This is a genomic window from Paenibacillus sp. S29 (assembly GCF_049319765.1).
Classification (GTDB): Bacteria; Bacillota; Bacilli; order Paenibacillales; family Paenibacillaceae; genus Paenibacillus; species Paenibacillus polymyxa_B.
Genome location: NZ_JBMOUI010000001.1, coordinates 230,687 through 288,357, shown reverse-complemented (window position 1 = coordinate 288,357; position 57,671 = coordinate 230,687). Strand labels below are relative to the sequence as shown.

The 57,671-nt window shown below is 46.8% G+C and carries 46 protein-coding genes (2 of these 46 running past the window's edge); 16 read left to right on the top strand and 30 right to left on the bottom strand.

The genetic code is table 11. The features are described from left to right. Positions 1-103 carry the 3' portion of an MFS transporter gene (locus ACL9RM_RS01305; protein WP_250268977.1) on the top strand. Its footprint begins 1,076 nt before the window's first position, so the window shows 103 of its 1,179 coding nt (coding positions 1,077-1,179); the start codon falls outside the window, past its left edge; it ends in the stop codon at positions 101-103. Between the two features lie 318 nt (positions 104-421). Here the strand turns inward: ACL9RM_RS01305 and ACL9RM_RS01300 are convergent, their stop codons facing one another. Together ACL9RM_RS01300 and ACL9RM_RS01295 are read right to left on the bottom strand one after the other, a co-directional pair. Continuing rightward, positions 422-532 (bottom strand): hypothetical protein, encoded by a 111-nt coding sequence (locus ACL9RM_RS01300; RefSeq protein WP_250266939.1) that lies wholly within the window; start codon positions 530-532, stop codon positions 422-424. 59 nt (positions 533-591) lie between these two features. Further along, a complete protein-coding gene (locus ACL9RM_RS01295) occupies positions 592-1,536 on the bottom strand; it encodes a helix-turn-helix domain-containing protein (protein WP_250266940.1) in 945 nt (314 codons plus the stop codon). Between the two features lie 166 nt (positions 1,537-1,702). Here ACL9RM_RS01295 and ACL9RM_RS01290 point away from each other — a divergent pair, with 166 nt between their 5' ends. The 3 genes from ACL9RM_RS01290 to ACL9RM_RS01280 all read left to right on the top strand — a co-directional run bounded on the left by ACL9RM_RS01290 (position 1,703) and on the right by ACL9RM_RS01280 (position 10,003). Beyond that, positions 1,703-3,901, top strand: a complete 2,199-nt coding sequence (locus ACL9RM_RS01290; protein WP_250266941.1) for a glycoside hydrolase family 52 protein — start codon at positions 1,703-1,705, stop codon at positions 3,899-3,901. 35 nt (positions 3,902-3,936) lie between these two features. Beyond that, positions 3,937-6,105: an alpha-glucuronidase family glycosyl hydrolase gene (locus ACL9RM_RS01285; protein WP_250266942.1), complete on the top strand. Its 2,169-nt coding sequence runs from the start codon at positions 3,937-3,939 to the stop codon at positions 6,103-6,105. 307 nt (positions 6,106-6,412) lie between these two features. Continuing rightward, positions 6,413-10,003: a family 14 glycosylhydrolase gene (locus tag ACL9RM_RS01280; protein ID WP_250266943.1), complete on the top strand. Its 3,591-nt coding sequence runs from the start codon at positions 6,413-6,415 to the stop codon at positions 10,001-10,003. A 204-nt stretch (positions 10,004-10,207) separates the two neighbouring features. Here ACL9RM_RS01280 and ACL9RM_RS01275 read toward each other — a convergent pair whose 3' ends face one another. From ACL9RM_RS01275 to ACL9RM_RS01245, 7 genes are all read right to left on the bottom strand, one after another. Further along, positions 10,208-10,942: an ABC transporter permease gene (locus tag ACL9RM_RS01275; protein ID WP_250266944.1), complete on the bottom strand. Its 735-nt coding sequence runs from the start codon at positions 10,940-10,942 to the stop codon at positions 10,208-10,210. 28 nt (positions 10,943-10,970) lie between these two features. Then, on the bottom strand, positions 10,971-11,681 hold the full coding sequence (locus ACL9RM_RS01270; RefSeq protein WP_323873129.1) for an ABC transporter permease: 711 nt from the start codon (positions 11,679-11,681) through the stop codon (positions 10,971-10,973). After that, positions 11,674-12,600: an ABC transporter ATP-binding protein gene (locus ACL9RM_RS01265; RefSeq protein ID WP_250266946.1), complete on the bottom strand. Its 927-nt coding sequence runs from the start codon at positions 12,598-12,600 to the stop codon at positions 11,674-11,676. The genes ACL9RM_RS01270 and ACL9RM_RS01265 overlap by 8 nt, the downstream gene beginning before the upstream one ends. Positions 12,601-12,773: 173 nt before the next feature. Next, positions 12,774-13,802: an NADH:flavin oxidoreductase/NADH oxidase gene (locus tag ACL9RM_RS01260; protein WP_250266947.1), complete on the bottom strand. Its 1,029-nt coding sequence runs from the start codon at positions 13,800-13,802 to the stop codon at positions 12,774-12,776. Positions 13,803-14,121: 319 nt separating this feature from the next. Then, on the bottom strand, positions 14,122-15,426 hold the full coding sequence (locus ACL9RM_RS01255; RefSeq protein WP_061829516.1) for an extracellular solute-binding protein: 1,305 nt from the start codon (positions 15,424-15,426) through the stop codon (positions 14,122-14,124). Between the two features lie 106 nt (positions 15,427-15,532). After that, a complete protein-coding gene (locus ACL9RM_RS01250; RefSeq protein WP_250266948.1) occupies positions 15,533-17,179 on the bottom strand; it encodes a response regulator in 1,647 nt (548 codons plus the stop codon). Continuing rightward, on the bottom strand, positions 17,172-19,031 hold the full coding sequence (locus ACL9RM_RS01245) for a cache domain-containing sensor histidine kinase (protein WP_250268978.1): 1,860 nt from the start codon (positions 19,029-19,031) through the stop codon (positions 17,172-17,174). The genes ACL9RM_RS01250 and ACL9RM_RS01245 overlap by 8 nt, the downstream gene beginning before the upstream one ends. A gap of 122 nt (positions 19,032-19,153) precedes the next feature. Here ACL9RM_RS01245 and ACL9RM_RS01240 point away from each other — a divergent pair, with 122 nt between their 5' ends. Further along, positions 19,154-20,050, top strand: coding sequence for a carbohydrate ABC transporter permease (locus tag ACL9RM_RS01240; RefSeq protein WP_134904268.1), 897 nt, complete (start codon positions 19,154-19,156; stop codon positions 20,048-20,050). Next, entirely contained in the window at positions 20,050-20,880 is an 831-nt protein-coding gene (locus tag ACL9RM_RS01235; protein WP_013312583.1) for a carbohydrate ABC transporter permease, read from the top strand. Before ACL9RM_RS01240 ends, ACL9RM_RS01235 begins: the two co-directional genes overlap by 1 nt. A gap of 249 nt (positions 20,881-21,129) precedes the next feature. Here ACL9RM_RS01235 and lepB read toward each other — a convergent pair whose 3' ends face one another. Next, positions 21,130-21,750: a signal peptidase I gene (gene lepB / locus ACL9RM_RS01230; protein ID WP_250266949.1), complete on the bottom strand. Its 621-nt coding sequence runs from the start codon at positions 21,748-21,750 to the stop codon at positions 21,130-21,132. A gap of 331 nt (positions 21,751-22,081) precedes the next feature. On the opposite strand from lepB, the gene ACL9RM_RS01225 reads away from it, so the two are divergent. From ACL9RM_RS01225 to ACL9RM_RS01215, 3 genes are all read left to right on the top strand, one after another. After that, entirely contained in the window at positions 22,082-23,434 is a 1,353-nt protein-coding gene (locus tag ACL9RM_RS01225; protein WP_061829520.1) for a right-handed parallel beta-helix repeat-containing protein, read from the top strand. 112 nt (positions 23,435-23,546) lie between these two features. Further along, a complete protein-coding gene (locus tag ACL9RM_RS01220; protein ID WP_250266950.1) occupies positions 23,547-25,079 on the top strand; it encodes an MFS transporter in 1,533 nt (510 codons plus the stop codon). Positions 25,080-25,128: 49 nt separating this feature from the next. Further along, on the top strand, positions 25,129-26,256 hold the full coding sequence (locus tag ACL9RM_RS01215) for a glycoside hydrolase family 88/105 protein (protein WP_250266951.1): 1,128 nt from the start codon (positions 25,129-25,131) through the stop codon (positions 26,254-26,256). 78 nt (positions 26,257-26,334) lie between these two features. Here ACL9RM_RS01215 and ACL9RM_RS01210 read toward each other — a convergent pair whose 3' ends face one another. The 4 genes from ACL9RM_RS01210 to ACL9RM_RS01195 all read right to left on the bottom strand — a co-directional run bounded on the left by ACL9RM_RS01210 (position 26,335) and on the right by ACL9RM_RS01195 (position 33,761). After that, positions 26,335-27,267 (bottom strand): polysaccharide deacetylase family protein, encoded by a 933-nt coding sequence (locus ACL9RM_RS01210; RefSeq protein WP_250266952.1) that lies wholly within the window; start codon positions 27,265-27,267, stop codon positions 26,335-26,337. A 196-nt stretch (positions 27,268-27,463) separates the two neighbouring features. Next, positions 27,464-29,422, bottom strand: a complete 1,959-nt coding sequence (locus ACL9RM_RS01205) for an acyltransferase family protein (protein WP_250268979.1) — start codon at positions 29,420-29,422, stop codon at positions 27,464-27,466. Positions 29,423-29,696: 274 nt separating this feature from the next. Beyond that, complete coding sequence (locus ACL9RM_RS01200; protein WP_061829525.1) at positions 29,697-31,046, bottom strand: sodium-dependent transporter; 1,350 nt, start codon at positions 31,044-31,046, stop codon at positions 29,697-29,699. Positions 31,047-31,208: 162 nt separating this feature from the next. Then, the gene (locus ACL9RM_RS01195; protein WP_414126073.1) at positions 31,209-33,761 is read right to left on the bottom strand and encodes a DUF2339 domain-containing protein; all 2,553 of its coding nucleotides are present in this window, start codon (positions 33,759-33,761) and stop codon (positions 31,209-31,211) included. 590 nt (positions 33,762-34,351) lie between these two features. On the opposite strand from ACL9RM_RS01195, the gene serS reads away from it, so the two are divergent. After that, positions 34,352-35,641, top strand: a complete 1,290-nt coding sequence (serS, locus tag ACL9RM_RS01190; RefSeq protein WP_250266954.1) for a serine--tRNA ligase — start codon at positions 34,352-34,354, stop codon at positions 35,639-35,641. A gap of 112 nt (positions 35,642-35,753) precedes the next feature. On the opposite strand, the gene hmpA is transcribed toward serS, so the two are convergent. After that, the gene (gene hmpA, locus ACL9RM_RS01185; protein ID WP_250266955.1) at positions 35,754-36,983 is read right to left on the bottom strand and encodes an NO-inducible flavohemoprotein; all 1,230 of its coding nucleotides are present in this window, start codon (positions 36,981-36,983) and stop codon (positions 35,754-35,756) included. Between the two features lie 405 nt (positions 36,984-37,388). Here hmpA and ACL9RM_RS01180 point away from each other — a divergent pair, with 405 nt between their 5' ends. Next, positions 37,389-38,930 carry a family 43 glycosylhydrolase gene (locus ACL9RM_RS01180; protein ID WP_250266956.1) on the top strand — a complete coding sequence of 514 codons (1,542 nt, stop codon included), beginning with the start codon at positions 37,389-37,391 and terminating at the stop codon, positions 38,928-38,930. Positions 38,931-39,025: 95 nt separating this feature from the next. Here the strand turns inward: ACL9RM_RS01180 and ACL9RM_RS01175 are convergent, their stop codons facing one another. From ACL9RM_RS01175 to ACL9RM_RS01155, 5 genes are all read right to left on the bottom strand, one after another. Further along, positions 39,026-39,736: a GntR family transcriptional regulator gene (locus tag ACL9RM_RS01175; RefSeq protein WP_250266957.1), complete on the bottom strand. Its 711-nt coding sequence runs from the start codon at positions 39,734-39,736 to the stop codon at positions 39,026-39,028. A gap of 203 nt (positions 39,737-39,939) precedes the next feature. Further along, positions 39,940-41,349 carry a glycoside hydrolase family 1 protein gene (locus ACL9RM_RS01170; RefSeq protein WP_250262157.1) on the bottom strand — a complete coding sequence of 470 codons (1,410 nt, stop codon included), beginning with the start codon at positions 41,347-41,349 and terminating at the stop codon, positions 39,940-39,942. A 72-nt stretch (positions 41,350-41,421) separates the two neighbouring features. Further along, complete coding sequence (gene celB / locus ACL9RM_RS01165) at positions 41,422-42,750, bottom strand: PTS cellobiose transporter subunit IIC (protein WP_250266958.1); 1,329 nt, start codon at positions 42,748-42,750, stop codon at positions 41,422-41,424. A gap of 85 nt (positions 42,751-42,835) precedes the next feature. Further along, complete coding sequence (locus ACL9RM_RS01160) at positions 42,836-43,168, bottom strand: PTS lactose/cellobiose transporter subunit IIA (protein ID WP_414126069.1); 333 nt, start codon at positions 43,166-43,168, stop codon at positions 42,836-42,838. Continuing rightward, positions 43,161-43,478, bottom strand: a complete 318-nt coding sequence (locus tag ACL9RM_RS01155) for a PTS sugar transporter subunit IIB (RefSeq protein WP_013312603.1) — start codon at positions 43,476-43,478, stop codon at positions 43,161-43,163. The genes ACL9RM_RS01160 and ACL9RM_RS01155 overlap by 8 nt, the downstream gene beginning before the upstream one ends. A 318-nt stretch (positions 43,479-43,796) precedes the next feature. Here ACL9RM_RS01155 and ACL9RM_RS01150 point away from each other — a divergent pair, with 318 nt between their 5' ends. Then, positions 43,797-44,510 (top strand): SAM-dependent methyltransferase, encoded by a 714-nt coding sequence (locus ACL9RM_RS01150; protein ID WP_250266959.1) that lies wholly within the window; start codon positions 43,797-43,799, stop codon positions 44,508-44,510. A 192-nt stretch (positions 44,511-44,702) separates the two neighbouring features. Then, positions 44,703-45,818 (top strand): WG repeat-containing protein, encoded by a 1,116-nt coding sequence (locus tag ACL9RM_RS01145; protein WP_250266960.1) that lies wholly within the window; start codon positions 44,703-44,705, stop codon positions 45,816-45,818. 73 nt (positions 45,819-45,891) lie between these two features. Here ACL9RM_RS01145 and ACL9RM_RS01140 read toward each other — a convergent pair whose 3' ends face one another. The 4 genes from ACL9RM_RS01140 to ACL9RM_RS01125 form a co-directional block, all read right to left on the bottom strand. Then, the gene (locus tag ACL9RM_RS01140; protein WP_069012257.1) at positions 45,892-46,329 is read right to left on the bottom strand and encodes a hypothetical protein; all 438 of its coding nucleotides are present in this window, start codon (positions 46,327-46,329) and stop codon (positions 45,892-45,894) included. Positions 46,330-46,490: 161 nt separating this feature from the next. Beyond that, on the bottom strand, positions 46,491-46,637 hold the full coding sequence (locus ACL9RM_RS01135) for a hypothetical protein (RefSeq protein WP_238807966.1): 147 nt from the start codon (positions 46,635-46,637) through the stop codon (positions 46,491-46,493). A 12-nt stretch (positions 46,638-46,649) separates the two neighbouring features. Then, complete coding sequence (locus ACL9RM_RS01130; RefSeq protein WP_250266961.1) at positions 46,650-47,216, bottom strand: hypothetical protein; 567 nt, start codon at positions 47,214-47,216, stop codon at positions 46,650-46,652. Between the two features lie 13 nt (positions 47,217-47,229). Next, positions 47,230-48,816 carry a DUF4153 domain-containing protein gene (locus ACL9RM_RS01125; protein WP_250266962.1) on the bottom strand — a complete coding sequence of 529 codons (1,587 nt, stop codon included), beginning with the start codon at positions 48,814-48,816 and terminating at the stop codon, positions 47,230-47,232. A gap of 147 nt (positions 48,817-48,963) precedes the next feature. Between ACL9RM_RS01125 and ACL9RM_RS01120 the strand changes: the two genes are divergently transcribed. Beyond that, a complete protein-coding gene (locus tag ACL9RM_RS01120) occupies positions 48,964-50,700 on the top strand; it encodes an ABC transporter substrate-binding protein (RefSeq protein ID WP_165178105.1) in 1,737 nt (578 codons plus the stop codon). A gap of 210 nt (positions 50,701-50,910) precedes the next feature. Here the strand turns inward: ACL9RM_RS01120 and ACL9RM_RS01115 are convergent, their stop codons facing one another. Then, positions 50,911-52,311, bottom strand: coding sequence for a transcriptional regulator (locus ACL9RM_RS01115; RefSeq protein ID WP_322158995.1), 1,401 nt, complete (start codon positions 52,309-52,311; stop codon positions 50,911-50,913). A gap of 213 nt (positions 52,312-52,524) precedes the next feature. Between ACL9RM_RS01115 and ACL9RM_RS01110 the strand changes: the two genes are divergently transcribed. After that, positions 52,525-52,770 carry a DUF6953 family protein gene (locus tag ACL9RM_RS01110; protein ID WP_013312611.1) on the top strand — a complete coding sequence of 82 codons (246 nt, stop codon included), beginning with the start codon at positions 52,525-52,527 and terminating at the stop codon, positions 52,768-52,770. Between the two features lie 41 nt (positions 52,771-52,811). On the opposite strand, the gene ACL9RM_RS01105 is transcribed toward ACL9RM_RS01110, so the two are convergent. Beyond that, positions 52,812-53,717 carry a helix-turn-helix transcriptional regulator gene (locus ACL9RM_RS01105; RefSeq protein WP_414126064.1) on the bottom strand — a complete coding sequence of 302 codons (906 nt, stop codon included), beginning with the start codon at positions 53,715-53,717 and terminating at the stop codon, positions 52,812-52,814. A 165-nt stretch (positions 53,718-53,882) separates the two neighbouring features. Here ACL9RM_RS01105 and ACL9RM_RS01100 point away from each other — a divergent pair, with 165 nt between their 5' ends. Further along, a complete protein-coding gene (locus tag ACL9RM_RS01100) occupies positions 53,883-54,383 on the top strand; it encodes a Gfo/Idh/MocA family protein (protein WP_250266965.1) in 501 nt (166 codons plus the stop codon). A gap of 47 nt (positions 54,384-54,430) precedes the next feature. Here ACL9RM_RS01100 and ACL9RM_RS01095 read toward each other — a convergent pair whose 3' ends face one another. From ACL9RM_RS01095 to ACL9RM_RS01080, 4 genes are all read right to left on the bottom strand, one after another. Continuing rightward, positions 54,431-55,447: an asparaginase gene (locus ACL9RM_RS01095; protein WP_250266966.1), complete on the bottom strand. Its 1,017-nt coding sequence runs from the start codon at positions 55,445-55,447 to the stop codon at positions 54,431-54,433. Positions 55,448-55,678: 231 nt separating this feature from the next. Then, positions 55,679-56,449 (bottom strand): amino acid ABC transporter ATP-binding protein, encoded by a 771-nt coding sequence (locus ACL9RM_RS01090; RefSeq protein WP_250266967.1) that lies wholly within the window; start codon positions 56,447-56,449, stop codon positions 55,679-55,681. A 4-nt stretch (positions 56,450-56,453) separates the two neighbouring features. After that, the gene (locus tag ACL9RM_RS01085) at positions 56,454-57,170 is read right to left on the bottom strand and encodes an amino acid ABC transporter permease (protein ID WP_250266968.1); all 717 of its coding nucleotides are present in this window, start codon (positions 57,168-57,170) and stop codon (positions 56,454-56,456) included. A gap of 30 nt (positions 57,171-57,200) precedes the next feature. Further along, a protein-coding gene (locus tag ACL9RM_RS01080) for a transporter substrate-binding domain-containing protein (RefSeq protein WP_250266969.1) crosses the window boundary here: on the bottom strand, positions 57,201-57,671 show its 3' portion. It continues 339 nt past the right edge of the window; the window shows 471 of its 810 coding nt (coding positions 340-810); the start codon falls outside the window, past its right edge; it ends in the stop codon at positions 57,201-57,203.

The following is a 57,671-nucleotide window of genomic DNA, read 5'->3' as shown; positions in this document are numbered from 1 at the left end:
GAGCGGTTTGCTGTTCGCCATGCTGGCGATGGTATGCATCGGGTCTAAGTTGATTTATCCACGTATTTTGCGAAAATATAAAGGGTTAGATGTGCAAAGCTAAAAAGTTGCAAGAGTGCCAAGCCTGTTATCATAAAAAATCGGTTCAACACTTTGTATGGTGTTGAACCGATTTTTCAGGCTGTCGAGAAACCCCCTGTTTTTTTGCAGGGGGTTTAAAACTGTCTTAGTGGTCTAAAAACTAGGGTCCTCAGATCGTTTTAAATCGATTTTTGTTTTAAAAGATGCGTCTCCCCATATAAAAATAGAAGTGTCGAAAAGTCCTCTGGACTTTCTCGACACTCTGAAAAATCGGTTCAACACTTTGTATGGTGTTGAACCGATTTTTGTTTAAAGATTGATTCCTGCCCGTCGGATTAGATCATGCCCGGCGATCACGGCTTGCCCCTTGCTTTGCTGCTTCTATGGCTGTTGCCAGCCCTATACCTGCACTGCCGCCAATCACGACGACACGTTGATTATGTAAATTCATATTATTCTCAACTCCTTTATAAGGGTTATATCATAACTATTTTTAAGACATACTCATTTTTATTCGTATGGGCTTTCCTGTACCGTGCTTTTGCGATAGGATGTCGGCGATTGGCCCGACCAGCGCTTGAACTGTCTGCTAAAATGCGCAATATCCCCATAGCCGAGCATATCGGCAATTTGTTGCACCGACCATTGCGGGTCAGCTAACAGCAACTTGGCCTCATGCAGCACAAGCCCGGATAGGTATACACGGGGAGACACACCGAAAACGCTACGGAATACACGATTACAATGGGACACGCTAATACCTAGCTCGGATGAAATCCCCTCGATCCCATCCTGTTTTTCCACCGATCCGGCCAACCCATAAGGCTGATTCACTCTGCCCTGAAGACGACTGGCAATCTGATGGGCAAGCTCTGCCTGTACATATCCACGCCCCGGCAGATGGGCCGCTTCGCTGGATACAGCCTCCCACAACGTTGCGAACAGTTCAAACACAGCAGATTGAATCCGCATACGCTTTGCCACCGAATCACTACCTACTCCTATGTCTTCTGGCGTTGAAAGATCGAGCAGCTTGCTCAACGCTGGTCCCATCTGACCTGCCACGGTGCCTTCAGCTGGAAACATCACCTGCTCCAGACGACTCAGGAGCGAGAGAAACAGCTTATCATCAATGTCGAAATGCATGCAAAAATACGTAAATCCTTCTCCGTTACTATGGCTCGAATGGACAATACCCGGGCGCAGCAGCACCAGATCACCCTGTCGCTGGGTATAGCTGCGACCATCCACAACCATGATCTGTTCTCCCGCAAGCACGATGTTAATTTCATATTGAGGATGCTCGTGTGGCGGATAGCTCCACTCTCTTCCGACACTTCGTGTATGAATGGCAAACAAATTGACCGTGGTCCGTACATCGGGAAAAAAGAATTCCTCTCCGGCAGCTGCAAGATCTGGATGATGGGGACGCTTCGGTAAACGTGGTGACGACATGTTTTCCCTCCTGGCTTACTTACATGGATATACTCCAGTATATCGCTTTCAGCGCGATTTGGATAAATAGTTGAGCGATTTGACAATGGTTCCCCGCCATTTGACATGCTAGGCTCTAAGTGAAGTTAGTCAAAGTTAAACCTTACTATGAAAGGGGTTTCATTATATGTCGAAAAATATATTTTATAACACGCAGCATGCACCTATCGGTTCTTTTTCCAGCTTTACGCTTGGGTTTAAGGGCAATCGCGGCGGACTCGGTTTGGAGCTGGGCAAGCCTGCCGATGAAAATGTATATATTGGGCTGCAATCCAGAGATGGCGGATCATACGAGGCGCTTCCCTTTTTTGCATCCACCCAGGATGAAAGTGCCCGCTACGACGTGGAGAAAAAGGGTAAACGAACGGAACCACAGCTTATGGCCTTTGCCGATTCAGACATTACCCGTGAGCTAAAAGCAGGAACGGATACATGGCAGGCTGGTGATTTGACGTTCCGACTGTACTCTCCTGTTCGCCCGGTGCCCGAGCCGGGAACCGCGGGTATGGATGAGCTGCGAGCAGCGTTGGTTCCGGCGGTATTCGCTGAGCTAACCGTCGATAACACGCAAGGAACTGCAGCACGAAAAGCTTTTTTCGGCTATCAGGGCAGTGATCCGTATAGCGGCATACGCATTATTGGAGAAGATCCGCGCAGGGACGCTACGGATTCTACCCCATTGGAGGGAAGACTCACAGGCATCGGCCAAGGGCGCAGCACAGCCATTGTGACCAACAGCAGTGAAGCAGTACCTGCCAGCGGATTTGCAATGGAGAAGCTGCTTGGGGAGACCATGGCCGAGAATTTATCCTTTGGCCTAGGCGTGACGGGTGCGCTTCTGATGGACGTTCCCGCAGGTGAGAAGCGCACGTATACCTTCGCCATATGCTTCTATCGCGGCGGCATCGTAACGACAGGCATCGAAGCATCGTATTACTATACCCGGCTGTTCAAGGATATTGAAGACGTGGGGAGCTATGCATTGAAGCATTTTACAGACCTCACCGCAGCCTGTGTTCAGGCTAATCGCTGGATGGAGTCGGCCAACCTGAGCCCGGATCAGGAATTCATGCTCGCTCAGGCGATCCACAGCTACTACGGCAGCACCCAACTGCTTAGTCACCAAGCGGACGGAGAACCGATCTGGGTTGTGAACGAAGGCGAGTATCGGATGATGAATACACTCGACTTGACGGCAGATCAGCTCTACTATGAATTGATTTTAAATCCATGGACGGTGCGCAACGAGCTGGAGTGGTTTGTCCAAAGGTACAGCTATCGGGATGAGGTACGCTTTCCGGGAGAGGAACAGACCTATCCGGGTGGTATCACGTTTACGCATGATATGGGCGTGGCCAACGTGTTCTCCCGGCAGGGATACTCCTGTTATGAGCTGGCAGGGATTGACGACTGCTTCTCTTACATGAGCCATGAGGAGCTGGTGAACTGGCTTTGCTGCGCTACGGTATATATCGAGCAGACACAGGATCAGTCATTTACAACACGCATGCTGCCTGTCTTGTGTGACTGCTTCGAAAGCATGCTGCGGCGGGATCACCCCGACCCGGCACAACGAAACGGCTTGATGGGCTTGGACAGCTCTAGAACCCGGGGAGGCGCAGAAATTACGACCTACGACAGTCTGGACGTATCTCTGGGTCAGTCCCGCAACAACATTTATCTAGGCAGCAAATGCTGGGCGGTATATGTTGCACTGGAAAAAATATTTGCCTCAAAAGGGCTTAACTCCCTCTCACAGGAGGCTGGCTTACAGGCGGACAAATGCGCAGCCGCAATCACAGCACATATGACAGACAAGGGCTATATTCCTGCAGTTATTAAGGAAGGCAATGACTCGCAGATTATTCCTGCCATTGAGGGACTGATCTTCCCTTACTTTACAGGATGTGAGGCTGCGCTTAAGCCTGATGGACGGTTCGGTGGATATATTCAAGCACTGCGGCGCCATTTGGAAACTGTACTGGTACCGGGAGTTTGTCTGTTTGAAGACGGAGGCTGGAAGCTGTCCTCGACCAGTAACAACTCCTGGCTGAGCAAAATCTATCTGTCACAGTTTATTGCCCGCGAGCTGCTGGAACTGCCTTGGGAAGAAGCTGGGCAGGCCGCAGACGCTGCCCACGTCTCATGGCTCCTTCACCCTGAAGAATCCTATTGGTGCTGGAGTGATCAGATACTCTCCGGTATTGCTCACGGCAGCAAATACTATCCACGCGGAGTTACTGCTATTTTGTGGCTGTATGAAGGCAACGGCAACCGTCTGACTCTCCCTGAGCATATGAGTCAGGATCAGGAACAGCATGTCTGAGGATCATCTTCACCTGCCCAAAAGGAGGCTCCAATATGAGCAAGCTTATGGATATGCCAAAAGAGAGCGGCTATGCGGCTTGGCTGCATTACAGCCGCAATAGTAAGGTAGAAAAGCTGCCCGCTTGGTGCAGGTTCATCGTGGTCCATGAGACAGATGAAGTGCTTGAATCGGCTGCGAGTGAGCTTCGGCACGGATTGACCTCCATGTTTGGACAGCAGCCGAAGATCAGCGCCGTTCCTGTGAATGCGCCATTCATTGCGCTGGGTACGTTCCCAGCGCATCCTTTGGTCGCAGAACGATTCAGCGCAGAGGAACAGGCAGAAGTGGGTGCAGAAGGCTACCGAATTCGCGGGATAGAGATGCCAGATCCGGCATATTCAGCTTCGCATGGTAACGATGAGTTCAAAGGACAATACGTTACAGTCGCAGGGCAGACCTCCAAAGGCGTATTGTACGGAGTCTTTCATCTGCTGCGCTACCTGCAGGGAGGACTAGATGGGAAGTTGAAGCCCACCACCGAATCATTGCACGCCCCCATTCTAGACCAATTATCCAACCCTGTTAATCCCATCCGCATGATCAACCACTGGGATAACATGGATGGTAGTGTTGAACGTGGATATGCGGGCGGATCTATTTTCTACGACAATAATGCCTTTACTACAAATATGGAGCGCCTGCGAGACTACGCCCGTCTGCTCGCTTCTGTAGGCATTCAAGCGCTATCCATCAACAATGTGAATGTCCATCAGGTAGAAACCGAGCTGATTACAGCTAAATTCCTACCGGATGTGGCTAAAGTAGCTGCGGTGTTTCGCGCCTATGGCATACAGATCTACTTGAGCATTAACTATGCCAGTCCTATTCAGCTCGGCGGGTTAACCACGGCCGATCCCTTAGAATCAGCTGTAGCTGAATGGTGGCAGACCAAAGCCCAGGAAGTTTACGCCGCCGTTCCCGATCTGGGTGGTTTTGTGGTCAAAGCCGATTCCGAAAATCGGCCCGGACCGTTCAGCTACGGGCGCCATCACGCCGATGGAGCCAATATGCTGGCAGATGCGTTGCAGTCCTATGGCGGACGTGTGATTTGGCGCTGCTTTGTCTACAACTGCAAGCAGGACTGGCGCGATCGCAAGACGGATCGGGCCCGCGCAGCCTTTGACCATTTTAAACCGCTGGATGGACTGTTTCGAGAAAATGTCATTTTACAGATCAAAAATGGTCCCATGGATTTTCAGGTGCGGGAGCCTGTCTCCCCCCTGTTCGGTGCGCTGGAATCCACTCAGGTACTGCTGGAATTTCAAATTGCGCAAGAGTACACCGGCCAACAGAAACATCTATGTTATCTTGTTCCCCAATGGAAGGAAGTATTGGATTTTGACACCTACGCCCAAGGAAAAGGCTCCACCATCAAGCGTATCGTGAGTGGCGCTCTGCATTCTCCCAAGCATACCAACTATGGAATAGCCGGTGTATCCAATATTGGTGCAGACACCAATTGGACCGGACATTTGCTCGCCCAGTCCAATCTTTATGGCTATGGCCGGTTGGCATGGGACCCGGACCTGTCCGCAGACGAAATCGCTGACGAGTGGGTTCGGCTGACGTTTGGCAGACAAGGGAATAGCGACGGCGACACAGATTTAATTTCTACCCTTAAGCAAATGCTGCTCGATTCATGGAATATCTACGAATCCTACACTGCCCCTCTCGGGGTCGGCTGGATGGTCAGTCCCGATCACCACTATGGGCCGGATGTAGACGGGTACGAATATTCTATGTGGGGCACCTACCATTTTGCTGATTGCCGGGGGATCGGGGTAGATCGCACGTCCGCAACCGGAACGGGCTATGCAGGACAATATTTTTCTCCCAATACTAATATCTACGAATCTACGGACACCTGCCCGGATGAGCTGCTTTTATTCTTTCACCATGTTCCTTATACACACTTGCTCCACTCCGGCCAAACTGTCATACAGCACATTTATGATACCCATTTTGAAGGTGCAGAACGTGCGGCCCATCTCCGAGACACATGGGTTAGTCTACGAGGGCAACTGAATGATGCCATGTATGAACAGGTGCTGAAGCGGCTGGAGCATCAGACTGAGCATGCCAAAGAATGGCGGGATCGGATCAATACGTATTTCTACCGTAAAAGTGGCATTCCGGACCAGAAGAATCGCCCTATTTATTAAGCAAGCTGTCTCGGCAATACTTTCATACAGACTGGAACAAGGCTTCTCTACGCCTAGGTTCGCTTTCTCCTATACTGGCATTGTCTATCCGCACATCATTAAAAGGCATGCGTCTTACTCAGACCTATGCCTTATTTTTTTGCCTGGAAGCTTTTAAGCACACGGTTGCTTACGTAAAATGTCATATTTGTCCACTCTGAGTGTGCAATAAATTCTTCTTTTTATGCAACCGCTTGCTTTATACTATTTTTGTAGACGTTTACAAAATGTTGTCGAATTAGACTATGCTTTGGGGAGGATGATCGGTTTGACCTTGTATCGAAGTCTATGGAAAAAAGGGTGTATGCTTCTACTAAGCCTTGTGCTGTCTCTGACCGCCTTCATTGGCTCACCCTCTAATACGGCGAGCGCTGCGGTTGCAGATGATTTTCAGGCTTCCGTTATGGGACCGCTGGCGAAAATTAATGACTGGGGTTCCTTTAAAAAGCAACTGCAAACGTTGAAAAACAATGGCGTGTATGCCCTCACTACCGACGTCTGGTGGGGCTATGTGGAGAGCGCAGGAGATAACCAGTTCGATTGGAGCTACTACAAGACCTATGCAGATGCCGTGAAAGAAGCGGGACTGAAGTGGGTTCCTATCATCTCAACGCATAAGTGTGGAGGAAATGTGGGAGATGACTGCAACATCCCACTGCCAAGCTGGCTGTCGAGCAAGGGCAGTGCAGATGAAATGCAGTTCAAGGACGAAAGCGGTTTTGCCAATAACGAAGCCCTCTCTCCATTATGGAGCGGGACTGGTAAACAATATGACGAGCTATATGCCTCATTTGCTCAAACCTTTGCTAGCTACAAAAGCATCATTCCCAAAATTTATTTAAGCGGTGGGCCCTCTGGAGAATTGCGATATCCTTCATACTATCCGGCAGCGGGATGGAGTTATCCTGCACGGGGCAAATTCCAAGCCTACACTGAAACAGCCAAAAGTGCGTTCCGCACGGCCATGAATGAAAAGTATGGATCAATGGACAAGATTAATGCAGCATGGGGTACCAAGCTGAGCAGCCTTAGCCAAATCAATCCGCCGACCGACGGGGACGGATTTTATACGAATGGCGGGTATAATTCCACGTATGGGAAGGATTTTCTGTCGTGGTACCAAAGCGTGCTTGAGAAGCATCTGGGCGTCATCGGAGCAGCTGCCCACAAAAACTTCGATTCTGTGTTCGGTGTCCGGATCGGGGCCAAAATTTCCGGTCTGCACTGGCAAATGAACAATCCTGCCATGCCGCACAGCACAGAGCAAGCAGGTGGGTATTATGATTACAACCGTCTCATTCAGAAATTCAAGGATGCCGATCTAGACTTGACATTTACTTGCCTGGAGATGAGTGACAGTGGCACAGCACCGAATTATTCGTTGCCGTCCACCCTGGTTGATACTGTCTCCTCCATCGCGAATGCCAAGGGTGTTCGCCTGAATGGTGAGAATGCACTCCCGACTGGCGGCAGTGGATTCCAGAAAATCGAGGAGAAAATCACGAAGTTCGGTTATCACGGGTTTACGTTATTGCGCATCAACAATCTCGTCAACAATGATGGCTCACCAACCGGTGAGTTGAGTGGATTCAAACAATATATCATCAGCAAAGCCAAGCCTGACAATAATGGCGGTACAGGCAACAAAGTAACGATATACTATAAAAAAGGCTTCAACTCGCCTTACATTCACTACCGTCCGGCTGGTGGTAGCTGGACTGCTGCACCGGGTGTGAAAATGCAGGATGCCGAAATTAGCGGCTATGCTAAAATTACCGTCGATATCGGGTCTGCCTCCCAATTGGAAGCCGCTTTTAACGACGGCAATAACAGCTGGGACAGCAACAACACCAAAAACTACTCCTTCAGCACGGGCACTTCTACTTACACGCCCGGTAACAGCGGCAATGCGGGAACGATCACTTCAGGCGCTCCAGCGGGCGTGAATCCCGGGGATGGCGGCGGTACAACTAACAAGGTAACGGTATACTACAAAAAAGGCTTTAACTCGCCTTACATTCACTACCGTCCGGCTGGTGGTAGCTGGACTGCTGCACCTGGTGTGAAAATGCAGGATGCCGAAATTAGCGGCTATGCCAAAATTACCGTCGATATCGGGTCTGCCGCCCAATTGGAAGCCGCTTTTAACGACGGCAATAACAGCTGGGACAGCAACAACACGAAAAATTACCTTTTCAGCACTGGAACTTCTACCTACACACCCGGCTTGAACGGAGCTGCAGGATCTATCCGAACGGGGGCACCTTCAGGAAGTGCCGTCAGCGTAGTGACTTCCACCTACACAACCGACCTCAACGAAGTGGCAGGGCCTATCCAAACAGAAACACTTTCGGGTGTATCCTTAAATGTAAGCACTTCTACCTACACACCCAATGTTAACGGAGTTGAAGTAACTGCTCAAACGGAGGCGCTTTCGAGCGCCTTCACCTCTATAGATCCGGGTACCCTCTCCAAGCCCACTCCCCTTGGCACAGACTGGAGCAAACAGAGCATTTATTTTATCATGACAGACCGTTTCAGCAACGGAGATACATCCAACGATAACTACGGTGGCTTCAATTCCAACAACAGCGATCAGCGCAAGTGGCACGGTGGCGATTTTCAAGGTATTATTAACCAACTCGACTACATTAAAAATATGGGGTTTACCGCCATCTGGATTACTCCGGTAACGATGCAAAAGAGCGAATACGCTTACCACGGCTATCATACGTATGATTTTTATGCGGTAGACGGACATCTCGGTACCATGGACAAGTTCAAAGAGCTGGTTGGTAAGGCACACGACAAAAATATCGCTGTTATGCTGGACGTAGTTCCCAATCACACCGGCGATTTTCAACCTGGGAACGGCATCGCCAAGGCTCCCTTTGACAAAGCAGATTGGTATCATCACAATGGCGACATCACAGGAGCAGACTACAGCTCCAACAACCAATCGAAAATCGAAAACGGTGATGTGGCTGGATTAGATGACCTGAATCAGGACAACCCTGCAACAGCAAATGAGCTCAAAAACTGGATCAAATGGCTGTTGAACGAGTCGGGGGTCGACGGACTGCGGGTGGACACTGTGAAGCATGTACCCAAAGGGTTCCTGAAGGATTTTGACCAAGCCGCCAATACCTTCACCATGGGTGAAATTTTCCATGGCGACCCTGCTTATGTGGGGAATTACACCCGATATCTCGATGCCGCATTAGATTTTCCGATGTATTATACAATCAAGGACGTGTTCGGACACGATCAATCCATGAGAAAAATCAAGGAGCGCTACTCCGATGATCGTTACTATCGCGATGCCCAGACCAACGGTGTATTTATCGACAATCATGATGTAAAACGTTTCCTGAATGACGCCTCCGGCAAGCCGGGTGCTAACTATGACAAATGGCCACAGCTCAAAACTGCCTTAGGCTTTACTTTGACCTCACGCGGGATTCCTATCATCTATCAAGGCACCGAGCAAGGCTTTAGTGGCGGAGATGATCCTGCTAACCGGGAAAACGTTGTGTTTAACGCCAATCATGATCTGTATCAGTACATCGCTAAGCTGAACCGTGTGCGCAACAGCCACCCTGCCCTGCAAAACGGGAGCCAAAAGGAAAAATGGGTAGACGACTCCTTTTACAGCTTCCAGCGCTCTAAAAACGGCGACGAGGCCATCGTACTTATCAACAACTCATGGAGCAGTCAAACTCGCACGATTGGCAACTTCGACAATCTGTCCAACGGTACCCGTCTGACCAACCAGCTGAGCAACGACTCCATTCAGATTAACAACGGTTCGATCACCGTGACTCTTGCTCCAAAGGAAGTTAAAATTTTCACCAAGTAAACAGCGGCATTCAGTTATATTGGTTATTCAGATGTGCTAAAATAAATGATAGAAGGATATACTAAAAAAGAGCAAGGATGCTGGTAACATCCCTACTCTTGGCAGCAGCCGCTTTGAAGAGCGGTCGGCTGATAAGGGCTAGCTATTAGAGATAGACCGTGTTTCCCTCTCCAGGGCGGTCTATTTCTTTTTGTTATACTCTACTTATTTCTCTATACGAACATAACTTCGCAATGCTAAAAAAAGACCCAGCACAAAAATAAAGCAAATACTGAGGATCCCTCCAGGAACATACGTAAATGTTCTGCCCATGTCGCCATGGGGAGAAAACAATAACGGCACTGTCCATGGATAAAAGGTATTCCCCGGTGTATTTACCAAAACAAAATTTAAACACATGACCGTACACATTCCCATAATAGCATGCACAAATTTTTTCCAACGGATGGCGAAGAACGTGATGATCGGGATAAGCATAGCGTGCATAAGAATCATTTTAGCGAATATCCCAAGCTGATACATAACGATTTCAAAAGTTAGCGGTCTGGTCGTAATAAACGTACCCAATATCGCAGATAGCACAAATGCTAACAGCAGGCTAACAGCGATGTACATATAGATAACGAGCAGCTTGCTGAAGTAAATCCGAGTTCGGCGAACTGGGTTTGTAAACAGTGCAATATGAGTGTTCTCCTGGTATTCTCTCGCATAGATATAGCAGGTCAAAATGTAATAGCTCATATATCCAGTTATTAAATTAATTGAGGATACCAAATCCATAAAGTATTCATTCCATCCATCACGATCCAAGGAAAGTTTAGGATTTATGGCGTAAGTACTAAAAGTCAAAAATACGGTTGCTATTAAAATAAACACACTTAGAAAAAGAATTTTAGTTTCTTTCAGCTTCAAGCACTCTGCTCTAAACAGGTCAAACATAGTAGCCCTCCTTTCAAAAAATCTTCATTTAGGCTCTTCTCTGATATGTCCATATGGATAAAAACAATCCAAGAAGGAAGATCACGGATAAGCTGAGCCATGCTATTGAAACATTGGTAGGTATAGTCGCATTTCTTTCATTAGGAGATAAGAGATAGGGCACAATCCAAGGGTACCATTCACTTTTGTATATAAAATTCAAAAATATTGCAGTACAAACTACGAGTACAACCACCATGATGCTCTTCCAGCGTATAGCAAAAAAAGAGGCAATTGGGATTAACATCGCATGCATCACACACATTTTAGCAAACACTTGGATTTGGTATACCCAGATAGCCATCGTTAAGGGACGATCTGTAATGAGCATGCCTAATAATGCAGACAAAAACAGCACGAAAAATAAGGACACCATTATAAATCCATAAATAAGGATCAATTTACTAAAATAAAATTTAACCCTGGTGACAGGCGTGGTAAACATAAACAGATGCGTGTTTTCCTGATACTCTCTTGCAAAAATATGACCCGTTAAAATGTAATAGCTGATAAATCCGGCTGCAATATTGACCAAGGAAACAATATTTGTAAAATAGTAGTCCCAACCTAGATTATCAATTGAATATCTGTAAAAAATAGCGTTCAATCCAAACATCAACAGTACAACAGCCAGTAATATAATATAGCTCAACAAGAAGGCTTTAGAGCCTTTAAGTTTAATGAGTTCTGCTCTAATCACGTCGCACATCCTCTCCCGAAATGAGAGTCAGAAAGTACTCCTCTAGCGTCTGTTTTGAGGTGTGTATCTCATAGACTGAAAACTGATGATCTATTAGCTGTTTATTTAACGTGGCTGTATTCTCAATCGGACTATGAATTCTTAATTGTTGTGGGGATATCACATCAGATTGAAGCTGCTTCATGTGCTCTTGCAGAAATGCTTGCACTGCTTCTGCATCGTCTACCTTTACATCTGTGTATTGCTCAAAACCTTCCTCCAACCGACTCAAACGGTCTTCCGCTAACAGCTTTCCATTATGTATAATCCCGATGTGTGTAGCTAACTGCTGAATTTCGCTCAAGATATGACTGGAAATAAGAATCGTTTTTCCTTCTTCCTCGCACAACCGCTTCAATAGCTGACGAATTTCCTTAATTCCAGATGGGTCCAGTCCGTTCGTCGGCTCATCTAATATAAGCAACTCAGGGTCATGAACAAGCGCCCTCGCAATCCCTAATCTTTGCTTCATCCCTAGGGAAAAATCCTTAAACTTTTTTTTGCCGGTATGCTCTAATCCCACCGTGGTTAGGGTACGTTCTATCCTTCCATCGTCCTGCACCCCCATATACATACAGCAAATTCTTAGATTGTCGCGTGCGCTCAAATTTTCATATAAACCAGGCGTTTCGATAATTGTACCTATTTTCGAGAAAATAGAAGGATGGTTTTTCTCCAGCCGCTCGCCAAATAAAAAAACCTCCCCACTTGTAGGCTCAATTAGCCTCATTAGCATGCGGATAGTGGTTGTCTTACCAGCTCCATTTTCACCGAGGAAACCGTAGATACTGCCACGCTCCATATGTAAGGATATGTCGTCTACAGCTACAGCCCCCCCAAACTGTTTGCGGAGCTTTTTCGTTTCGATAATATAATCCACTTTCAAACCTCCTAATCACTAAATAATACAAGTATACAAAATATAACCACTACTACCTGTAAGATTGCTTACACTGTACCATCTGTCCATAAAACAAAACAGGCACCTGACGAAGCGTACACTTCGTTGCAGGTGCCTTGTTTATATATAAACAACGTGGGATTACTTAGGCCTCAGTAGCCACGTTGATATTGTTCAGGTATGGAAGGCTCCTCGCCGCGCAGCATCACTGCTGCATGAATCGCCCAATATGGATCGCGCAGCAATCCGCGTCCCACAGCGACCAGATCGGCATCCTCGTTGCCGATAACGGACTGCGCCAAGGCTGGGTCATCCAACGAGCCTACAGCAATCACCGGGATGTTCAGTGCCTCGCGAATTTGGCGTGCGAACGGCACTTGATAGCCCGGATAGTTGCCCGGCTTTCTGGCGCCTGCAGGGCCTTCCCCGCCCGAGCTAACATGGATCACGTCTACGCCTGCCGCCTGATATGCACGGCTCAGCTCAATGGCATGATCCACATCGTACCCACCATCTACGTATTCCACCGCGCTGATGCGTAAGATTAACGGCATACCCGCAGGCATTTGCTTGCGTACAGCCTGAATGACTTCAACGCCGAAACGCGATAAATCCTTACCGTACTCGTCGTCCCGCTTGTTTGTAACTGGCGAATGGAATTGGTGAATCAAGTAACCATGTGCCCCGTGCAGTTCAATCGTATCCACGCCCGCTTGAACTGCACGCCGGGTAGCGTCTGCAAATTTCTGCACCATGCCACGGACTTCCTCCGTCGTAAGCGCGCGTGGCTGTTTATAATTCGCATCCGGGTATGCAATCGCGGAAGGAGCAACTGGCTCAGCTGCATCCTCAGCTTTACGGCCCGCGTGAGCAATCTGGATACCTACCTTGGACCCGTGCGCATGAATGCCGTCAACCAGCTTCTTATAAGCTGGGACATGCTCGTCTGACCAAAGACCCAGATCATAATCTGTAATCCGTCCATCCGGTTCCACGTCCGTCATTTCTATAATAATCAGGCCCGTGCCTCCAATAGCCCGGCTCAGGTAATGGACATGATGCCAATCATTCGGAATCCCGTCCTTGGCTGTCACCGAGTATTGGCACATCGGGGGCATCACCACACGATTCTTTAATTCCAAATCTTTCAGTGTATACGGTGTAAACAACGAATTCGTCAAAACGTTCATCTCCTTTTTATCTTCGTCACATAAACGAAAAATACGCTTCAAATTACACGGTCTATTAAAAACATAATCGGCATAGTCCAAACGGAATAAAAGAGATTCCTCCAACGGGGGATCTCTCACATTTGCAACTTGCAGTCATTATGTATGTCGTATGGTGTAGATATATTGCACACAACCTATTATCCACAACTCAATAACTTTTTGCAAGTAAATATTTAAATATTATTAAATATTTTTTTGTCCACCCCCTCTCCGCCTCCTAGCTATAATACAAAAAGACGCCCTTACGGACGCCTCTGCGGAACCAATCTTATTGTGCTGAACCTAATTGCACCCATGCCTTCTCAATCTCTGCAACCGCCTGATCCTTATTCATGTTACCGCTGATATATGCCTGCATCAGCTCGCCAAATTTTTGGTGGAACGTATCCAGCGAGTAGTTAACAGACAGATCACCGGACTTCGACGTTTTCAAAATGCTTTCCATTTCCTTAGGCATTTCCAGATCAGGAAGCGGTGCATCCTTAATTGGAGGAATCACCTTCGCTACCTGGGAGAACCAGTTCTTACCGTATTCCGAAGTGTACAGCCAGTTGAAAAATTCAATTGTTTCCTTCGATACCTCGGAATCCTTGTTGATACGCAACGCCTGATCCGCACCGGTAATGATAACCGATTGATCAGCTTTGTCACTCACCGGATATCCCATGATGCCAATCTTGAGATCAGGATTAATTTTCTTGATTGCTTCCTCATCCCATGCACCTTTACCCGTCATAAACGCAGCTTTTCCGGATGCAAAATCACTTACTTCCGCATTGCTGTCCCGTTCCAGTGGCTTATCTGTGCCATGTTTCACCGTCAAATCAATGAAGTTAAAGAAGTTGTTGTACAGCACTGGGTAGTCCTTGATTTTTGCTTTGCCTGCGATAAAATCACTAACGAGTTGCTTCGGTTCCACGCCTGCATCCTGCGCGGCAGCATCTACATAGTGTTGGAAGATATGCTTCCATACCCACCACTCTTTATATGCATTGGCAAATGGAGTAATGCCCTTCGCCTCTAGCTTGGTGACCGCATCCTGCATTTCTGCAATCGTCTTCGGCGGGGAGGTTACCCCAGCCTTGGTAAGCAAATCCTTATTGTAAATCAGCGTAAACAGGTTCCCTTTTACCGGGAGTCCCAGCACTTTGCCGTCACTGGAGCTCATATTCGCTCGAACAGCATCCGTCATGGCTGCTGCCAGCGGCTCATTGGTCAGATCAGCGCTATAATCCGCATACGTGTCGATGTCGCCTCCTGCCGTCGTTTGGAATACATCCGGTGTACTACCTGAGGCTATTTTCGACTTCAGAATCGTGTTGTAGTCTGCCTGCATGATCTCCAGATTGATCTTCACGTTAGGTTTGACCTTCTTATACTCCTCGATATACGCGTTAAAAGCATCGGTATACTCTGGTGAAGCTGTGAACATGTTTATTGTAACCGTTTTCAAATCTTCTTTGCCGCCAGCACTTTCTTTCGACGCATCCGTGCCGCCGCCGCTTCCACATCCGCTCAACAAACCGACCGTCAAAAGCAAACTGCCGGATAACGCCATCATCTTCTTTAACATGGATACTCCCCCATTTGTTTGTGATCAACGTCCATGCGCTCATTCTAAAAAATATACTCCAATTTAAAAAGGCAGATTAGTGAAGCGTTAAGGGTAAAAAAGTGGTTTATTGCAGGCTCACGCGATACTCAGACGGTGACACCTGATAATAATTACGAAAAGCCTTACTGAAATAATTTTTATCTTTGTAGCCGAGCATATCCGAGATTTCCTGTATTTTCAGGCTAGAATCACCCAGCAGCTCCTTCGCCTTGTCCATTCTAACCTTCTGTACATATTCGTGAATACCGTAACCAAACTGCTGCTTAAACAGCTTCATCAGGTATTCCCGACTCAAAAAATAGGTTTCGGCAAAAAACGAAATTTTAATATCCTCAAAATAATAACGGTCGATGTGCCTTTTGATATCCGTTATGTCAAAGGGCTGGTTCCCCGCTTGAGCATGTTGGACCCCAGCAATGTAAAGCTCCAGCATCCGATTCAATCTCTGACCGTAGTGGACAAAGCTCGTAAAATCAGCAGACAAATCGCTTTCCCCCACTTGCTCCGGTTCTTCCAAAGCTCCATCTTGATTCAACGCTGACGTAGACGCACCCAACTCAATCGCAGCTTCTCTCAGTAAAAAATGGAACTCCTTCATCATTCGATCCGCATCCTGTAAACGGAAAATAGGGCCTGATGCCAATTGTTTCAGCAGATCGCCCAGCAGTACCTTTGCCCGGTTCGCCTGACCTGTCTGAGCATCCTTTTGGATCGACAACAGTCGCTCCGTCCATGACATTTCCTCTAACGTACCCGTTTGCCGTGGCACTGTATGAAGAATGGATTCCCCTTCCAGCTTCAACACATCCGTGCTGTGAATGAGCGTCTTGGCATCCATATAAGCAGACGCTAGCTCCAATACATCTGTGCAGAGCTTACCCAATCCGGCAACTACTACCATGCTGAACAGCCCATGCAGGTTCGCCACCGCCTTCTGTGTCACTTGTGCCAATAGTAAGGCCATATGTTCTTCTTGTCCTGGGGCCAAGGTACAGATCGAAACGACCTCACGCTCCCGTCGCGGATGGGAGAAGCTAAAACAACTCAACCGTTCATCTGACGTCTGAGCTAACACATTGGTCACGGCAAAATCCATCAGATCGGCATCGCCATGAAAACGCGTCCTGCGAATCTCATCCCTGTTCAGCAGCCGCAGCACGATCACCCCAAAGCGATTCCCCGGCTGATCCGCTCCGATCAATGGGAGCAACGCCGTATTGGCCTGCCTTTTAAAGCTACCGTCCAAAATGGACAAATATAGCTTCTCTTTCAGCTTCGGCAGTGACATATTCAGCGTAATGTTCTGGCTAATGAACTTGTTTTTGCTTTGCTCTCGACTTTCCAGAATGTCCACTGCTTTGCGCAGTGCCTGGTTCAGATCCTGACGATTGATAGGTTTGAGCAGATAGTCCACCACCCGGGATTGAATCGCCTGCCGTGTAAATTCAAAGTCATTGTAGCCACTAATGACAATCGTCAGCAGGTGGGGATATGCCTTTTCGATGGCACGAAGAAATTCGATACCGTTCAGCTCAGGCATTTTCATATCGACCATCACCACATCTATATGGTGCTGACCCAACAGCTCCAGTCCCAACCTTCCATTCGTCGCCTCATAAATATGTTCGATGCCCAGACCGTCCCAATCCCCGATAATACGAATGGCTTCGCGCAATGGCTCCTCATCGTCAATAATCAATACGTTATACATGACTACTTCCTCCCCGGGGAATTTGCATTCTCATTTCCGTTCCCGTTTCATCCGTAAGTATGAATAATCCTGCCTGATCTCCATACAAAAGCTTCAACCGTGTGTTCAGATTTTTCAAACCAATATGCTCGCTCTCCCGTTCTTCCCATTTTTCATGGAATGAATCCAGCACCATTTTCAGCTTGTCCTCTGAAATTCCAGGTCCGTTGTCCCTGACTGTAATTGTGGCATTTGTAGAATTCGATTCGGCTGAAATGACGATCAGAATATCGCTTGATACTTTTTCCAACGCATGCTTGATAGCGTTTTCCACCAACGTCTGCACAGATAATCTCGGAATCGGCAGCTCCATCAGCGTTTCTTCCCATACCACTTCGACCCGCAGTCTCGCTCCGAACCTTGCTTTTTGCAGACCTATATACCGTTCAATGTGCTTGAGCTCTTCGCGGGCAACTACGATATCCTTGCCGTTGATGGAATACCGCAACGTTTGGGCCAACGCATCCACCATATCCGCCATGTCGAACATCTCCCGCTTTAATGCCTGTGTGGATATGGCTTGCAGGGCATTGTACAGAAAATGAGGATTAATTTCAGCCTCCAACGCCTTGAGTATGGCGTTCTTTTCGACCAGCTTCATGCGATAGCGCTCATTAATAAGTTCTTCGGTTCTTTGTACCATTTCGTTAAAATGCAGCGACAAATATGCAATCTCGTCATGTCCCTTCACAGGAGCTGTTGCTCCAAAATCTCCGGTGCTAAACCGCTTCATCTGGGTGGACAGCTTATGTAAAGGTCGGGTAATGGCGTTCGAGGTCAGTGTCACTAATATAATAGACACACCTAAAAATAAAGCTCCGATGGCATAGCTCCAATTCCGTGTTGTCGTAGCTGCTTCATAAATCTGGCGGTATGGGATGGGCTTAATGAGCTGCCACCCCTCTTTTTCACCAACATCATAGACGACCAAATACTCCTGATCCCCACTGCTATCTGACCACGTTACTCGCCCGCTTCTTCCCTTGCCGATCTGTGTCAACACTCCAGAATCACGCATCCGCTCATATAGCGGAAAGCTGTTCACATAAAAGGGAACCCCTTTAGGGCTCATTAGCATCAATTGGTCCCCTTTGCCCAGTGGAATGTTCTGCATGATTTCGTCCACGGCGCTCGTATTGTAATAAAAGGACAGCACCGCCTGCGGATGGCGGGATGCAATCGACCTCAGCACTCGATGGTATGCCATAAAGCTGGCTTGTGGTGCCACATAGCCCATATCAGAGCGGGATCCCACAAAGGATTGAAATGATTCGTTCGTGGTACTAGCCATCGCCTCTTTATACCAGGGAAGCTTGGGAATATCCGTGTTTATTCCTTTGCGCACCGTAATGTTGTATGTCTCCCTGGTGACCACATAGTATTGATGTCGGTCCGCCACGTACAGATAGATCGCTTCCAGATCATTACGTGAATAAAACATGCTGCGCAAGTAATTTTCAATGACCATTCTCGAAGCATAGTCTCGATTCTCATTGGCAATGGCGTTCATGATATCGTTATAACGAAGCTGCGGAAGAGCCAACTGCTGCATTCCCTCCAAGTAATCCTCCAAATTCTGATTGACCAGCAACAGATTATTGGTCGTGCTGGCGATGCTATGGTTAACCGACTCCTTTTCAATCATCTGATAGGAAATAATTGTGAGTGAGCCCACCACCAGAATAATCACCGAGGTAAAAAGTAGAATGAGCTTGTTCACTAATTTTTGCGTGATCCTCCTCCACATAGAGCGAAGAAACGTTCCTACACGCTCTGACATCATGATAATCGCCCCTTTTGAAAGCGTACACATTTTTACCCTCAACTGTTTTCTTAAATCCATTGGTCCGGCCCTAGGGGCTATCCTATACTTTCATTATATCTTAAACAGCTTGGAGCGAAAGAGCGGAAAATGTTGAGAAAAAGAGGTGCGTTATGCTGAAAAAAAGGGGAACTTGGGGCGACAAGGGCAGTAAACTGGAATTCGGTTTATTCACACTGCCCGTAATCCTATGCATTACGATTGCATTTTATATTCCGTTTTTGATGACGATACGCTATTCCCTGACCAAGTGGAACGGCATATCCAAACATCCGAAATTTGTAGGTCTGGATAACTTCAAGCAAATCCTGCTTGGGGACGCCAATTTTGCACATGCAGCCTGGTTTACCGTCAAGTATGCCATTCTGTACATTGTATTGGTTAATGTGCTGGCCATTTTGCTGGCGCTCGTTCTCGATATGAAGCTGAAAAGCTCGGCTTGGCTGCGGGCGGCTTTCTTTATCCCGTATATCCTCAGTCTCGTGATTGTCGGCTTTATATGGAAATTCATCTTCATGCAAGGCTTTGAGTCACTGGGACACAGTACAGGCTGGGGTATCTTCCAGCTAAGCTGGCTGGGTGAGGAAGGGCTCGCGTTTATTTCCATTTTGGCGGTATCGATCTGGCAATCCATTGGCTTTTACATGGTCATTTATATTGCAGGCTTGCAATCTGTGCCAGAGGATCTAAAAGAAGCTGCCATTGTCGATGGCGCGGGGCCGATTCGGAGATTTTTCAGTATTATTCTACCGATGCTCGCACCTTCTATTACGATCTCGGTCTTCATGGCACTGACCAACTCGATCAAAGTGTTCGACGTCATTTTATCTCTGACCGGCGGCGGGCCAGGTGGTACAACATACAGCATTGCGTATGATATTTACCGGGACACGTTCCAGAACAATCTGTATGGCTACGGAACAGCCAAAGCATTGATTTTATTCGTTGCAGTCCTGATCATTACGATTATTCAATTGTCTATTTTCAAACGCAGGGAGGTTGAAGCCTGATGCAACGCAGCCGTACGGGACGTATTTTGCTAGAAGCGGGCATGATTGTATTATCATTGTTATTTTTGTACCCGCTGTTTCTCGCCATTAACAATTCGTTCAAAAGTTTCGCTGAGGTCATGACCGACGTTATTGCGCTGCCCAAGCAGCTTTCGCTGGATAACTACGTATATGTATGGAAATTCATTGACTATCCGCGCCTATTTCTGAATAACACCATTATCACCGTCGTCGGACTGGCAGGTATCGTACTGATATCTTCCATCGCGGCCTACAAGCTGGCAAGAACCAAAAGCAAATGGAGCTCCGTGATTTACATGCTGTGCATTATGCCGATGCTGATCCCATTTCAGTCCATCATGCTCACTGTCTTGCGACTGGCGAAAGACTTAAATCTGGCAGATAGCACTTGGGGACTTGGCTTGCTGTATTGGGGCTTCGGCGCACCGCTGGCAGTGTTTATCTATCACGGCTTCGTGAAAGGTATTCCGGCTGAGATTGATGAAAGCGCCAAAATCGATGGGGCCTCGGGCTTCCGGCTTTTCTTTTCCGTGATTTTTCCCTTGCTGAAATCAGTCACCGCCACCATTGTCATTATCGACGTGATGTGGATTTGGAACGATTTTCTGCTTCCGTTACTCATGGTCAACGGCTCACCCAGCACCAAAACGCTGACGCTGGCCGCCTATACCTTTGTCGGACAGTATACGTCAGACTGGCAATACGCCATGACCGCGATGGTAATGGCTGTTCTGCCTTCGATCATCGTATTTATTTTTCTGCAAAAATACATTGTCAAAGGCGTCGTCGCTGGAGCCGTCAAAGGCTGAGTCAAGGATGCGAAGCCAGATGCAAAAAAGAGGACTTGCGTGTTGTTCGCGCAAGTCCTCTTGGTTTCAACCTGTTCAGGCCTAAACAGGCTTGTCCATGGTACACATGCTAAGCCTTAAATTGGTCTAGCGCCTTTAGCATTTCGTCCATAGCAAGCTTCCTGACCCGTTTACGAAAAAAATATAATGAGATTATAAAATAAAAAGCGCCTTAAGTGAGGAATCCCCCCCCTCTTAGGCGCTCTTATATTATTTATGCTTAACCCATTGTGCGCTATCCACCGGCCAAAAAATCACATCCGCACGGCCAACAATATCTTTAATAGAGACAAAGCCAATAGCACGACTATCCCTACTATTATTGCGGTGGTCGCCCATCACAAAAACATAACCCTCAGGTACTTTGGAATCGGTTATGGTCCCATTTGGAAAATCAACATTGTTATATAGTTCTCCCTTGGCGTGCGCATCCTGAATAGCTCCCTGAATGTATGACTCCTCTACTTTCTTACCGTTCACATAAAGATTGTCGCCTTGATACTGAATCGTATCTCCAGCCACTCCAATAACACGCTTAATAAAGTCTCTTTGTTCCTTTCTCACATGGAATACAACAACCTCACTCGGCTTGGGATCACGAAAATCGTAAATCACCTTGTTCACGACCACTCGTTCATCTGTCTTGAAATTCGGTTCCATGGACGCTCCCTCAACAATAAATGGCGCAAATAATAGCCAACGTATAATGAACACGAGCACAATGGCTACAAAAATGGTCTTAAGCCAATCGATCATCTCATTTTTCACTCGTGGCCGCTTTTCCTGCAATTGTTCGACAGTTGAATCCGTCAAATGATTTCCACTCTCCATGCGCTAAACCCACCCTTTCCCACAGTTTTCATTCCTATTATATGTATAATGTTTAAGTATAATCAAATTTTCCCAGTCTGGCAAAACTACATTTTTAGTTGAAACAAAAGTGTGAACTTTTTTTCACAATATCAAAAAAACAGTAAAAAACTGTTGATGCAAACGTTAACATATATTACACTGTGCATATACTTCTTAGAGCGTTTTGGACTAATGGTAGATCAATCTGTTCCCCCAGGAGGTGTCCTGTTTTTAGTGGAAAGACAGCATGAGTCACTTTTATAGATGCTATCTTCTTTTAAAATATGAGCTCAAATAAGGAGGAAATTACATGTTTAAACGAAATGATCGTCCAAAAACCGGATTTAACGCTCTAAGACTCGGTGTTTCTTTTGTTTTTGCTTCTTCTTGCCTTATTGGAACCGCTTACGCAGATACTTTATCCAACGACATCCCTTCTTCCGCACTTACAGAAGAGGCAGTTAGTACAACCGACTCAACCACCGTCTCCACAACATTAGCGGCAGGAGATTTGTATGTGGCGCCAAATGGTAACGTGTCCAATCCGGGTACAATATCCAGTCCTACCACGCTCGAAGCAGCACTTACACAAATTGCTCCTGGTAAAACCATTTACCTGCGCGGTGGTAACTACACCTACTCCTCAACGGTTACAATTCAGCGTGAAAATAGCGGCAATAACGGCTCACTCAAAGGGTTGGTCGCTTACGGTAGTGAAAAGCCAGTACTTGATTTCTCTGCTCAAGCCTTTGGTTCAGCCAATCGTGGACTTCAGCTTAACGGAGACTTTTGGCTGGTAAAGGGCCTTGAAGTAAAGGGGGCCGGAGATAATGGTATCTATATCGGCGGCAGCAATAACCGAATCGAAAACGTGGAAACCCACCACAACCGGGATACTGGACTTCAGCTTGGACGTTACTCCCCTAACGCTTCCACTAGTGAGTGGCCATCGAACAATTTGATTTTGAATTCTTACTCTCACGATAACGCTGATCCCGATAATGGTGAGGATGCCGATGGCTTCGCTGCCAAATTGACTGTGGGATCAGGCAATGTGTTTGATAACTGCTTGGCTGCGTACAACGTAGACGATGGCTGGGATTTGTATAGCAAAACCGAAACGGGTCCTATCGGCGAAGTAACCATTTTGAACAGTGTGGCCCACCACAACGGGCAGACCGCAGATGGAACGTCTACCGCGAACAGCGACGGCAACGGCTTTAAGCTGGGTGGAGACAAAATCAAAGTCAACCATATTGTGAAAAACAGTATTGCTTTCCAGAACAAAAAACACGGCTTCACCTACAATAGCAACCCCGGCAGCATTACGTTGACCAATAATACTTCGTGGGACAATGGACAAAGTAATTTTGCTTTTGACAAGGGTGACCACGTGTTCATTAACAATCTTTCTTTTGAAGGAACAGCAAGTGATAAAACAAGCGGTACAGATCAGGACGACTCTAGCGTTTGGTGGAAAAACAAGAAATCGACGAATGCCAAAGGTCTGGTAGTCAGTGCAGACGACTTTGTTAGCCTCACGCCTTCTATCACTCGAAGTGCAGACGGTTCCATCCAGCTAGGTGATTTCCTTAAGCTGGCCAAAGGAAGCGATCTGATCGGCTCGGGTACTCCGAGCGGAAAAAATATAGGGGCACGTTAAAAGCCTCGCCTAATCAGGACGCCCTGGCCCATCTACCAACTCAGACAATTTTGCATAATATAGCGACCGGTGATTGTCCTCATAACCAGACAAAATATGAGGTGAACAGATCATGGAACGAAGAATCACACTGAAACATACACTCGCCTATGGAAGCGGTAACATGCTAGGAAGTGGCGCACTTGCTATTAGCGGTGCATGGTTAATGTACTTTTATACAACCTTTTGCGGACTGTCTCCCGTTCAGGCCGCGGCCATTTTCTCTGTTGCCAGCATCATAGATGCAGTCAGCAATCCGGTCATGGGCTTTATCAGCGATAACTTTCACCGGACCCGCTTGGGCCGTAAATTCGGCAGACGACGCTTTTTCATCATGATGGGTATCCCGCTGATGCTCGTGTATCCGATGCTTTGGGTAGATGGGTTGGGCTTCTGGTATTACCTGAGTACGTACGTGCTGTTTGAACTGGTGTATACCTCTGTCATGGTGCCGTATGAAGCACTAGCGTCAGAGATGACACGGGACTTCGGCGCACGCTCCAGATTGACTGGATGGAAGGCCATGTTTGGCAAAATTGCAAATTTCGCTGCCGCTTTTATCCCTGGTCGCTTTATTGCCGAGTATGGCAAAGACTCTCCATTGCCTTTCTTTTATACCGGTCTCGTTTTTGCAGCTATTCTGCTGATTGCGATGGCATTCTTGTACAAAAACTCCTGGGAACGTCCAAGTGAGGAACTGCAAAAGGAACTGGAAGGTGAAGCTCCGCTTTCCTTTATAGATTCGATGAAAAAGTTGTTTGTCGACATTTCCTCTACCTTCCGAGTCAAGACGTTCCGTCATCATCTCGGGATGTACCTGGGCGGCTTTTCAGCTGAGTGGCTGTTTACTTCTGCTTTTACGTACTTTATTGTCTTCTCCTTGTTCCAAAGCTCGGAGATGGTATCCAATTTGAACAGCTTTAACTCTGTCATTCAATTGATTTCTACCTATTTCTTCATCCAATTCTGCGTGCGTAAAGGGTTCCGTATGCCTTTCATCGCCGCACTCGTTGTCGTTTGCTTTAGCGTAGCAGGTTATGGCCTGCTCTATATAACGGGAGCCTCGAATACGATGGTATGGCTATATGTCATCACCCTGTTCATGGGGCTTGGTACTGGGGGCGTCTACTACATCCCTTGGAATCAATACACGTTCCTTGCCGATGTGGATGAAGCGTTGACCGGCCGTCGCCGGGAAGGTATTTATGCAGGTATGATGACTTTTGCCGGAAAAATGGTGCGGGCCGTTGTCGTCTTCATTCTCGGCTGGGTGTTACAGCATTTTGGCTTTGTATCCGGGGCTGATAGTCAGCCCGTCGCTGCTCAGCACGCCATCTTTTATGTACTTGTGGTTGGTACTATCATTCTCGCGATCATCGGTATGATTGCTTCTGTCGTGATGAAGCTGGATATTGACAGCCACAAGAAGCTAATCGCCGAAATTGACCGCCTCAAAAACGGTGGCTCCATGAAATCAGCCAAACCGGAAGCCCGGAAGGTATTCGAGGAACTGACAGGCTTCAGTTACGATCGGTGCTGGGGTAACAATAACGTGGGCTTCAAGAACAAACCCGTTGACCCTAAGACACACACTCCATCTATGTAACAACAATAACAATTACAGATTAAACATTTACTAAAGAGGTGACTGTATCATGGCAAATCCAACATCACAACCAACCACCAGTCCTACAAAAACAGATTCTTGGGCTGTACGTATGAGCGATTCCGTTCTGCAACGGAGCCCGGAATTTTATGAAAAATGGGAATATGACCACGGTGTCATTTACAGAGGTCTGGAATGGGTTGGCGAACTGACAGGCGATCCCAAGTACATGGAATTTATAAAAAAACATATGGACCATTTTGTTGACGAAAATGGCGTAATTCAGCGCTATAAAGTAGATGAGTACAATATTGACCACGTGAATAACGGCAAGCTGCTCTTCTCGCTGTATCGTGCCACAGGAGATGAACGATACAAAAAGGCAGCCTACCAATTACGCAGTCAACTGGAAAAACACCCACGCACAAGCGAGGGCGCATTCTGGCATAAGCAAATTTATCCGTATCAAATTTGGCTCGACGGCTTGTACATGGGTGCCCCGTTCTATGCTGAATTCATCCGCGAATTCGGAGATCCGTCAGAGTTTGACGATGTGACCCTGCAATTCAAGCTTTGCTACGAACATACGCGTGATCCTGAAACAGGCCTGCTCTACCATGCTTGGGATGAGAAGGGTGAGCAGCATTGGTGCAACCCGGAAACAGGCTGCTCTAAAAATTTCTGGGGACGCTCGATGGGTTGGTTCGTTATGGCACTCGTTGACGTGCTGGACTATATTCCAGAGGATCATGCAGACCGTCCCGTCCTGATTGATATGCTGACGGAAACACTAGAAGCCCTGCTGAATGTGCGTGATAAAGAAAGTGGAGTCTTTTATCAAGTGCTTAACCTGGGCCATGTGAAAGGCAACTATCTGGAAGCCTCTGCTTCCTGCATGATTCTCTATGCTATTGCCAAGGGCGTTCGCAAAGGCTATCTGCCAGAGCATTATCGTCAAGAGGCCGAAATCATCCGTAAGGGAATTATTGATGAATTTATCACGATCACTGAAGAAGGACTCGTGAATCTGAACAAAACGGTGCAAGTAAGCGGTTTGGGTGGTAAAGATCGTCGGGACGGTACCTTCGCTTACTATATCAGTGAGCCGATTATAACCAACGACCCCAAAGGTATCGGTGCTTTCATTCAGGCGATGGGTGAAGCAGAGCGCATCTAAAACACGCGAACGATATACCTTAATAACAAAAAGGACGGTGGCCATCAGCCCCGTCCTTTTCTTATATATAAACATATCTTACTTCATTACCTTAAACTCATATCCCTGTTTTTTTAGATATTCTATAATTTGCGGCAAAGCTTTTGCAGTTTCTTCTTTACCATAGGTGTCATGCATGAGTATGATGGCTTTTTCTCGACCTTTCACTGATCTCATAAATTGGTTGATTAGTCCAGGGGCTTTCTTGGATGCTCCCTCTGCATCCTTCGTTAGTACATTCCAATCTACCTGATGATAGTCCTTCTGAAGTAAGACTTTATCCAAAGCAGCCATCCCCTGTGGATCTCTTCTATTCCATGTCATGTGGCCCCCCGGAAACCGGATCATTCTTGTGGTGAATTCTGGCCCTAGAATACTTTTTAATACCTTATTGTTCCTCTCAATATCCTGCATAACATGGTCCGTGCTTACCCGCCTGTTAGGATATAAATACTTATAATTATGAGAGTACGTGTGGTTTCCTATCGCATGACCCTCTTTAACAATTCTTTTGATAATGTTCCTGGTATGTTCATTTTCATCGGCTTCTTTTCCTACGATAAAAAAGGTTGCCTTGACCTTCTGTTTTTTCAGAATGTCCAATATTTTAGGTGTTACCGTCACGGATGGACCATCATCAAAGGATAAGTAGGCCACTTTTTTACCATCGGCTCCATCGGGCATCTGCCCTAGCATTTGCTGCTTTAAATATTTTTCGACAAAGGCACCATCTTCTACTTCGGGGTCGCTTTTTGGAGAGACCGCTTTACCTTTTGATGAGTCCTTGGATACGGAATCTGTCTTTTTAGCAAGCTCCTGTGTTGGCGCATGTGTTTTGTTATCTGAGACCTTTATTGCAATGAAAGTAATACAACCTGCCACAAATAATAAAATAGCAATCCAAATGAGTCTTTTTCTGTTCCTCTTCAAGCGGTGCTCCATTGTCCTACTATGTGAATAGCCCTTTTCCATTAGCTTATGTACCTCCATACTAAAATAAGAAAAACCACCGGATCAGGGTTGATGTACACACCTTAGAATAGACATTGGAAAAACCCTTAGGTTTAGCCGATGAAAATTTAGGGATGTGCTTCAACCAGAGGACAACCTACTCCCGGTGGCTTTCTTGTCTTGCATTTACATAATTTATGAGTATCATTGCAGTTTATTACGATTGCTTCGTTAGGGCCTGAGCCAACAAGGACGCATAAGCTTTAGCACCTTTAGGTTTTAAATGTACTCCGTCATGCTCGAAATAGGAGTTTTTGCCGGAGCTGGCTCCGTACCAGTCAATCATTGTAATTCGCGGGTCCTGGGACGCTGCTTCGGCAAGATGCTTGTTCACAATACTCTCCCACGGCCGAGGTACACGGGTATTCACAAGTATAATACGCTTCGCATCCTTCAGGCTAGCCAACAGATCGGATAACTGGTCCTTGGTAAAAGCGCCGTTCGTGCCTAGCTCAATAATAACCGTCTTACCGAGCTGTCCGTTCTGTCTTAGCTGCTCCAGTACGGCAGGCGCCTCCGCCATCTGACGGCCGATTCGCCCATCTACAACAGCTCCCGGGAAGGATTCCTGAATGTACGACTGTACATCCAACATGACAGAGTCTCCAATGGCGGTAACACTCGAGCCATCACCTGTCATAGGCGTAGCTTCTCTGGGTTTGTCCGAAGGTTCCGACGGTTTCGTAACATCGTCCGTAGTACCAACCTGGACCGCCGTATTCTTAGGCGTCTGGGTTTGAGACGGGACTGGGGTCTGCGCCTTGCTGCCCTCGGACCCTTGCAGCTTGATGGCTTGGGGCTCCTTGGAAGCCACGGATACCGTTCCGTGAAGCGGCGGCATCGCCTTTGCCTTTGCGACTGGATTCTCATCGCTTGATGCCGCCTGAATCGTTGCATCAGGAGAAGCCACGTACAGGTGGACGGTACCCACGAGAATACCTACAAACAGCACAGCCGCTGTAGTTGTAGGCATCCATCTCCACCGCGCCTGTCTACGAACCGCAGAACGGATTCCTGTGATCCAGTGGCGGAATCCTCCATGGCGGATCGGCTCCTCGATATATTTAAACGAGAGAGACGCCAGCAATATGGTAGCTAGCAATTGTAAAATGATGCGCAGCACATGCACGCCATCGGTATCTACCTGAGGCGTCGTTAGCGTGATAACCGGAACATGCCACAGATACAGTCCGTAGGAACGGGCTCCAATCCAACGTAGCGGCTTGATTCCAAGCAGACGACCAAGGTGGCTTACCGGATGTGCCAACGCTGCGACCACAATAGCAGTGACTAAAGCTATGCCCAGCAGGCCGCCCCGGTACAGAGATGGGTCATATTCATTCGAGGCCCACGCCCAGTGACAAAGCAAGAGCAAGCTTATTGCACCGATGCTGTCCAGAAGCATACGCGCCTTAGCAGAAGCTTGCTCTTTCAGCTTGCCGCTTGGCCACACCAAGGCCAGTGCCGCACCAATTAGTAAAGCAAATCCACGCGTATCCGTGCCGTAATACACCCGACTCGGGTCGCTTCCCGGTACGTAAATCACGGCCATCAAGAGCGCAGATATTAATGCCAGACAAGTTACCCAGCCTGCGAGCACAATACGCTTGGGCATGAATTTTAGCCCGAGCGCCAGCAGTAAGGGCCACAGGATATAAAACTGCTCCTCCACCGCCAGCGACCACAGATGCCCAAGCGGAGAAGGTGGGCCGAAACTTTCAAAATACGAAACCTGATGGAAAATAAACCACCAATTGCTCATATACACCAATGCGGCAGGTACATCTCCGCGCAAGGCCGTTAGCCGTGACGGATCGAAAAGCAACGAGCACAGGACAATGACAGCCACAACCGTCAACATGGCAGGCAGCAACCTTCTGGCACGACGCAACCAGAAATCTTTCATTTTAAAACTATGATATGTATCCCACTGACTCACCAAAATATCTGTAATCAGATACCCCGACAAAGTAAAAAACACGCCTACACCCAACAAACCCCCCGGCAACCAATCCGGATTCAGATGATACACAATGACTGCGATGACCGCCAGCGCTCTTAAACCATCCAAACCTGGCATATAACGACGTTGTGACGACAACCGATTAGACTTCATTTCAGCCGCCGTCCTTCTTGCAAATTCAAGCTCCCTGTCTGTTTCAATGCTCTTCTGCCCTTTCCCTCTCCTGCACATCGTCTGCGATGCCCTGTAGCCTTTTCATTCATTATATAAAACTTCATAATCGTAATGATTTCAATGAAGTTAAAATTAATGACAATGTTTTTATTATATCATTCCTTTCCACAGTTAGGTAACCACTGATAGATATACAAAAAAAGGCATCTCTTCCCTTAGGAAGAAAATGCCTTTTTATTAGTATTCTATTCTCTTAAAATTTGATGATACCTGAGGTATGAAGGAAGACCAACAACATCAGGATCGGTGCAACATACCGAAGACCGAATAACCATACGTTGAACCAGAAGGGTTTGATGTTCGCATGCTCAGCCGCAGTCTTCCAGTAATAACCTGTGAATATAACAATCAACAAACCGCCTAACGGTAAGAAGATGTTGGATGCGGTAAAGTCTACGAAATCAAAGAATGATTTATCCCCTACTTTTAGTTCAGGCACCAGCCCCATGGACAATGCAGAAGGGACGCCCAGCATCAAGCACAGGACCGATACGACGAGAACGGAGCGAACCCGGCTCCAACGCATACGCTCCATGACATAGGCTACTGGAACTTCCAGCAAGGATACCATAGAACCTAATGCAGCAACCGCCAGCAGTACGAAGAACAAACCGCCGAAGAATGCACCAAAAGGCATTGCCGAGAAAGCAGCCGGTAAAGCAATGAAAACCAGCGATGGTCCTTGGGCCGGATTAATTCCGAAGGAGAAGGTTGTAGGGAAAATAATCATACCTGCGATAAACGCATAGATTAAATCTCCGCCACCAACGGCCAGCATGGCTCCACCCAGCGATTGACGGCGATCTACGTATGCACCGTACGTGATCATAATTCCCATCCCCAGTGAGAGTGAGAAGAAGGCATGTCCCAAAGCAACCAATGCAGACTCTATACTTAGCTTAGAGAAGTCGGGATTCAGAAAGAAGGATACGCCCGCACCAGAGCCTGGCAGCATAAGAGCGTTAATCATCAACACGAGCAACAGGATGACCTTGGCAGGAATCAAAATTTTATTGAACTTTTCAATCCCGTTCGATACCCCAAGAGTTACCACGACTGCTGTAAATGCAAAAACAACTAACAGCCAAACCAACGGCGCATAGCCGGAGGAAAAAGAAGCGAACTGTCCAGCAAAATCATTATTTGAAAACAGATTTCCGCTAAATGCCTCTACGGCATAATGCAGTGTCCAGCCTCCTACAATGGCATAGAACGACAAGATAACAAACGGCACGATAACAAACATGATGCTCATCTTGCCCCAAATCGGATGACCGCCTACTTTTACCATTGCAGAAGCAGCACTTCCTCGACCTGCACGACCAAGCGCAAGCTCCGCTAAAAGTACAGGCAAACCAACAAGCAACAGGCAGACAATAAACAATAAGAAAAATGCAGCTCCACCATATTGTCCTGTAATATACGGAAATTTCCAAATATTACCTAATCCTGCCGCACTGCCGATCGCCGCCAATATAAATCCAGCAGACGAGAAGCGTTCATTTTTATCAGACAGGCTATTCTGCCCCTTGCTCAAATTCATTATATCCCCCTCATTCTCTCTACTTACGCATAAACATGAGCATGCGTACATAAATAATTTTTACTCATTATAGCGTAAGTAGGATGTAAGGTCATGCATAATTTTTCACTATTACCGGATTTATTTTCATAATGTTCGGTATCTACAAAATACAACAGAAAACTACATATTTTCTTCAACATCCTTCTTTATTATGGTCTCTCCCATGCGATTAGATACTTTTTGATAAATATACGAAATCGCCAACAGTACAACACCAAAAGAGAAGTAGGCTACAATCGTGCTTCCTGTCGTTAACAGATGTAGATCATACAACAGCAGCTTACCTGTCGACAGCAAGGTCAAGCCCAATCCAAATCTGCGAATGTAGACCACTCGCTTGAGGAAGCCGTATACAATATACAAAATGGCCAGCAGCAAATACACCAGACTGAACACAAGACCTGCATCCCTCAGGCGGAACTGAACTCCGAGAAAGGCGGTTATGATGCCCAGCAAATATACACCCATAATGACCGGATACAACTCATTACTTCTATAATGTCGGGTCATCAGTGCGTTTAGGAAATCCCTGCTGCTGAAGAATACCAGCACATTAAAGGCTGCGAGTACCACCAATGCCACATAATCAGCAGCCGTATTTTGCGCATAATTTTCATGCAAGGTCGGAATCGTTACGGTGACCACCAGTGCCAGCGCGTAGCCTATGACGTACAACGCCAAGCTGTAGTATTTAATCACCCGATCATACAGCAACCTCACCTTAGGCAGGAAATAAGCCAACACCAGCGATACGCAGGCATACAACAATACTTTGTACAAGGTGTAATGAGCAAACTCGTCGGATAAGACGATGTTATACCAATGCCCGGCTTCATACAAAAGGTAGAAATACACGTTCACCAAAGCTACATATTTAAATCCTTGCATGAGATGCATTTCGTACAACCGATTGTTTTTGAAAGCATTCGGACGGCTAAATTCAATCGCATAGAAGACGGTAACGATCAACATTCCCAGTGTAATGAGCGTATATTTGAGTCCAAAATAGTCTGTCTCAAATCCTGACAACAGATATATAGGGAAATCGACGAAAAAGAATGCGCCCAGACACAGTAATAAAATGCCCCAGCCAGCTCGTTCCAATTCCTTCAACCGGTAACGGTGTCCATATAATGTAAGAAGAACTGCTTCGATCAACCACCCCATAGATAACCATCTAACTCCAAACTGGAACGGAATCATGAGGATGGCAAAGGTCAAAGAAGTCGCATAAAATAATATTTTGGTTTGTTTCTCCTCTGGAATATATCGACGGACCCATTGTCCCAGACCTCCGTACACCAAGCAAAAGACCAGAGCCAGCAAGCCTTTATAATCATCCAGGCCTGCATCGCCGAATAGAGAATACAGAACGGAACAGCTCACGACTGTATTCAGAGCCAATAGGGAGAAATCCAGCCATGACAGTTTTGTTTTTAAACGGAACGGCACCCACAGTGTCATCCCGAGGTACATCGCAAATGTAATGACTGCATACAGCATGCTCGCTACGGTGCTTTCCGATAACCACGCCAGCACAATCATCAAGGGCGTATTAAGCAGAAAGCTGATATATTGCACGACGACCCACCGTTTGCGGAAGGATACAAGCAGAATCAGCAGATTTAACAGGAACAAATAGCCCATGGCGATATACACGGCGTTCCCTTCCAGCCCGTTCGCTGCCATATAAGAAAAGAGCGGAAGATACCCCCCTACTAAACCGAAAGAGCATATCGTTCGGGATTCATACCTTAATGACAGTAGCACAGCGGTCACCGTAACTAGTACGGACAAGCCTATGCCTGTATACATTCCTATGATTTCTAACAAAAAGTAGCTGTAAAAAATCGATCCGTACAGTACAGAAATACCGCCGCCCAAAATACCGAGCGCAAAGGTCTGCTTCTGCTTGCGATACAGCCATTCGCCGCCTCCTAGCATCAGCGCTCCTAGCAGAAAGAAGGCCACGCCCTTCATATTTCCTGTGAACCAGTTGGAGTATGAGTATTTAAAAGCGGCTCCCACACCCAATATAATGAGCAAAATCCCCAGCTTGTTGATCCAGTTCAAGCCTAGCTTCATTTCAAACTGATTTTGCTTCATGCGCTTCTGCATCGTTTCCTCGCTGATCTCTTCTTCTCCGAGTTGCTGAAACTCGCTTGCCGTCTGATGAAGCAATTGGCGCTCGGCCTCCTGAAACCGCACGCGTTGCTCCATGATCCGGTCACGAATCTCCTCTGAAAACAGTCGCAGTCTGGCGACGATCTCGTCCTGATCTTCTTTAAGCTCATGCGTAGTTTGCTGAATAAGCTGGTCCACCCGGTTTTTAGCCCCATATTCAAAGGATGTCAGCCGATTTTTCCCTTCTGCGGTTCTGGAAGCAAAATAGGTCTCCAGCTTTTCACGCGAAATGCGAATCATATTTGCCTTTTCACTCAGCATTTGCTCCGTCAGCGCAGTGCGCAGCTTTCCATTTTCCTGCTCAATATGTCGTACTCGCTCTTCCAAGTGAATGCAGCGAGCCTGATAATCCCCGAACTTTTTTCGCAGAACCTCATTCTCCAAAATGATATCTGAGGCTTCATAGTCCGCGATTAATGTTTGATACTCCTTGAGCAGCTTGTTCTGTTCTTGGCGGATCGTATGTAAACGATCTTTAAAATCCTCCATGTTCTCCTCCATTGCTGTCCATTTTGGTAATCATTACATTTTACATGAAATTAAAAAGTCATTATAGAGACTATAGCCCATTTTAGACGGTAAATTGGGGCTTTTACTTAAATATTCTTCCAGTTTCATGATCGCAGATGAAGTAGAATGGATATACATATGAAATAAAGCCTACCTTTTCCCTTCGCAAACATGAAATCCGCATGGATGTGTTGCAGAGTCTACGCTGTGTATTTATTTTTATTGGAAAGATCACAATGAAAAAAGGAATTAATCCAATGTGCAGACTCATGCCCTTGATTACCCTGCCGAAAATCCGTATACTAACAAAAAAGCAAACGATATTATGCCTGTGAAGAGCATCCAACTCGGAGGCGTTTACGCCAAGGACCATACGTTAGCGTAGGATATGGCGATATGTACCTAAGTAAACCGGACCGCCCGTTACAGCGGAGCAAAGTGGATTGGAGAGTCATGACATCAGTCATGCTGTCCGGTCAATTTGGGTGGCACCGCGAGATCAAAGCGCTCCTCGTCCCATGTGGATGAGGGCGCTTTTTGTATTTTTATCCGAAAAGGAGTGCGGTGTCATGTTGGATATCAAATGGATCAGAGAGCATCAAGAGCAAGTTCAGACAGCAGCAGACGGCAAAGGAATACAGGTATCGGTCGGGGAGCTGTTGACCCTGGATGATCAGAGAAAACAGCTACTTCAGGAAGTGGAACAGCTTCGACAGAAGCGTAATCAGTGTAGTCAGGATATTGGCGCGCTAATCCATGCCGGCCAGAGTGAACAGGCAGAAGGGGCGAAGCGGCAGGTTAAAGAAATTAACGGACGGCTAGATCTTCTGGAAACCCCGCAACAGGAAGTAGAGGAACAGTTTCAACAGCTCTTGCTTCTGATGCCTAATATCGTATCGCCAGATACACCACGGGGGAGATCGGATGAGGATAATGTGGAACTGGAGCGGGTCGGGTCGGTTCCGAACTTCGAATTTGAACCAAAGGATCATATGGCGCTCGGTGAGCTTCACAAGCTTATCGACGTCCCTCGGGGTGTCAAAACAGCTGGTACCCGTAACTACTATCTGACGGGAGCAGGGGTTGCATTGCATCGGGCTGTGCAGCAGCTTGCGGTCGATCTGCTGACTGAACGTGGATTCCAGTTGCTGGATGTTCCGCTGATGGTACGTGCAGAGGCGATGCGCAGCACTGGTTTTTTCCCGCTCGGACTGGATCAGACGTACCGCATCTCAGGAGAGGATCAGTGGCTTGTAGGCACTTCGGAAGTGCCGCTGGTCTCGTATTACAGCGGTGAGATCGTGGATGTTGCGGACCCGATTCGGCTGGCAGCCGTGTCCGTATGCTTTCGCAATGAAGTCGGCTCAGCCGGAAGGGATGTACACGGACTGTATCGTGTCCACCAGTTTGCCAAGGTTGAGCAGGTCGTCATCTGCGAAGCTAGCCTGGACGCTTCGGAACAGATGTTTCAAGAAATTACGCGCAATGCGGAAGACTTGCTTCAACAGCTGGAGCTGCCTTATCGCAAGATGGCTGTCTGTACAGGCGACATGGCGCAAAAAACCTACAAGCAGGTGGACATCGAGACATGGATGCCCAGCCGCCAAGCTTACGGCGAGACACATTCGTCGTCCCAGCTGCTTGATTTCCAGGCACGTCGTTCCAACATCCGGTACCGCAATGCGGACGGCAAATTGAAATATTGTTACACGCTCAACAACACAGCGGTCGCTTCACCCCGGATTCTGATTCCGTTGCTGGAGCATCACCAGCAAGAGGACGGTTCGATCCGTATTCCGGAGGCTTTACGCCCATATATGCCGGGAGGTATGGAATTTTTGCGTACTCCCTTGTTATGAAAACAGGAGCGCACTTTGAAAAGTAGTACCCAATGAGCAGGATTTTCGATCGTAATCATCGCAAAAAAGACGAAGGATAAATACCCTTCGTCTTTTTTGGTGTTTCATTGTGTCATTGTGCTTCTGCTTCCCATGCGCTGGCAGGACCAAAGAATTCATAGTGGATATCCGAAGTAGGGATATTCCACTCCTTCAACAGGCCGTATACCGATTGCATGAATCCCTCAGGGCCGCAAAAATAATATTGGGCGTTCCGATCCGGTATCACGGATTGCAACCAGGCCAGATCCAAACGACCTTCCTTGTGAAAAGCCTGTGCCAGCCGATCCTGCTCCGTTGGTCTGCTGTAACACCAGCGAACTGCAGCCTGTGCATGTGTGGCGACCAGCTTTTCTACCTCATTACGCAAAGCATGGTTATCCCCATTGACTGCTGCGTGGACAAAAGTGATAGGCCGATGCGGAGCAGATTTCACCAAAGAAGCCAGCATACTAACCATCGGGGTTAGCCCGACCCCACCGCTGATCAGCACGACAGGTCTGCGATCTGTCCGATCCAGCGTAAAATCACCCGCCGGTGCAGATACTTGAAGCACATCGCCCTCTTGCACCTGCTCATGCAGATACACGGATACTTTACCTGCCGGGCGGGACTCTACAGCATCCTCACGCTTTACAGATATCCGGTAGTGAGATTGGCCCGGTGCATCCGAAAGGCTGTATTGACGAATGTGGGTATTGTGTTCGCCCGGAATTTCCATCTTTAAGCTGATATATTGCCCAGGCTCGAATTCAGGCAACACCTGCCCATCCTGCGGCACCAAATAAAAGGACGTAATTTGGTCGCTTTCCTTGACCTTTTTCTGCACAACAAAGCTCTTAAAGCCTGACCAGCCTCCCTGCTGCTGTCCAGCCTCCTTGTACATTTCAGCTTCCATGTCTATAAATACGTTAGCGATCACACCGTAGGCTTCGGCCCATGCGGCAATGATCTCGTCTGTAGCAGCATCTCCCAGTACGTCCTTGATCGCAGCGAGCAAATATTTTCCGACGATAGGATAATGCTCGGGCTTAATTCCCAAACTGCGATGCTTATGTGCAATCTGGCGTACCACCGGAAGAATTTCCTCCAGGCGGTCAATGTGCTGTGCAGCCGCATATACAGCATTGGCCAGCGCTCCCTGTTGACGTCCTTGCTTCTGATTCGCGTGATTGAATATATTGAGAAGCTCGGGATGGGCCTCAAACATCATCTGGTAAAAACGCTTGGTGATTGTAGTTCCGTGTACCTCCAAAACAGGTACAGTCGATTTGATCGTTGCAATGGTTTGCTCACTTAGCATCTTTGTATCCCTCTTCTCTTCAAAATAAGATAACAAAGGGTATTTCAACATATGTCCCATTTGTTAATCCTCAATTTAAAACCCAGTATACCCACATAAAGTAACCGTTTATGTGATTCCAGTCACTTCAAATTTGAAATAACGTGAACGTGTCAATGACAAAACGCACAATTAATAAACACTTCCCACATAACTGACGAGCTTTCCCCAAAGTTTCAAATATCTATATACCCTTTTTGTATGTAGTGATCAGATTTTTCCTTTCTCGTAACAACAGTTTCACCATGCTAAAGACTTCAATTTATTCCACTTGTAAACGCTTCCAATTAGGATAAAATCGAAGATGAGGTGCCGGACAAGCCATTCCGACCCATCCTATCCGTGTTAAAGGAGGCAGATGATATCGTGAAGTGGATCAACAGCAGCAAATGGTTAGCCGCATGGATTTGTATCCTATTCGCAGTGGCCAGTGCGGGTCTTCAACCCGATACAGCACATGCTCATACAACAGGCGTTACGCAAGCAACCTACGGGACCGAGGTGAACCAAGCGCTGAATGGTTTGGACGTCGCCAATGCTGAACTATCCCTGAGCGCAACAGCAAGCACCGCCATTACGAACGGAATGGATTGGAAAGACACCGCAGGTAACCCGATTCAGGCGAACAGCGGTAATGTTCTAAAAGTAGGTTCTACTTATTATTGGTACGGCGAGCACGCCGAAAACTGGAAATTTGAAAAAGTGAACGTATATACCTCAACCGATTTGAAAAATTGGTCCTTCCGCAGCAGTATTCTCACCAAAGATTCCGCCCCTGAGCTGAATTCGAGCAAAATCGAGCGTCCCAAAGTCATCTACAACAAAACCACCGGAAAATATGTACTATGGGCGCACTATGAAAATGGCACGGACTACTCACTCGGTCGTGTAGCCGTCGCTACCAGCGATACACCCGACGGAAATTTTGCCTACCAAGGCAGCTTCCGCCCGCTGAATTATGAGTCTCGGGATATGACGGTGTTCACGGATACTGACGGTAGCGGCTACCTTATTACAGCTTCCCGTAAAAATGGCGGCGCCAACGATACGATGGCGATCTTCAAGCTGACAGCCGATTATACAGGCGTACAGTCGTTCGTTGGCTGGATTTTTGAAAATGGCTATCGCGAAGCTCCTGCTGTTGTGAAAAAGAACAATACCTACTATCTGTTCACCTCGCAGGCATCCGGCTGGTATCCGAATCAGGGCGCTTACGCAACCGCCAGTTCCATGACTGGGAGCTGGTCTGCTCTGTCCCCCTTCGGTGACCCGGCGGCTTACGGCTCGCAAATCCATTCCATCGCCACAATTACGGGTAGCTCAGGAACCAGCTACATCTATATGGGCGACCGCTGGAATCCGCTCAATCTGAGCGACCACAAATTCATCTGGTTGCCACTAACTCTGAATGACTCCAACAAAACAGCAACCCTGAACTGGTACAGTAGCTGGGATCTGGATGCTGCGACAGGCACAGTAATCCTACCGTCCTTTGTGAATCACGCACAGGGCAAAACAGCGACTGCGAGCTCAGCCGCATCCAGTTCTCCAGCTTCACTGGCGAACGATGGCAACGCCCAAACCTCGTGGAAAGCTGCTTCCGCATCCTGGCCCGCTTGGTGGCAGGTCGATTTGGGCAGTACCAAGACCATCAGCGAAGTGGATATTTCATGGTTTATGTACAAAGGATCTGAAGCGTATTACAAATATAAAATTGAATACAGCACGGATGGAGTTAACTACTCCACGATTGACCGCACAGGTAATACCACGTATGGTTTTACCAGTGACAAAGTCAATTTTCAAGCTCGCTACGTGCGAATCAACCTTGTAAATGCAGTGCTATTCAATAATCCGAACAACTGGTATACCCCGACAGTGCATGAAGTAAGATTGCTTGGCAATTAACTTGCTTCATTAAAAAAGAACATGGCAGGAGAATCCCATATTAGATAGGCTTCTTCTGCCATGTTTGCTTTACCACCTGTTTCGTACTCATTCGCTCAACGTACCCGATTTACTGTGGTAAACACAAATTTATCATACCGATGCCGTGAGAATGAGTATTCAAACGGTATACCCGTATCCAGATAACCTACCTGCTCAATTTCTAAAACTGGATCATCCGCACCACAATCCAAATACTCCCAATCTAGCTCGGTCGACTTGGACGCGCGGATGGTACGATGTGAACTGACAATATTAAGGCCCAGCTCCTCCTTAATATGTTTGTACACTGAGCCGTGCAACACCTGCTCGGTAATACCGCTGATCAGCTTCGTAGGCATGTATGTGCGCTCTATCACATACGGCTCGCCCTCTACAATACGCAGACGGACTACACGATACACAGGAGAATTGGCATCAATAAATAGATGCGCCGCTACCTCTTCAGATGGAAATTGAACGTCAAAGGCTATGATTTTACTTTTGATTTCTTTCCCGCGCAGTACGTTTGTCAGCCCCAGCATTTCATTCACAACGACATTAACCGGGCCATTGTAGACCGATTTGACAATAAAGGTTCCGTGTCCTCTTTTACGATTCAACAGCCCTTCCGACACCAACGTATCTAATGCCCTCTTAATCGTCATCCGACTTACCCGGAACTCACTGGCCAGTGAAATTTCATCGGGAATCGGATCATCACTGCTATAGGTCTTGTCTATAATACGCTTCTTGACCTCTTGTGCAATCCGTTCGTATTTGTTCATTGGTCTACCACCTGTACTAAAATTTGTTTTATGTCAGCATTTTACCAAAAACATCGGTAGCGCTGGTTCTTTTTGTTCTGCAGGCGGGACGTTAAGGTATCACGGTATAAGTAAGTATACCGAACATTATACTTTCTCACCAGCGGCGTACAGCACAGTTCTTTGATGATGATGAAGAAAAAAAGGCGGTCCAGAGGACCACCTTAGAATCCGTTATTCTCGATCACCTGTTTGAACCAGTGCCCACTCTGTTTAACGGATCTCTTGCCACCGTTCTGAAGATCGACAGACACAAAACCATAGCGATTTTTATAAGCATTCGTCCAGGACCAGTTGTCCATAAACGTCCATAAGTGATAGCCCTTCACATTGGAGCCCTCTGAAATGGCCCGTTGAACCCACTTGAGATGCTCACGGATAAAATCAATGCGATAGTCATCGCGGATCATGCCCTGTTCATCTCTGAACTTTTCTTCACCTTGAACGCCCATTCCGTTTTCTGAAATGAAGCATTCAATGTTTCCATAATTTTCTCTGACATTGGTCAGAATGTCGTAAACGCCTTTCTCATAAATCTCCCAGCCCCGCATCTCATTCATCTTGCGACCAGGCATGACGTAATAATCGAAGAAACGTTCCGGCACAAAAGGTGCATCCGGGTTTGGCAGACTTTCACGAGCCTTGACTCTGCGCGGCTGATAATAGTTAATACCCAGCAAGTCTACAGTGCCCTGGCGTATAATCTCCCGATCTCCGTCTTCCATGCTTGGTACATATCCCTCTTGGCGTAACAGCTCCACGAGCAAAGGATTGAATTCTCCCGTCACAGATGGGTCTAAGAAGGAACGGTTAAAGAACGCATCGCATATTTCAGCAGCCTGCACGTCTGCCGGATGCTGACTACGCGGATAAGTCGGCGTCAGGTTCAAAATAATTCCGATTTTGCCCTTATAACCGCCTTCTCTGTAAGCCTTAATGACACTCGCGCTCGATAACAAGGTATGATATCCCACCTGTACGGCTTTACCGAAATCCACTTCATTCGGATAGTGGAAATCGTATAGATAGCCGCCTTCCACCGGGACAATCGGCTCGTTATGCGTAAACCATTTGGCTACACGATCCCCGAATAGCTCAAAGCAAGTGTTAGCGTAATCCACGTAAGCTTCAACCGTCTCCCGGTTCACCCAGCCTCCATTTTCCTGTAAAGCCATCGGCAAATCAAAATGGTACAAGTTCACAAACGGCTCAATACCCGCCTGATGCAACTCTTCAATGACGGCATTATAGAATTGAACTGCCTGCTGGTTCAATTTACCTCTCCCTGCCGGAAACAGACGCGACCAGGAAATAGAGAACCGGAAGGAGTTGTGACCAAGCTCTTTCATGAGTGCAATATCTTCTTTATAACGGGTATAGAAACGGGACGTTTCGCCAGGTCCAACGCCGTCATAAAAACGGTTCGGCTCCTGCTCAAACCAATAATCCCAAATGTTCGGTCCTTTGCCGTCTCCCTCTACGGTTCCTTCTGTCTGGGTAGCCGAGGCCGATGAGCCCCACCAGAAGTCGGATGGAAAACGGTATTGAATGGTTTGCTGCTCTATATCTTTCATTTCGGTATGATTCACAGCTCTACTCCTCTCTCTTTTGCATGAATAAGCTGCTAATCTAGCAGCTTATTCACATTACATTCCAACAGTTTGATCCTTACCTGCAATGGCTGTTTGGTTAAGCTCCTCTTCCTGCTCTTTACGAACGTTCATCCGATCAATAATTTTTAGGAACGGGAACCAGATGACAAAGACGACAGCCATATTAAACAACTGCAGTACGCCTCCCATCAGAGATCCCGTAGCCATCATTCCACTAAAGAACAACGGCATCGTCCAAGGAACCTGTATTCCGTTTGGCGGCGGTACAATCCCAGTAGACATGGCGAAGTAAGTAATCAGCGTAACGATCATTGGAGCAATGACCCATGGGACAAAAATAAGCGGATTCATCACAATCGGCAAACCGAATATGACGGGCTCGTTGACATTAAACAGACCCGGTCCAAGGGCCAGCTTACTGACCTGCTTCAATTGCTTACTCTTCAGGAAGATCAGAATCGTGAGCACTACGGCCAGTGTCATACCTGTACCACCGATACCTACGGTATAAATATCCACAAACTGCTTGGTGATAATATGCGGCAGTTCCGCTCCTTTGGAGTACGCTTCGTAGTTTTCAAGTGCCAGCGTATTCCAGATCGGTTCCATGACTGAGTTGATAATAATCTGACCATGAAGCCCAAAGAACCATAAAAGCTGAACAAAGAAAATAGCAATTAATGTAGGTATAATACCACTGCCCAAGTGCACCAGAGGTGCCTGTACAGCATGATAAATCAGATCATGCAGGTTATTATGAAGAGTCAGTGTAACTACAACATTAATGATCAAAAATATGCCCAATGTGATACACGCCGGAAGCAAAGCGGCAAACGATTTGGCAACGGCTGGCGGAACGCCTGGAGGCATTTTGATAACAATGTTCCGCTGTGTCACTCTTCGGTAAATTTCAGCAGCTATAAAAGCAACGATCATGCCAAGGAACATGCCTTTGGCCCCAATCCGATCCAACGGAATGACACCAGCAATCGTGGCACCGCTTTCTTGTGTCAGCACAAACGGGGTGAGCATCAAGAAGCTGACCAACGCGATCATGCCACCGAATATGGGCTCGACCTTATAACTTCGGGATAAATAATAGCCGATCCCGACAACCACAAATAAGGTCATGATGTTCAGGGTGGCACTCGGCGCAATGTTCAGCAGACTGTTAAAAGTTGCATAATTACCGTCGCCCATCCAATCTTTTAGAAACGGCAGATTGATAATAACGACAATGATGGAGCCAAAAACTGTTAATGGAAATGACAACATAAATGCATCACGCAGTACAGTAAGATAGCGGTTGTTGTTCAGTTTACCGGCAATAGGTATCAGTATCCGGCTTAATTTCTCAAACAAAGCCTATTCCTCCCCGCGAAGTGACTTGCATCAATAGGGTTGCAAGCTTTTTCATGTCCCAAATTTCACAAAATTACATGTTCCGTTATAAATTTCTGGATTTGAACAGCTCCAGCAATTCTAGAACCAGATCCTTCATGGTAACCGTGGACATCAGATGATCCTCGGCATGCATTAGAAGGAGCGAGAAGGGAGTTTGGGTCCCTCCCGCTTCCTTCTTAACCATTTGAAAATGGATATCATGTGCAGCACGTAAATCCTGCTTGGATTGTTTGAGCAGTTCGTCCGCACCCTCTACATTCTCATTTCGGTATTCGGTCAGCGCCTGAATCACTTTACTGCGAGCGCTTCCACTATGAAGAATAAGTTGGAAACTAATTTGCTCTTCCGTCAGTTCGGCTATATTGACTTTATCCATTTTTGCGTTCCACCAGCTTCACTGCTTGCTCATAGGCTTTCTTACCGTCAACCATCCCGTAGGCCATCATGTCAATCACTTCTACATGAATACCATATTGGGCTGCTTCCTTTTCCAGCTGTCCTTTAAGAAAACTCATTTGCGGGCCAATCAATACTGCGTCAGCCTTAGCCATGTCTTCTGCCGCCTGATCTTGACCTACTGCCCAAATTTCAGCCTCGTCTCCAATGGACTTAGCATAATCCTGCATCTTAGTAACCAGCAAACTTGTAGACATACCTGAGCTGCACGCCAGCAAAATTTTCTTCATGATTGTTCCTTCCCTTCAAGGTCTGATTGGATGTTAACTACTAGAAAACGTTTACAGCGTAATTATAAATCCAGTTTTTTGATTTGTCTATACATTTAATATATATGTATAGACTTTTTTTAAAATGACACTGTTTCTTCACTTTTTTTCTTGAAAATGAACGTGATCTCTTATCTTTAATCTCTCAATAGAATCGATTTTAACTATAAGAGGTTCTGCCAAATGATATGTTATTCGATTCTGTAAAATGTTAACATGAGCTTACGGAGTAAACTTGGTTGCTCCTCCGTAGCCAAAGAATAGCTGAGGTGAGAAGAGATGAGTAGAGATGAGAAGAGTCAAAGTAAAATCAAGCAAGAGTTAGACCGGGTCGTGTTCATCGGTCGTACGTTTGAGGAGTACGTCCAAATGTTCAATTTGCACATTCCTGAACTTGTAGGCAAAAAGATTTTGGACTGTCCTGCGGGAGCATGTTCCTTCACCGCTCTGGGCACCAAAGCCTCGCTGGATATCACCGCAAGTGATATCGCCTACGACCACAAGATTGATGATCTGAAACGCAAAGGCCTATTGGATATTGAGCATGCAATGGAAACGCTAGAACGTGCAAAAGATAATTATGTTTGGAGCTGTTATGGAGATGTGCAAGGGCTTAGCGAGCAGCGCCATCAAGCACTGCAGGATTGCACGCAGGATATGAGGAAGCACCCAGAACGCTACGTTGCTGCGGTACTGCCGGAGCTTCCCTTTGAAGATGAACAGTTTAATATCGTGCTGTCTGCCCATTTTCTGTTTATGTATAGTGATCGACTCGACTATGAGTTTCATAAGAATACGGTACACGAACTGCTGCGAGTGGCTTCAGAGGAAGTTCGTATTTTTCCTCTGACCGATTTAACGGGAACTCGTTACGATCTGCTAGATCGTTTGATTCTTGAGCTGGAGGCAGAAGGCTTACGGGTGACAGAGGCCAAGGTTCCGTATGAGTTTATGCGTAACGGCAACTCTCTGTTAAGCATACGAAAGATATAGGGCAGGTTTAGGTGTAGAGGGAGCAAGCTAATCGCTTGCTCCCTTTCTGGTTATCGAGATGAAAATTAGAAAAATTTAGAATATTAAGAAACATTCCTACATTTTTATCGTCTATATTGGAATACCTTACGTATGAAGGTAAGATTTTTCGAAGCCCAAAGTTAAAAAATCAACTCACAAAGGAGCTTATGCATGTTAAAAAAGTTAGGATTAGCTGCATTAATTCTGGTTACTAGCCTCTCCGTTACTGGAACAGGCTGGGCCGCATCCGGCACAACAACCATTGAAGTTTCTAAAACTGCTCTGGATTACAACGTTGCTCGCCCGCTGAGCGATGGTGCTTTTCATGATGGCTTATTGGCTGCTGAAACATCTGCCGGAAACCTCGTGTATTACAATACCAAAGGAGAGAAAGCTTTCTCACTTCCCGCCGAGCTTAAACCCATTGGTGATTTTCATGAGCAACGAGCCGTAGTCAAAAATACAAAAACCAATCTCTATGGATACATTAACACCAAAGGGACACTGGTCATCCCTTGCCAATATACCGAAGCCAATTTCTTTTCCGAAGGAAAAGCCAAAGTTACCATAGCAGACACCAAAGAAAATGCAATTATAGATCGAACGGGAAAAATCCTTTCTCATTTTAAAGAAAATGTGGAGTCAGAATATGTATTTACAGACGGTCTGGCCCTCGCCTACGCCCCTAACACTGGCAAGATCGGTTTTGTGAATGCCTCTGGTCAACTAGCAATTCCCTATAAATATAAATACAGTCGTGGTTTCTCGGATGGCTTGGCTATTGTTCAGAATAGCAAAGGGCTATACGGATATATCAATACAGCAGGGAAAGAAGTTATTCCTCCTCAATATAAATCCGGTGGAGACTTCTCGGAAGGATTGGCCCCTGTGCAAAATACTAAGGGAAAATGGGGATTCATCAATAAACAGGGAAAAGTCGCGATTCCCTTTAAATTTACGGATGCCCAGGATTTTAGTGAAGGCTTGGCGAGTGTGAAAAATGCAAAAAAACAAGTCGGATTTATTGATAAAAACGGAACGCTGGTCATTAAATATCAACAAAAATATGATGTTACTTCTCCGTTCAAAGAAGGCTTAGCTTTAGTCGGTAAACAAACACAATCATCCGTCTCAGACGGCAAATTTGGCTACATCAATCGTCAAGGGCAACTGCTAACTAAACTTGAGTACAGAGTGGAATCCTCCTCCTTCTCCAATGGCTATGCTGTTGCTTTTATCAAGCCAGGCAAAGCGTTCATTGTATCTAAACATTCCGTTTCAAAATAAAAAAGACGACCCCGGAGGCAGATCGAGTGGATCTGCTTCCGGGGTCATTAGATTTCCAATATCTCGTATACAATTAGTCGTGTGTGTAGAATTTTACCCCAGGCAGATCTGCTGCCACCCACGAATAATTAATGGTATTACTGTTGTAATTTTTGGTCCCCGCCTGTGCAACCTGTACCTCCTTCAAAATCGTGATCGATGAACCCTTCGGTCTGACAACGACCACATGACCATGCCCATCTGCTTTTTTGATTCCGATGGTAGGATACCCGAGATTTGCTCTTTTTTGAGCATCCTGAAAGGTTACAGTGTACCATCCCGGCGCATTGTTGCCCAGTAAAGCATCAGCCATTTGATTGGCTAAGCCACTTGGCAGGGAAGCCGACATCGCAGACATCACATCTTGTGCAAAAATATTACACTTCGTTCCACCTACTGGCGAATACTTTTTGTTCGTTTCTACCTTAAAACCGTCAATTACAGATGCGTAAGTACTTGCACTTCTAGCCATTGAAATTCCCCCTGAATATAAGTTGTAGAGGAAACGACGGAGTCGCTTGAACATCTGGATGGCTCCACATTCATTGATGTTGGCCTCAATTCCCTCTCAACTATTAGGGTGATTTCCGGCTTACTTTAACAACGTAATACTACAAAAAATTAACTTCATTCTCATAACTGAAGGCTTTCTTCACTGATTACGGTTGGAACGATAAGCTCAGGAGTAGTCGTAGGATTAGCTTGTGTTAAATAGTCTGCTGCCCCCATCATCAGAGCGATGCCGATAAATAGCACAACCCAATTACGATTCTTTTTCATCATCTGTACCTCTCATTCTTCACTGCGCCCGTTCAGCCACTTGAACCAATGGAGCAGATGACTGAATCGGTATTCATGCTGCGAAGCGTACGTCCATACTTCTGGCTCTTCACCGGGCTCCTTCCAGACGAGCATGGAAAAGTGACCCTCTTCCTCGCTCGCAACCGACAGCAGCGAAAGACGATCATCCCCGAATCGGTATGGAGCCGATTCCACCCAGTAATTCCGCATATCGCTGATCCAGCTGCGGAACTGCTCTGTACCTGCGATCCGCAGGACTTCATCAGGTAGGAGCAGATGCTCGTCGATATCCTTCCAATCCCCCGCATATCGGTACCGCGCTGCCAGCATTGGACTGAGTGGTCGGATTTTACCGGGAGCCAACGTAGGCATATAGGCGACGGGAACGACCGGACCGATACTCTGGATAGCATAAGACTGAGCTTCCTCCTCACTCATTCCGTAAGACATAGCCTCCACGAGAAAATCGTTCCGTCTTACACCAAACTGATGCTGATACTGTGACATTTCATCCTGTAGCTCCAGTACCATACCCTGTGCCGTTTCTGTTCCGATCATTCCCAAACACCTCTCATTCCAAAATATAGTCGTGCAATTCCCGTTGCGCTCGATACTTTGCCCAATTGAATTCAGGCCAAGCCGATTCTTCTCTCGTCATGCTCGTCAAACGGGCTTGTAAAAACTCATCTAGTGATCCATGTTCCTTACGGCTAAAGTCAATCAGCAGCGGAATCGCGTCCGCCGATAGCTCACTCAAATATTCCTTATCTATCACCGATGTCGTGCGATACCGTTCGAGATTATTTTCAGCAATCCGTATATCAATGCCCACATAGTTCACGACGACATAGGCGACCAGAGCGAGTACAATATAATATTTCGCCAACGGCAGTTGACGGAAATGAATGCGCATTGCTGCAATAAGCAGTAGCAAGCCCAGAAAAATCATAAACGCGTGTACCAAATAGCGGGTATACGTATAGCCGTATGCTTCTTCGTACATAACCAGCCGGGTATATCCCGAATACAGCATCACACCCGAACAACCCACGAGTATGTACAGCAGGCCGCTGTTCATTTTTTGCACTATACCTGAGCAAAATTCAGTCCACTTCAATACACTGATCATCAGCACAAAGTTGATACCTGTTACCATAACCAGCTCCCCGAATCCTCTTCTCGCATATTCGGCATACGAGGTTCCTTCGGGCAGAGCACCTTCCCATGCACCAAACAAATATCCGAACTGCAACACAACGAACACAACATACACCAGATTCATGACAATCAGCACCGTAGCGGTAATGACAGGGTCAAATTTAATCGCGACCGGCTCGTGGTAAGGCACCGTTGGTCGGTCAATCATCACTGAAGAGTGACCATCATGCTCGGTGGTTTGGCCATTCGTGCGCTCATTTAACCCGTGCCATGATTGGGTCTCTCTCTGCGTATTACGCGGAGCAGGCTGTACAAATCCCCACAAATAACAGAAGAAACAGAAGGTGAAAAAGCAGGTCCAGATCAGCCGCAGCATGCCATTCCCAAAGGACAGCGTTCCGATCCATTCGGGTACTCCAGCTAACAACTTTTCGAACATCCCATCCGCCGAAGCCAGCAAAGATATAATAATGAACAGTAGCGGCAAGGCAATAAGTAAACCGATCAGCACTTTTCCCAATACACGCTTACGCTCATCCTTTACATTTCGAAGGGCTACTGTCTTGACCATCCGAAAGGGGGTCACGATATGACGAAAGTTTTGATAAAACCAATGGCTTAACGCCTGACCGATAATACCGGGTTCTGACCAGCCATGCCTTTTCTCCCCGAACAGCAGCACCATATGTACGCTAATCAGAGCAGGTATCGCCAGCGCATTTAACACGTATAGGACCGGATTATTGAACAGCGCGTATGTCAATGCCAGCATGAAAATGATCACAAACAGCAAACGCCCTATCCATGATCTGGACTGGAAACGATCTCGGTTAAAGGCATACATATAGGCGTAAAAACCAATAACAAAAATTGGCATAGACACGCCCAGCCCATGTCCGTAAAACAGATATTGATGAACCAGCGCCAACACAATTGCGCCAGCAAAGGCGGACAGAAACGACGTTTTCGGCAAAGACGTTCCATTCATCTTGTCATGCATGGTAAATACCTCCACAAATATGCTTTATAACCCTTATTGTAGATGATAAAATAAGAAGATAAAGAGAAATTAATTCAAACAAAATTTCCTATTTTATAAAAGTGACTACGCTTTTAATCAAATATAGAGGAAACGGAGCAACCTTGAATGAAACTCCATGCCCAATTTTTACGGCTTCACTCACACGCAGCTGACAACAAGGACGAAAACCATACCATAGAGACGACGCTGGATGAGCTTGCGGCTATTTTTGACTGTACTCACCGCAACGCCTTGATGATCATTCAGAAAATGGAGCAGCATGACTGGATACAATGGACTCCCCGCCGAGGCAGAGGTCGTCGCTCCAGTCTGCGCTTCCTCATTCAACCGGAAGACATTGCCGTGCAATCCATGATGCAAGCCATAGACCGCCATGATATCAAACGCGCGCTGGATGAAATTCGAGTTCATTCACGCTCCTCCACCATGCAGGAGCATTTGCAAGGCTGGTTGCTGAATTATTTTGGGCATCACGCAGAGGTGCGCAGTGATCAGCAGCAGATCGACACGCTGCGTCTGCCTATTCGCCAGCAGCTCTATACGCTGGACCCGTTGTATTTGAACTGGCTCGCCGAGTCCTTCGTATCCAGCCACGTCTTTGATGGTCTGGCCCGCCGGGCGAACGAAAGCGGCGAGATTTTGCCGGGATTGGCGCACGCTTGGGAGGTGGATACCACTCGTACACAGTGGACCTTTTTCCTGCGTAAAGAAGTGTTGTTTCATAACGGAAAAATACTGACCGCTGAAGACGTCGTCTATACCTTTGAGCGACTGAGTCGGGCGCCGGGAAGGAGACTTTACCATTTTATCGTCCGGCAAATTCAGCACGTCCAGGCGCTAAGTCCAACGATAGTACGCTTCGTACTAAAGGAGCCGAACGAGCTGTTTCTATCCTTCCTGTGTACCAGCCGGGCTGCGATTGTGCCGCGTGAACTTAATCAGGTGGGTGAAGCCGCCTTTGGCATCCGCCCTGTCGGTACAGGGGCATTCAAAGTCACGGAAATGAACGAAAGCCTGTGTACACTGGAGGCTTTCGCACCTTATTTTCAAGGCCGGGCTCATCTGGACCGAGTGGAAATTGTCCAACTCCCATGGGCGACTAAGCTGGAATCGTCGGATACGGAAGACACCGCTTCTTCTTTTCACATTATCCATAATCCCGTATCGGCGGGAGATACGGATACCGCATGGAGCCAGATTCACTCGGCGGCTTCGGTACGCAAATTTATCACATGTAATACACACAAGGATGGACCACTACGCAATCCAGAAATACGTGCCCGCATTGTAGCATGTCTGGATCATCGCTCCCTTCCTCCAGCAGTGGATTCATCTAACGATTCTTATGAACCACTGGCGGCGCTGCAAATTGCTACCATTCCCGAGTATAAAGCAGACGCAGACCGGGTTGCGGCTCAGCTCGAATCCTGTGGGTATACCTGTAACATCGTGGCTGCATCTATGAACGAATTCAAAAGCTCATCTATCCGTATGGAGTCAGACTTAATCATCTTTTCTCTCTTTCGTGACCGTGATGAGCAATTACGCCTGTTTGACTTGTATCTCAATGTATCTGGGCATGTGGAGCCTCATAGCCGTGTGGATATCGAAAGACTGCTGCGTGAAATTGCACGGGAGGCCGATCATACTGTTAGGGCGCAGCAATTCGAACATATCGAAACTCGGCTCATGGATGAGCACCAGCTGCATATTTTATATGAAAAGCCCGTTCAGACGGCCTATCTCCCTTCTGTGCGTGGCGTATCTTTTAACAGTCAGGGCTGGGTGGATCTGCGTCATGTCTGGTTTCCACCTGCTCAACTTCCAGCTCCCCACTCTTGACGGCAAAAGTGCTCCTTCAAATGCACTTCACATCAAAAAAAGGTATCCTCTTCTTCATAAGAGAATACCTTTTTGAATGCCGCTTTCTAGATCCTCTAAGCGGATGGTTCAAGGGATGAAAAAGCCCATCCCCCCAACCCATGACTGTGGACGTCGCTAGGATCTTCCATAGGGGGGGTAACGGGTGAAAAATTCAATAGGACAAAAACATTAAATGCGAGCAGAGAAAAAACGATCTTTTTTATCATGGATGTACTCTACCTCTCCAAGTAAGTTTTTATATTCCTCTTTGTCCTCAGAAGTGGCAGTATGCCGATACTTTTCAAATAGTCCTACACATTTAATGGTGACAGGATTACCATTCAGCACTACAGAATAGGAAAGACTCTCAAGCAAGAATTTCATGCCTTTGGTATAACGGTGTTTGTTGAGATCATAACAAGCCATCTCTGCCAAAAATCGTGCATAAAGATCTGCTGACATTTGCTCCGTATAGGTGCCTACCTTGACATGCTGATCTGCAAATGCCTCAATTTGTTTTTCAAAGTGCAACAGTACATGATCTACATTAAAATCATAACGGTTGGCCGCTACCATAATTTTATGCAACCCCACCAGAATTTCGCCTTCGTTTTTTTCCAAATAATCCATATATTGTGGAATCACATCCAGGCTGCCTGACATCAACTGATATAAATACCCGTTGGCCTCAGCCCAGTTGCTACAAAGGGCCTTTAAACGCCGAGCTTCTTCCGTATCCTCTTGCACCCAGCTCAAATCAGAGTATAGGGATACAAATTCCAGTGCCTTCTGATAATCCCCGCGCTCATCCCACACCCCGGCACGCAGCACGTAAGAATATACAATATACATAAACAAAGGACCCTTAGGTTCCTTGCCACGCTCCGGTCTTCTGGTATTTCCGTATTTTTGCTCGTATTGTACCTTGGCTTTTTGAGCCATTTTTTCAGCAAACCATTCTACTTTATCCCAACGCCGCAAGGAGGCATAGGTATTAGCCAGGTCTCTTAAGGCATCCAGTTGGTCTGCTTCACCCAGTCGGTCCACAAAGCTTTCGAAGTGTGTGGCTGCCCATAAATTTCCGTCCTGGTCATCGCCAACGGCAATCGTAAATAAACGATATTGGCAGAGCGCCAGACGCTCTGAATGTTGGTACTTCTCACTTTCGGAAACATTTTTATAAATAATTGCCGCAGCCTCAAGCTTACCTTCACTGAATAATTCTTCTGCTGTCTCAAACAAAGCTGGGGCGTATATGAGATAGTCCATCATAAACTCCACGACTTGCTTAATACAATCCAGTTTGTTCAGCTCTGCACAGCGATGCAAAAAGGGACGAACCCGTCGCCAATTCGGTGCCGTATTCCGTATAAATTCATCAATGTATAACTCATAGAGGCTCCCTTCTTCAAGCCCCATGCCTGCACCAATCCGATCCAACAGCAGCATCGCAATCGGACGATTACCGTTAATAATGGCACTGATCGTTCCTGCATTAATACCTGTGTTCTCCCCAAACTTACTAATCGTAATTCCTTCTCGTCTGATGTACTGCTCCAGCTCTGCGCGAATTGTGGTTGTTTCCTTCAAATCAGGCACCCCCAGGGATTACTTGCATGATTACAATACAAAAAAAGAAAATTCCCGTGAATATTCCCTTAATTATACAAAAGAAAGCCCACTTAGCCAACTGCTCAAGTAAATTTATATCAAAAAATTCAATAATTCTCCGAATTGCCGTATACTACGGGGAGGTGAGCCGAACAGCTACACCCAATCGGTACGCAGGAAAGGATACGACAAATGGACAACACCCCTACAACAGAACAAGAGATTGCACAATGGATGGTCGCGCAGATCCGTGAAGTGGGCACCCTGAAACAAGAAGATGCAATTGCATATGTACGCTCTGAGTATGGAGAGCAGTATGTATTTATAAGCGAGCATGGTCATGTATCTCTGGAAAAAGAAATCAAAAAAGCATTCCGCAAGCTTCATGGTGGCAGAATTGCCTGGGATCGTGACGGATTTCTCTGGGCCTGGACTTAACAAGCAAAGCATCTGCCCTAGGCAGGTGTTTTTTTAATCATTTATCCATATATCCTCTGGAGTCGGTTAATTTCTTCCTTCACAAACTGTCGGAGTGTTACAGGCTCCACAACTTCAACCCTACCGATCCAATCCATAGCATCGCGACAAGCCGCTTCATAACTATACATGTTGACCGTTAGAATGAAATGATTGCCTTCCTGTACAGACTGGATGATTTCCATTCTTTTCGCTATAATTCCCACTTGCTTCTTATTCGTTCGGATCAAAACGGGATAGTATTCTTTCTCTGTACAAAGCTGCTTAAACGCGGTTTCTTGCCTCATCCAATGATATTCCAGCGAAAAATCCACCGGAACCTCAAAGACTTCCGCAGACGGCTGAACCTCCTTGATTCGCTCACATTTAAAGGTCCGAATCTCCTGCCCAACTTCACAGAAGGCAATGAGATACCAATCTCCTTTTTTCACCACAAGTCCATAGGGATGCACATGACGGGAAGAACAGATTCCGTCAGCTTTCTCATATTGAATGGTTATTTTATGTGACCCCCACACTGCAGTTCTCACGGCCTCAAGACAAGGAATGGCTATACGTTCCGTCCACCACGGCGTATCATCAAAATAAAACCGCGCTTTGGCTTTCTTAATATCGGACTGATACGGGTCTGGCATCGTCTGTTCCAGTTTGAGCAGAGCATTCTTTAACTTCAAACCCGATTCCGTGGGCCCGCCTGTATAAATGCCCATCCCTGTTAAATACAACTGAATAACATCCCCGCCATTCAACTGTTTCAAGTTCGCCGTATAACCCTCCATTAAATAAATTCCGCCCTTCGGGCCGGATGCGGTAACAATCGGAACGCCGGCTTCAGCCAGGAGATCGATGTCCCTGTAAATAGAGCGTACAGAGGTTTCCAGTGCCAACGCCAATTCTTTGGCCTTCATTCTCCCTCTAGATTGATACATAATAAAATCGCGATTAAACGATGCAGTCTCACAATCATACCTCCACAATAGATGGTTAACCCGAATTGAAAAGATGATGCAACGATTGTTGACACCCTGTTGGCAGTAATAGGTGTGTATCATAGAAGTAAAGGGGTGTAATGGATGATGAATATTGGAATATTGGGGACGGGATTCGGCGCGTATCATGCCTCACTGTTAAACAACCATCCCAAAGTAAACAGAATCATGGTATTTGGAAGGAACGAAACCAAGCTGCAAAAGCTGAAAGAGGAGCTAAACGTAGAAGTCACACAAAATATAGAGGATATTCTGCTGGACCCAGACGTGGATATCGTCGATCTATGCCTGCCCTCCCAGCTGCATAGGTCCTATGCCGTGGATGCGCTGAAGCACGGTAAGCATGTATTTTGTGAAACACCGGTTTGCTTTGATCTCGAAGACGCTCTTCTTATGCAACAAGCTGAGAAGCAATATAGCAAAAAGATTCTGGTCAACCAGTTCATTAAGTTTGATCCCGCCTGGGATCATGCACTTGAATGCTTTGGCGGACATTCGGAAAGCCTGATTCCACTGGAATCGGCTGTACAAGCGCTGAAAGTGGCTGTTGAGATTAAAAGCAGACTGGGGCAAGCCCAGCGTTAATCCCGTATTTTTTCTTATGCCTGTTCTTATCTACGGAAATCAGCTTCCTATAAGGAAGCTGTGTCCGCAGGCAAGGAAACTTCGTCCGCGTAGTTCGTTGCCATAATCTTGGCTACCCCTGCCGGGTCGGTCGTCTGCCCCAACGCCCACATCATTTTCGTCACCAGCGCTTCCGTTGTCATGTCATACCCCGGAATAACGCCCTTCTCCAGTACCTTTTGCCCCACTTCGTAAATCGTCAAATCCCCGCCCTCATAAGGACATTGAGTAGTCACGACAATACTCATACCGTCCTTCATCAGCTCCTCGATTTTGCTGATCAGGCTTCTTTCTTTAAAAGGAACGCCACCCATACCAAAGCCCTCAATGACGATACCTTTATAGCCCAAGCCCTGAATGGCATCGAAAATCGCCGGATTCGTACCCGGAATCAGCCTGAGCAGGAATACCTCCGAAGCATACCCGTCGTTGTATGGGTGACGAGCGGTACCGCGATTTGCAAATATGCCCTCCGTATAGACCACCTTACCGTTCTCCACGAGTCCGATATACGGATAGTTAATACTCTCAAAAGCATTATAGCTGCGTGTTCTGATCTTCGAGCTGCGGCTGCCGTTAATAATTTTGCCGTTAAACACGACAAAAACCCCGGCCACCTCGCCACATGCGGTCAGGAATGAGTCGATTACATTTTTTTTGGAATCGCTGTGCTCCGCCAAAATGGAAACCTGCGAACCTGTCACGACGACGGGTTTGTCTACGGTTCCCAGCATGAAGCTCAAGGCTGAAGCCGTATAAGCCATCGTATCCGTGCCGTGTGCAATGACAATACCGTCGTATTGATCGAGCGAACGATGTACCATCCGGGCGATAGAAGCCCAATCCTCAGGTTGTGTATTTGTGCTATCAATGCTCATCAGATTATGGGCATCAATCTCGCAAATCTCCTTCAGCTCCGGAATTTCCGCCAAAATATTTTCAGCCGATTGGGTCGGTGTCAGGCCGTTTTCCTGATAGGAGGAAGAAATGGTCCCTCCGGTATTAATGAACAAAACCTTTTTCATATGCCAATGTTCCTTCCCGATTACATCTTCACTGTATTGTTCTTAGAATTTATCATGAATAAGTGTGATAAGCTACTTTGCAATGGAAAAGAATTTGGGATATGAGGGGCCAAAAAAAGCACGACAAACAAGCGCGGGCTTTCCTTCCTCCTGCGACTTGTCTAACGTGCTTTTACTATAGGTGCAATACTCTACAGCGCTGCACATACCTATAACCCATCCACGTACTTCTTATGGGGATACAGGCTGCTCCTGTGGCGCTCTCTGCTGTACCAACGCTTTGCCCAGAAACTGCCGTGTCCGTTCTTCCTTCGGATTGGTGAAAAACTGCTCGACGGGTCCCTGCTCCACGATCACGCCATGCTCCATTAGTACAACCCGATCCGCTACATCTCTCGCAAAACCAAGCTCATGTGTGACAATAATCATCGTATTGCCTTCACTCGCCACCTTTTGAATCACGGACAACACTTCATCCACCAATTCAGGATCAAGTGAGGATGTCGGTTCATCGAACAACAACACCTGTGGATTTAGTGCTAAAGCACGGGCAATCGCAACTCGCTGCTGCTGTCCACCCGAAAGCTGGGCAGGATAATAAGTCATACGATCCTTTAACCCGACCTTTTCCAGAATGCCTTCACTGATCTCTCTCGCCTGCTTACGATCCAGCTTTTTCACACTGGTCAGACCAATCATCACATTGTGGAGTGCATTCAAATTTTTAAACAACTGATATTGCTGAAATACCATTGCCGTTGCCATCCGTAGTCCGAGAATGTCCTTTTTTCCCGCCTTGGCGGCATCGACCTTTACACCGTCAATTTCAATAACACCACTGGTCGGCTGTTCCAAAAAATTAATGCTGCGCAGCAGCGTGGACTTCCCCGATCCGCTTGGGCCCAGGATCACTACGACTTCTCCCTTGCCTACCGTCAGGTCTATGCCCTTCAACACGTGATGCTGTCCAAAATGCTTATGAATTTGATGAAGTTGAATCATACCCTTACTCACTTCTTTCGTAAATTCGAATACGCTTCTCCAGCACGACAAGCCCGCGCTCAATAATAATGCACACCAACCAGTAAATCAGAGACACCGCAACATATACCTCAAAAAAAGCCAACGCTCGCGCGCCCATAATTTTAGCCTGTCCCATCATATCGACGACACCGATCATAAAAATAAAAGACGTATCCTTCACCGTACTGATCAGCGTGTTTCCCAAATTGGGCAAAGCGACCGTCAACGCCTGCGGCAATACAATTTTGAGCATAATTTGTGTTTGGCTCATACCGATGGAATTAGCAGCCTCAAATTGTCCCCGGTCGACTGAATAAATCGCCGCCCGGAACGTCTCCGACAAATATCCCCCGAGGTTCAATGAAAATGAGAGCAACGCAAACAGCTCGGGCGGGATGACATAGACATTGAATTGCTGTAAGAATCCATATTCGCTCTGGAAATAATACAGAAACTTGGGTATTCCGTAATATACGAGAAACAGCTGCACAATGAGCGGTGTTCCCCGAATGTACGAGACATACAACGTAGACAATGGCGCCAAGACAGGCACCTTGTATATCCGGATTAAGGCCGTAGCTAACCCGATGATCCCACCCAGCAGCATGGACACAAACGCAATCCATAAGGTCACGGGAAGATACTCGACGATCTGGGGAAGGCTTTTCAGCATATAATCAAGATCAAACAGCTTTTCCATAGGAACCCCACTTTACCCTTTACATTGTTATTACTGAGGAATAAATTCTCCACCTGTCCACTGCTCAGACAATTTTTTCAGTGTTCCGTCCGCTTTCAGCTCTTTAATAATCGGGTCGATTTTAGCTTTCAGCTCTTCGCCCTGCTTATCCTTTTTGAACACCAGGTTGATGTTATCGCTTTGCACCGGCTCACCCACAGCTTCCACCTGCAAGCCTTCCTTCTTGATTGTTGCCGCCGCCATAACCGGATCATTCACATAAGCGTCCACTCGGCCATTTTGCACGTCTTGAAGGTTATCGGACGAAGTACCTGTATCATTGTATTTCAAAATAATTTTATTTCCGTTCTCCGCATTATACTGTTCCAGCAACTGTGTGTAGGAGTCGCCTACCGAGGCCGCTACCTTCTTGCCCTCCAAATCCTTGAGGGAATGAATATCCGTTCTACCCTTTTTCACAATAATAACCGACTGAGCCGAGAAATAGGACTCATCCGAGAA

Bases quoted from the DNA above. Each gene is read 5' to 3' on its own strand.
- ACL9RM_RS01300 (WP_250266939.1), bottom strand. From the start codon at position 532: ATGAATTTACATAATCAACGTGTCGTCGTGATTGGCGGCAGTGCAGGT.
- ACL9RM_RS01295 (WP_250266940.1), bottom strand. From the start codon at position 1,536: ATGTCGTCACCACGTTTACCGAAGCGTCCCCATCATCCAGATCTTGCA.
- ACL9RM_RS01290 (WP_250266941.1), top strand. From the start codon at position 1,703: ATGTCGAAAAATATATTTTATAACACGCAGCATGCACCTATCGGTTCT.
- ACL9RM_RS01285 (WP_250266942.1), top strand. From the start codon at position 3,937: ATGAGCAAGCTTATGGATATGCCAAAAGAGAGCGGCTATGCGGCTTGG.
- ACL9RM_RS01275 (WP_250266944.1), bottom strand. From the start codon at position 10,942: ATGTTTGACCTGTTTAGAGCAGAGTGCTTGAAGCTGAAAGAAACTAAA.
- ACL9RM_RS01255 (WP_061829516.1), bottom strand. From the start codon at position 15,426: ATGTTAAAGAAGATGATGGCGTTATCCGGCAGTTTGCTTTTGACGGTC.
- ACL9RM_RS01250 (WP_250266948.1), bottom strand. From the start codon at position 17,179: ATGTATAACGTATTGATTATTGACGATGAGGAGCCATTGCGCGAAGCC.
- ACL9RM_RS01245 (WP_250268978.1), bottom strand. From the start codon at position 19,031: ATGTGTACGCTTTCAAAAGGGGCGATTATCATGATGTCAGAGCGTGTA.
- ACL9RM_RS01240 (WP_134904268.1), top strand. From the start codon at position 19,154: ATGCTGAAAAAAAGGGGAACTTGGGGCGACAAGGGCAGTAAACTGGAA.
- ACL9RM_RS01235 (WP_013312583.1), top strand. From the start codon at position 20,050: ATGCAACGCAGCCGTACGGGACGTATTTTGCTAGAAGCGGGCATGATT.
- lepB (WP_250266949.1), bottom strand. From the start codon at position 21,750: ATGGAGAGTGGAAATCATTTGACGGATTCAACTGTCGAACAATTGCAG.
- ACL9RM_RS01225 (WP_061829520.1), top strand. From the start codon at position 22,082: ATGTTTAAACGAAATGATCGTCCAAAAACCGGATTTAACGCTCTAAGA.
- ACL9RM_RS01220 (WP_250266950.1), top strand. From the start codon at position 23,547: ATGGAACGAAGAATCACACTGAAACATACACTCGCCTATGGAAGCGGT.
- ACL9RM_RS01215 (WP_250266951.1), top strand. From the start codon at position 25,129: ATGGCAAATCCAACATCACAACCAACCACCAGTCCTACAAAAACAGAT.
- ACL9RM_RS01210 (WP_250266952.1), bottom strand. From the start codon at position 27,267: ATGGAAAAGGGCTATTCACATAGTAGGACAATGGAGCACCGCTTGAAG.
- ACL9RM_RS01205 (WP_250268979.1), bottom strand. From the start codon at position 29,422: ATGAAGTCTAATCGGTTGTCGTCACAACGTCGTTATATGCCAGGTTTG.
- ACL9RM_RS01200 (WP_061829525.1), bottom strand. From the start codon at position 31,046: ATGAATTTGAGCAAGGGGCAGAATAGCCTGTCTGATAAAAATGAACGC.
- ACL9RM_RS01195 (WP_414126073.1), bottom strand. From the start codon at position 33,761: ATGGAGGATTTTAAAGATCGTTTACATACGATCCGCCAAGAACAGAAC.
- serS (WP_250266954.1), top strand. From the start codon at position 34,352: ATGTTGGATATCAAATGGATCAGAGAGCATCAAGAGCAAGTTCAGACA.
- hmpA (WP_250266955.1), bottom strand. From the start codon at position 36,983: ATGCTAAGTGAGCAAACCATTGCAACGATCAAATCGACTGTACCTGTT.
- ACL9RM_RS01175 (WP_250266957.1), bottom strand. From the start codon at position 39,736: ATGAACAAATACGAACGGATTGCACAAGAGGTCAAGAAGCGTATTATA.
- ACL9RM_RS01170 (WP_250262157.1), bottom strand. From the start codon at position 41,349: ATGAAAGATATAGAGCAGCAAACCATTCAATACCGTTTTCCATCCGAC.
- ACL9RM_RS01160 (WP_414126069.1), bottom strand. From the start codon at position 43,168: ATGGATAAAGTCAATATAGCCGAACTGACGGAAGAGCAAATTAGTTTC.
- ACL9RM_RS01155 (WP_013312603.1), bottom strand. From the start codon at position 43,478: ATGAAGAAAATTTTGCTGGCGTGCAGCTCAGGTATGTCTACAAGTTTG.
- ACL9RM_RS01150 (WP_250266959.1), top strand. From the start codon at position 43,797: ATGAGTAGAGATGAGAAGAGTCAAAGTAAAATCAAGCAAGAGTTAGAC.
- ACL9RM_RS01145 (WP_250266960.1), top strand. From the start codon at position 44,703: ATGTTAAAAAAGTTAGGATTAGCTGCATTAATTCTGGTTACTAGCCTC.
- ACL9RM_RS01140 (WP_069012257.1), bottom strand. From the start codon at position 46,329: ATGGCTAGAAGTGCAAGTACTTACGCATCTGTAATTGACGGTTTTAAG.
- ACL9RM_RS01135 (WP_238807966.1), bottom strand. From the start codon at position 46,637: ATGAAAAAGAATCGTAATTGGGTTGTGCTATTTATCGGCATCGCTCTG.
- ACL9RM_RS01130 (WP_250266961.1), bottom strand. From the start codon at position 47,216: ATGATCGGAACAGAAACGGCACAGGGTATGGTACTGGAGCTACAGGAT.
- ACL9RM_RS01125 (WP_250266962.1), bottom strand. From the start codon at position 48,816: ATGCATGACAAGATGAATGGAACGTCTTTGCCGAAAACGTCGTTTCTG.
- ACL9RM_RS01120 (WP_165178105.1), top strand. From the start codon at position 48,964: ATGAAACTCCATGCCCAATTTTTACGGCTTCACTCACACGCAGCTGAC.
- ACL9RM_RS01110 (WP_013312611.1), top strand. From the start codon at position 52,525: ATGGACAACACCCCTACAACAGAACAAGAGATTGCACAATGGATGGTC.
- ACL9RM_RS01105 (WP_414126064.1), bottom strand. From the start codon at position 53,717: ATGAAGGCCAAAGAATTGGCGTTGGCACTGGAAACCTCTGTACGCTCT.
- ACL9RM_RS01100 (WP_250266965.1), top strand. From the start codon at position 53,883: ATGATGAATATTGGAATATTGGGGACGGGATTCGGCGCGTATCATGCC.
- ACL9RM_RS01095 (WP_250266966.1), bottom strand. From the start codon at position 55,447: ATGAAAAAGGTTTTGTTCATTAATACCGGAGGGACCATTTCTTCCTCC.
- ACL9RM_RS01090 (WP_250266967.1), bottom strand. From the start codon at position 56,449: ATGATTCAACTTCATCAAATTCATAAGCATTTTGGACAGCATCACGTG.
- ACL9RM_RS01085 (WP_250266968.1), bottom strand. From the start codon at position 57,170: ATGGAAAAGCTGTTTGATCTTGATTATATGCTGAAAAGCCTTCCCCAG.